Origin of the sequence: Draconibacterium mangrovi, from assembly GCF_010586825.1 — a bacterium.
Taxonomy (GTDB): Bacteria; Bacteroidota; Bacteroidia; order Bacteroidales; family Prolixibacteraceae; genus Draconibacterium; species Draconibacterium mangrovi.
In genome coordinates, this window is record NZ_JAAAGB010000015.1 from 1 (window position 1) to 57,671 (window position 57,671).

At 41.2% G+C, this 57,671-nt stretch carries 36 protein-coding genes (1 of these 36 running past the window's edge); 3 read left to right on the forward strand and 33 right to left on the reverse strand.

Annotated elements, in window-relative coordinates:
- Positions 1-60: 60 nt before the first annotated feature.
- The 6 genes from G4420_RS21685 to G4420_RS21710 form a co-directional block, all read right to left on the reverse strand.
- On the reverse strand, positions 61-447 hold the full coding sequence (locus tag G4420_RS21685; protein WP_163326048.1) for a beta-galactosidase domain 4-containing protein: 387 nt from the start codon (positions 445-447) through the stop codon (positions 61-63).
- 50 nt (positions 448-497) lie between these two features.
- Positions 498-2,582: an alpha-L-fucosidase gene (locus G4420_RS21690; RefSeq protein WP_204273783.1), complete on the reverse strand. Its 2,085-nt coding sequence runs from the start codon at positions 2,580-2,582 to the stop codon at positions 498-500.
- A 138-nt stretch (positions 2,583-2,720) separates the two neighbouring features.
- Entirely contained in the window at positions 2,721-3,737 is a 1,017-nt protein-coding gene (locus G4420_RS21695) for a zinc-binding alcohol dehydrogenase family protein (RefSeq protein ID WP_163326049.1), read from the reverse strand.
- 15 nt (positions 3,738-3,752) lie between these two features.
- Complete coding sequence (locus tag G4420_RS21700) at positions 3,753-4,580, reverse strand: amidohydrolase family protein (RefSeq protein ID WP_163326050.1); 828 nt, start codon at positions 4,578-4,580, stop codon at positions 3,753-3,755.
- An 11-nt stretch (positions 4,581-4,591) separates the two neighbouring features.
- Positions 4,592-5,635, reverse strand: a complete 1,044-nt coding sequence (locus G4420_RS21705; RefSeq protein WP_163326051.1) for an aldo/keto reductase — start codon at positions 5,633-5,635, stop codon at positions 4,592-4,594.
- Positions 5,636-6,028, reverse strand: coding sequence for an L-rhamnose mutarotase (locus tag G4420_RS21710; RefSeq protein WP_163326052.1), 393 nt, complete (start codon positions 6,026-6,028; stop codon positions 5,636-5,638).
- Positions 6,029-6,210: 182 nt separating this feature from the next.
- On the opposite strand from G4420_RS21710, the gene G4420_RS21715 reads away from it, so the two are divergent.
- Complete coding sequence (locus G4420_RS21715) at positions 6,211-7,236, forward strand: LacI family DNA-binding transcriptional regulator (protein WP_163326053.1); 1,026 nt, start codon at positions 6,211-6,213, stop codon at positions 7,234-7,236.
- Between the two features lie 108 nt (positions 7,237-7,344).
- On the opposite strand, the gene G4420_RS21720 is transcribed toward G4420_RS21715, so the two are convergent.
- The 23 genes from G4420_RS21720 to G4420_RS21830 form a co-directional block, all read right to left on the reverse strand.
- Entirely contained in the window at positions 7,345-8,895 is a 1,551-nt protein-coding gene (locus G4420_RS21720; protein WP_163326054.1) for a sulfatase family protein, read from the reverse strand.
- Between the two features lie 16 nt (positions 8,896-8,911).
- Positions 8,912-9,988, reverse strand: a complete 1,077-nt coding sequence (locus tag G4420_RS21725; RefSeq protein ID WP_163326055.1) for a family 43 glycosylhydrolase — start codon at positions 9,986-9,988, stop codon at positions 8,912-8,914.
- Positions 9,985-11,424 (reverse strand): sulfatase-like hydrolase/transferase, encoded by a 1,440-nt coding sequence (locus G4420_RS21730; protein ID WP_163326056.1) that lies wholly within the window; start codon positions 11,422-11,424, stop codon positions 9,985-9,987. The genes G4420_RS21725 and G4420_RS21730 overlap by 4 nt, the downstream gene beginning before the upstream one ends.
- A 21-nt stretch (positions 11,425-11,445) precedes the next feature.
- Positions 11,446-12,957 carry a sulfatase gene (locus tag G4420_RS21735; protein ID WP_163326057.1) on the reverse strand — a complete coding sequence of 504 codons (1,512 nt, stop codon included), beginning with the start codon at positions 12,955-12,957 and terminating at the stop codon, positions 11,446-11,448.
- A gap of 89 nt (positions 12,958-13,046) precedes the next feature.
- Positions 13,047-14,447 (reverse strand): sulfatase-like hydrolase/transferase, encoded by a 1,401-nt coding sequence (locus G4420_RS21740; RefSeq protein ID WP_163326058.1) that lies wholly within the window; start codon positions 14,445-14,447, stop codon positions 13,047-13,049.
- A gap of 1 nt (position 14,448) precedes the next feature.
- On the reverse strand, positions 14,449-16,695 hold the full coding sequence (locus tag G4420_RS23320; protein WP_204273784.1) for a family 43 glycosylhydrolase: 2,247 nt from the start codon (positions 16,693-16,695) through the stop codon (positions 14,449-14,451).
- Between the two features lie 11 nt (positions 16,696-16,706).
- Positions 16,707-18,353: an arylsulfatase gene (locus tag G4420_RS21750; RefSeq protein WP_163326059.1), complete on the reverse strand. Its 1,647-nt coding sequence runs from the start codon at positions 18,351-18,353 to the stop codon at positions 16,707-16,709.
- Between the two features lie 40 nt (positions 18,354-18,393).
- Positions 18,394-19,800, reverse strand: coding sequence for a sulfatase family protein (locus G4420_RS21755; protein WP_163326060.1), 1,407 nt, complete (start codon positions 19,798-19,800; stop codon positions 18,394-18,396).
- An 8-nt stretch (positions 19,801-19,808) separates the two neighbouring features.
- Positions 19,809-21,692, reverse strand: a complete 1,884-nt coding sequence (locus G4420_RS21760; RefSeq protein ID WP_163326061.1) for a glycoside hydrolase family 2 protein — start codon at positions 21,690-21,692, stop codon at positions 19,809-19,811.
- Positions 21,693-21,823: 131 nt separating this feature from the next.
- On the reverse strand, positions 21,824-23,230 hold the full coding sequence (locus tag G4420_RS21765) for a sulfatase family protein (protein WP_163326062.1): 1,407 nt from the start codon (positions 23,228-23,230) through the stop codon (positions 21,824-21,826).
- 195 nt (positions 23,231-23,425) lie between these two features.
- Positions 23,426-24,895, reverse strand: a complete 1,470-nt coding sequence (locus G4420_RS21770) for a sulfatase (RefSeq protein ID WP_163326063.1) — start codon at positions 24,893-24,895, stop codon at positions 23,426-23,428.
- 98 nt (positions 24,896-24,993) lie between these two features.
- Positions 24,994-26,460 (reverse strand): RagB/SusD family nutrient uptake outer membrane protein, encoded by a 1,467-nt coding sequence (locus G4420_RS21775; RefSeq protein WP_163326064.1) that lies wholly within the window; start codon positions 26,458-26,460, stop codon positions 24,994-24,996.
- Between the two features lie 19 nt (positions 26,461-26,479).
- The gene (locus G4420_RS21780) at positions 26,480-29,809 is read right to left on the reverse strand and encodes a SusC/RagA family TonB-linked outer membrane protein (protein ID WP_163326065.1); all 3,330 of its coding nucleotides are present in this window, start codon (positions 29,807-29,809) and stop codon (positions 26,480-26,482) included.
- Between the two features lie 233 nt (positions 29,810-30,042).
- The gene (locus G4420_RS21785) at positions 30,043-31,026 is read right to left on the reverse strand and encodes a FecR family protein (RefSeq protein WP_163326066.1); all 984 of its coding nucleotides are present in this window, start codon (positions 31,024-31,026) and stop codon (positions 30,043-30,045) included.
- Positions 31,027-31,160: 134 nt separating this feature from the next.
- Entirely contained in the window at positions 31,161-31,751 is a 591-nt protein-coding gene (locus G4420_RS21790; RefSeq protein ID WP_163326067.1) for an RNA polymerase sigma-70 factor, read from the reverse strand.
- Positions 31,752-31,965: 214 nt separating this feature from the next.
- Positions 31,966-34,023 (reverse strand): alpha-L-arabinofuranosidase C-terminal domain-containing protein, encoded by a 2,058-nt coding sequence (locus G4420_RS21795; RefSeq protein WP_163326068.1) that lies wholly within the window; start codon positions 34,021-34,023, stop codon positions 31,966-31,968.
- A 17-nt stretch (positions 34,024-34,040) separates the two neighbouring features.
- Entirely contained in the window at positions 34,041-36,116 is a 2,076-nt protein-coding gene (locus G4420_RS21800) for a LamG-like jellyroll fold domain-containing protein (protein WP_163326069.1), read from the reverse strand.
- 121 nt (positions 36,117-36,237) lie between these two features.
- A complete protein-coding gene (locus tag G4420_RS21805; protein ID WP_163326070.1) occupies positions 36,238-37,731 on the reverse strand; it encodes a RagB/SusD family nutrient uptake outer membrane protein in 1,494 nt (497 codons plus the stop codon).
- An 11-nt stretch (positions 37,732-37,742) separates the two neighbouring features.
- Complete coding sequence (locus tag G4420_RS21810; RefSeq protein WP_163326071.1) at positions 37,743-40,796, reverse strand: SusC/RagA family TonB-linked outer membrane protein; 3,054 nt, start codon at positions 40,794-40,796, stop codon at positions 37,743-37,745.
- A gap of 98 nt (positions 40,797-40,894) precedes the next feature.
- Positions 40,895-43,216, reverse strand: a complete 2,322-nt coding sequence (locus tag G4420_RS21815) for a family 43 glycosylhydrolase (protein ID WP_163326072.1) — start codon at positions 43,214-43,216, stop codon at positions 40,895-40,897.
- 98 nt (positions 43,217-43,314) lie between these two features.
- Positions 43,315-47,385 carry a hybrid sensor histidine kinase/response regulator transcription factor gene (locus G4420_RS21820; RefSeq protein ID WP_163326073.1) on the reverse strand — a complete coding sequence of 1,357 codons (4,071 nt, stop codon included), beginning with the start codon at positions 47,383-47,385 and terminating at the stop codon, positions 43,315-43,317.
- Between the two features lie 527 nt (positions 47,386-47,912).
- Complete coding sequence (locus G4420_RS21825; RefSeq protein ID WP_163326074.1) at positions 47,913-50,423, reverse strand: glutaminase domain-containing protein; 2,511 nt, start codon at positions 50,421-50,423, stop codon at positions 47,913-47,915.
- A 301-nt stretch (positions 50,424-50,724) separates the two neighbouring features.
- Positions 50,725-52,242 carry a glycoside hydrolase family 76 protein gene (locus G4420_RS21830; protein WP_163326075.1) on the reverse strand — a complete coding sequence of 506 codons (1,518 nt, stop codon included), beginning with the start codon at positions 52,240-52,242 and terminating at the stop codon, positions 50,725-50,727.
- A gap of 319 nt (positions 52,243-52,561) precedes the next feature.
- Between G4420_RS21830 and G4420_RS21835 the strand changes: the two genes are divergently transcribed.
- Entirely contained in the window at positions 52,562-55,063 is a 2,502-nt protein-coding gene (locus G4420_RS21835; RefSeq protein WP_163326076.1) for a Kelch repeat-containing protein, read from the forward strand.
- 74 nt (positions 55,064-55,137) lie between these two features.
- Here the strand turns inward: G4420_RS21835 and G4420_RS21840 are convergent, their stop codons facing one another.
- The 4 genes from G4420_RS21840 to G4420_RS21855 form a co-directional block, all read right to left on the reverse strand.
- On the reverse strand, positions 55,138-55,350 hold the full coding sequence (locus G4420_RS21840; protein WP_163326077.1) for a zinc ribbon domain-containing protein: 213 nt from the start codon (positions 55,348-55,350) through the stop codon (positions 55,138-55,140).
- 341 nt (positions 55,351-55,691) lie between these two features.
- On the reverse strand, positions 55,692-55,865 hold the full coding sequence (locus tag G4420_RS21845) for an Arc family DNA-binding protein (protein WP_082063710.1): 174 nt from the start codon (positions 55,863-55,865) through the stop codon (positions 55,692-55,694).
- Position 55,866: 1 nt separating this feature from the next.
- Positions 55,867-56,391, reverse strand: coding sequence for a hypothetical protein (locus G4420_RS21850; protein WP_163326078.1), 525 nt, complete (start codon positions 56,389-56,391; stop codon positions 55,867-55,869).
- A gap of 5 nt (positions 56,392-56,396) precedes the next feature.
- Complete coding sequence (locus tag G4420_RS21855) at positions 56,397-57,245, reverse strand: SPFH domain-containing protein (protein ID WP_163326079.1); 849 nt, start codon at positions 57,243-57,245, stop codon at positions 56,397-56,399.
- A gap of 425 nt (positions 57,246-57,670) precedes the next feature.
- On the opposite strand from G4420_RS21855, the gene nhaA reads away from it, so the two are divergent.
- On the forward strand, position 57,671 holds a 1-nt sliver of the coding sequence (gene nhaA, locus G4420_RS21860; protein WP_163326080.1) for a Na+/H+ antiporter NhaA. The gene runs 1,313 nt beyond the window's last position; a 1-nt sliver of its 1,314-nt coding sequence is all that appears in the window; only part of the start codon is in view: it crosses the right edge, with 1 base visible at position 57,671; its stop codon lies off the right edge, out of view.

Consider the following 57,671-nt stretch of genomic DNA (forward strand, 5'->3'; position numbering starts at 1 on the left):
TTGTTTTTTTACAGTCATTTTTGAACTTTTTAATGGTGATTAAATTAAGAAAACCATCTCTTAATTTTTATACCAACGTGTCCAAATTAGGCTGAAGATATACACGATATTTGATTCCGTTTCATTTAGCCAAAGGTCATTTGCCGTAGCTTCGATTTTTTGAGGTGCCCTTGTCTTTAAAACAAACTGTTCGCGAGCCACTGTAAATCCTGTCTCGGCCCAAAGTTCGGGCTTTTTTAAACGGGCATATACATTTAGTATAATTTCGGCGTTTGCCTCTATTTTCCTTACACCGAATTTCCAATCGAGTATTTCTAGAACTTCATCTTTGTTGTTTTTCAGTTTTAACTTAAGTTGATAAAAGTATGGAATTTCGGCCGACCATAACCGGGGATTTTCTAGTACCGTACTTAGTTCAATCGTATTTTCGGATTGCGGTTTCAACAAACCGATATTTTTACTGAACAACACAATTAGCATAACTAATGTTTGCTTTGCTACTTAGTTATCACATCCACTTCCCCATAGCCTACATTATCATTCCCCTCCGTATTTTTTAATGCACTAAATTTGAAGTAACGGGCTTTAATGGGCCCGAAGTTTTTTGTTTGCCACAATGGATTGTTTTTAATATTGGAGAATTCATCTTCACTAACCAGCTTCCACTTTTTATTGTCGGATGAAACAAAGAATTGGTAATCTGTAATAATTCCCGGCCCCCACGGACTTTGGTTTGGATGATATTTAAATCCAGTAAGGTTTTCTTCTTTCCCCATGTCAATGAGCAGGTCAACAGGAATTTTCTTATCTCGTGGTTGATTCCATACCGAAGCGATGTCACCATCAATGACCGCATAAACTTTCTTGTCTTCCGTGCTCAAAATATTCCAAGTTTTGCGTGCAATATCAAAACGTTCGCCACTTATCTGGCTGCTTTTTCTATTCGAAGGATCGTAAGCAATAGCTCGCACATCAACCTTTCCGTCGCCGGTTTCAATTGGAGAAGTATATTTTATTGACCCCGAAGTTGGTTCACTACCGTCCAGAGTATAATAAATTTCCGATTCCTGATCGGCAGGAATTATTTTAACATTACCTGATTGCTCGCGAATAACTTTTGGCGGGGTTAGAATTTGAGGAGCATCGTAAACCCCAATGTTTGAAATTAGCGGACAAGCTTTTGAATCGGTAATGTTTAAACGAAGTTTTGTTGCCTCAACCGTTGGGAAACGAAGAATACGATTGTAGCCAATTGTGGTTTGTTTATCCAGTTCTTTCCACTCGCCATCAACCATCGCCTCTATGGTAAACGACTTTACGCGTTGTCCCAAACGAATGTATTCCTGTGCCATAAAGCGATTAAAGCTTTTTATTTCGCCAAAATCGATGGTCAGCGAGGCTGTTTTTACCTCATCATCGGTAGTCCAGTATGTATTTTTATCGGAATCAATAGCATTTGCTGCTCCAAATTTACGGCTGTTACCACGTACATTTGAGGCTTCGGCTTTGGCATTTACAACCAGGTTTACGGCAAATGCTTCTTTTACGGCTTCAGCAAGATCAAGTGCTGCTTTTTCATCACGTTCATCGATTAATCCATTTGGTCTTATTGGGAAATTCAGTAAAAAAGTGGCGTTCCGTCCAATTGAATTGTAATAGGTATCCATCAGTTGTGGCAAGGTTTTTACTTTGGTGTCCTCGCTGGGGTGATAAAACCATTCGGGGCGAATGGAAGTATTTACTTCGCCCGGCACCCAGGCATTTCCGTTTTCCACACCATAATGCAACATCTCGAAAGGCACCTCGTCGGTACTATTCAGCAAACACCAGTTGGTTTCGCCAACCCAGCCGCCTTCTGTACCAACCCAGCGCAGGTCGGCACGGTCGCCACCGTCGTTCCAGATTACAATGTTTGGTTGCAATTCGCGAATCATTTTATAGGTTGGTTGCCAATCGTAGTAGGTGGTTCTGTCGATTTTTCGGTTTTCATTGGCGCCACCGTAATAGCCGGTACCACCGTTGGCCCCATCGAACCAAATTTCGAAAACATCGCCATAATTGCTTAAAACTTCTTTAATCTGGTTTCTGAAAATGGTAATGTATTCGGGCTTTCCGTATTCCGGATTATTTCTATCCCATGGAGATACGTAGATTCCTAACTTAAGTCCGTATTCTTTGCAGGCATCGGCCAGTTCGCGAATCACATCACCTTTGCCATCTTTCCATGGCGCATTTTTTACTGAATACTCCGTTGTTTCTGTTGGCCACAAACAAAATCCGCAGTGGTGTTTGGCAGTAACAATAATCCCTTTCATTCCGGCTTCTTTGCAAATACGCGCCCACTGGCGGGTATCCAGTTTTTCGGGATTAAAAAGGCTTACGTCTTCATCTCCAAATCCCCACGACTGGTCGGTGTAGGTATTCAACGAAAAATGGATAAAAGCATAGTATTCCATTTCCTGCCAGCGCATTTGGTTTTCGGATGGCGTTGGGCCGTAAGGTAAAGGCGCTTCAGTTTTTGAACAGCTAATGCTGATTAAAAATAGCATAAAAACCAGGCCATGTAAAGGTATTTGTTTCATATAGGTTTAATTATTAGGTTTCAATAAAATCAGGTTATTATGGAGCCATAATTAATGCGCCCCGAAATAGCTAGAAAAGAGAAGTTTTCGGAAATTTTGATTCATTATTACCTTTCCGGTCTCTCCACTTACATTTATTTAGAACTGAACCAATATCTTCATTATTTTTCCGGGTGCTTCCGACCATTCTTTCATAGCCACGGGCGCTTCTTCAGGGCTTACTGTTTTTGAGATCAGAATGTTTTCATCAATCTGACTGCTTTTCAGGTACTTTATTACAGCTTCAAAATCGGATGGATTTGCATTGCGCGATCCCATTATTTCCAGTTCTTTCTGTACCCAAAGCTTGGTTGAAAACGCTACCTCGGTACCAGCATAACCAATACAAACTACCCGGCCTGCAAAAGCAACTTCTTCAATGGCAGCTCGGTATGTAACCGGGTTTCCGGCTGCTTCAATTACTACGCTTGGACCATCACCATTTGTAATTTCCTGGAGCTCGTGGTGTAAATCCTTCTCTTTCGAATTAATGATGAAATCGGCACCCAATTGTTGTGCTATTTTTAGTTTCACATCGTCAATATCTACAGCAATTACGGTTGCACCGCGCAATTTTGCACGCACAATTGCTCCATTTCCAATCATCCCGCAACCAAATACAACCACGGTATCAATGTCGGTTACTTTTCCATTATCGATGGCATGAAATCCAACGGTTAGCGGCTCTACCAAAGCCAGCTGAACATCCGATAAGGCCTCATCTTTTAGTACTTTTTGCCACGGAACAGCAATATATTCAGCCATTGCACCATCGCGCTGAACTCCCAGTGTTTCGTTGTAACGACAGGCATTAAAACGTTTTTGCTTACAAGAGGTACATTGTCCGCAATTGGTGTAGGGAACAACCGTTACACTTTGTCCTTTCTGAAATCCTTCAGGCACTTCATCTCCGATATTTTCAATAACTGCCGATATTTCGTGCCCCGGAATACGCGGATACTGTACCATTGGATTTTTCCCGAGATATGTACTTAAATCGGAGCCGCAAAACCCAACATATTTTATCTTAAGAAGAACATCTCCTTTGCCCAGCTGCGGCATTTCCCGTTCTACAATCCTTACATCTCCGGGAGTTGTTATTTCTATTGCTCTCATCTTTATTTGCTGAAATTAAATGTTGTAAATACTTTGTGCATTTTTACAGAGGATCATTTCCTGTTCCTCTTCCGTAAACTTCGAAATCGTTTTTTTTACTAAATCCAGCCAGTTAGAATAGTCTGTTGCCACCAGACATACCGGCCAGTCGGAACCATATAGCAAACGCGAAGGACCAAAAGCCTCAAGCACTGTTTCGAAATATGGTTTAAGTTGTTCCTCTGTCCATAATTTGTAGTCGGCCTCAGTAACCATCCCACTTATTTTACATGAAACATTTTCGCGCTTCGCCAGCTCCTGTATATTTTTTGCCCAGGGAGCCAGCTCGTTTATTTTGATTTTTGGTTTGGCAATATGATCGACCACAAACTGCTGTTCAGGGTGCTGATCAACAAAACGTATGGTATTGGGTAGTTGGTGTTCAAAAATCAGGATATCGTAAACCAGGTTGTAGCTTTTTAATAATGAGATTCCCTTATTAAAATCCTTCCCTAAAATGAATTCGGGATCAGGTTCTCCCTGAACAACATGCCGGACACCTTTTAGCCACGGGTTACTTTTATACCCTTCTAAAATTTGTTGAATATCTTCATCAGCCAACGGCACCCATCCCACAACACCTTTCATAAAGTCGTTTTCGGAAGCCAGTTTTAAAAGCCAGTCGGTTTCTTCCAGCGATTGACGTGCCTGCACGGTTACTACACCTTCAACTCCGGTGTTATCCAGGGTAGCTTGCAAATCAGCAGGTAAAAATGACTTTCTGATGGTTGCCATTTCATCATCAATCCAATCAAATCCAACCGGATTGTAATTCCACAAATGATGATGTGTATCAATAATCATAACCTTCGGTTTTATAAATAAGGATATTCCGTTTCTATAATTTGTTCACTTTTAAGCTCAGCCCAAAAAGCTTCAGGAAATTCGTGGTTCAGAAGCGTTTTGTTGTGTGCCATACGGTGCGGTTTACTCGGATTTAACGCAACGGCAGCTACCTGAGGTGCCGAGAGTGCAAACTTTAAACAGGCATCACCGGGAGCAACATTGTGCTTCCGACAAATGGTAAAGAACTTTTCGCGCCATGCAAACAAATGCTCGTCTGCAGGATTTTTCGGGTCAACAAGCCGGTAATCAAAATAGTCGCCGCCGGTTAAAAAACCTGCATTAAATATTGCCGAGTTTATAATACCCACCCCATTCTTTTCCAGTTGAACCATAAAATCGACAATTGCTTTTGGATGATGATACATGGTAAATTTATTGGCAAACATTACCCAATCGAATTTTACCTCTTCGTACAACTCCTTTATTACCAGCCAATCTTTTGAGCCAATCCCAACCGCTTTTACTTCGCCTTTTTCCTTGAGTTCGAATAAAGCTTTGTAAGCTCCTAAAATATCTTCCTTGCGTTTTTGCCGGTCTTCGGAGTCGGTTGCAGCCATTAAATATTCATCGGGATCGTGTACAGAAACAATCTCTGGCTTGAATTTTCCGCCCAACAACTCACATCCCTGTTGCCAGCAGTCCAAAATTCCGTAGTAACTGATCTTCTGAACAGCATCATATTCCAGGTTTGCCCAGGCTCCCGGCTCGAATGTTGGCTCAGCCCTTGTTAGTGGCACACGATACCAACCCAGTTTATTGCTGATCGTAATTTGCGAGGGATCAACGCCGAGTTTTTCCAGCCCCTGTCCGATAACTTCCAACGCAAGCCCGGCACCATATTTTCCGGCACTGTCGATCATTACCTTACCATCTGCCACGTTAAACCATTCCTGCATGAGGTTTAGCTTTTCATCTTCTGACAGTTCACGGTAAAGATTTCCTAAATAACTGGTTCCGTAAATAATTTGAGGGCATGTTATTCCCTTTTTTCCTAATAATCGAGTTGTACTCATCTAATCAATTTCCTTAACCTGCCCATCAATGGCCTCAAATTCATTCTTTTGATCCAGTTCATAAATCCGGTCCATTAACTGCCACTTATCATTAGCGGTTGCTTTTTCGCTACTCACCTGAAAACGTGATACAAAAGCTTCCCACTCAGCCTGCCGGGGTTTTCCGGCCAACTCAGTCATAGCCTTGTTGTGGTCGAAATCAGGTGTGGTATCCATAATCATAAATAAACGGTTGTTGAGCAGGTATATCTCCATATCTATGATTCCCACCTCTTTCATACCCTGAGAAATTTCGGGCCAGGTGTTTCCTTTGGCGTGCACCTTTTTGTATTCTTCAATTAGCTGCGGATCATCCTTCAGCATCATTGTTTTGCAATATCTTTTGTACTTCATAAGTCGTTTGATTTAATGTAAATTTCGAATAATTTATCGTATAGTAAAAACACAATATACCTGCATATTAATGCAAAGCTTTCCGCAAAGCTTTGCATTAATGATAAAATGTTCTAAAACATAACAACGAAGTTTTTAATTTTGACAAAAAGAGAGAATTATTATCACTTAACTAAGCAATAATGGGAAGCCGACATATATCGTTAAAGGATCTTGCGCGGGAGCTGAATATTTCAATTTCCACAGTTTCAAGGGCCTTAAAAGATCATCCTGACATTAGCCGGGAGATGAAAGAAAAAGTCAAGAAACTGGCGATAGAAAGAAACTACACCCCTAACCCACTGGCAATGGGTTTATTAAAACAGGAAACACGAATGATCGGCATTGTTGTTCCTGATTTGGTTACTCATTTTTATGCTTCCATCATTTCAGGAATTGAAAGTGTTGCAAAAGAGAATGGGTACTTTGCTGTTATTGCCAGTTCGAATGAGAGTATTATCAAAGAAAAGGAATCGATTGACAACCTGTTGAAAGCAAGAGTTGAAGGATTGATAGTTTGCATGAGCCGGGAAACCAATACCACCGATCATTTTGAAAAGCTGGTTAGCAGAGATATTCCGCTGGTAATGTTTGACCGGGTTTGCCTCGGCGACAAAATTCCGGCCGTAATAGCTGATAATGCTGATGCATCGCAAAAGATTGTTGAGCATTTCTATTCAAAAGGTTACCGGAGAATCGCCTATGTTTCAGGACCGGAGAACCTGAGTATCTCCAAAGAAAGAATGAGTGGCTACCGGGCAGGACTAAAGGCCTGTGGTTTAACACCGGATGAGAATCTCGTGGAAAATTGTTATTTGACTTTTGAATCAGCAAAAATGGCAATGAACAGGCTTCTTGAATTGCCCAATCCCCCTGATGCCGTTTATGGAATAAACGACACCGTTGCTTTTGGCTTAATGAAAGCCATTAAGGAAGCAGGACTAAAAATTCCTGACGATATTGGAGTTGTTGGCTTTACCGATGAATTCCACTCGGTTGTGGTAACCCCGGCATTAACTTCGGTAACGCATCCTACTTTTGAGATGGGGCAACAGATTGCTCAACTTTTTTTCAAAAGGTTGACTACCGGATTTCAGGCAGAAACACTGATTGTAAAAACGCAGCTTGTTGAACGGGAGTCATCAAACAAATCGGAAGGCCGACACTAACTCCTATTATTATCTATTCTTACAAAAAAAGCAACAACCTTTTTTTAAGATTATTGCTTTCCTGGTATTTGAATTCAGAATAGTAATTCAGAGAACTATTTACATCTCTTATTTTAATTCCAGTGCCTCCACTTCTGAATTCAGTGTTCCAACAACTTTCTCGAAATCACTTACCGTTTCATTCAGCTTGTCGGGATTTGTTTTGGCCAGATTCGTCTGCTGACCAATGTCATCATTCAGATCGTAAAGCTGGAACTCCGAAGAATTTCCCAATTCGATATTAACCTGCGCTGCAACTGCCGCCCCTTTGTATGGAGGAATCATTAACCAGTCACCTTTTCGAAATGCTGTGCGTGAAGATGCCTCTAATACAAGTTCTTCTCTACCTTCATCCGATTTCCCAAGTAACACATCTAACAGCTCCTCACTATCCGATGAATTTACTTCTGCACCGGTTAATTTTGCAACCGATGCAAGAATATCAATCTGGCTGATTAGCGCGTCCGATTTTTTAGGTTCAATCTGTCCTTTCCAGTAGGTAATAAATGGAACACGTGTACCTGCTTCAAACAAACTGTATTTTCCACCTCGCAGGCCTCCATTTTGGTCGTGGCTGCCAATTCGTTCAACAGCATCATCGTAATAACCGTCGTTAAGTACCGGGCCATTATCGCTTGATAAAATGATCAGTGTATTTTCCAAAATTCCCTCTTCTTCCAATGTTTTTATAAACTCACCAATACACCAGTCGGCTTCAACAATCACATCGCCACGCGGACCAAGATCGGTACTGCCTACAAATCGCGGATGTGGAGTACGCGGCACATGAGGTTGCTGCAAGGCATAATACAAAAAGAAAGGCTGATTTTTATGCTGCTTAACGTAGTTCTGTGCTTTCGCAAGAAAATGATCGGCCATATCTACGTCGCTCCATTTAGCTTTCTTGCCACCTTTCATAAAACCAATTCGCGGAATACCATTAACGATTGAATTGTTATGCCCGTGGTGCCATTTCATGGTCAGCAATTCAGGATTGTCCTTGCCGGTTGGCTCGCCTTCAAAATTCTTACTGTAGTCCACTTCTATCGGATCGTTCGGATCAAGGCCTTCAACCAGTCCATTTTTGAGGTAAACTGTTGGTACGCGGTCTTGCGTGGCAGCCATAATGTACGAATAGTCGAAACCCACTTCATTTGGCCCCGGCGAAACGTGCTCGTTCCAATTCACCTGACCACTACCTAAGCCAAGGTGCCATTTTCCAACCACTCCGGTATAATAGCCCTGCTCTTTTAACATTTTAGGAATGGTTACCTGTGCGGTATCAATAATCAGCGATGCGGTGCCCGGTAAAATTTTGGCATCCTTATTTCGCCACGGATAAACCCCGGTTAACAGGGCATAACGGCTTGGAGTACACGTTGCCGAAGAAGCATGACCATCGGTAAACATTACTCCGTTGTTGGCCAAACGATCAATATTTGGCGTTTGAATTTCAGTTGCTCCGTAGGCACTAACATCGCCATAGCCCAGATCGTCAAGATAAATGATAACAATGTTTGGCTTTTCTGATTTTGTCTCGATGCTTTTTGTGTCAGTTGAACAGGAGCTGAAAACACCAAGTAGAAGCAGAAGAAAAAGGTAAAGGTTTAATTTGCTCATCAGTTATAGGTTTATGCTATTTAAGTTCGAACGCTTTATTTCTATCGCAAGATAATTTATTGTTTCGAATTTCAAGCTCTGCCATTTGCAGCACACTCTCCCTGTTTTTTAAGGGCTGATCGAAAATCCGTTTTCTCCCCTCGCCTTTTAGTTTTTCGAGATCGTAACGCCGCCAGGGCTCCACATGGTAAAAAATAAAAGCCCGGCCGTCTTTTACTGCAACGCTGCAATGCCGCGCCATCGAATTATCCAAATTTCGCGTACCACCTTCTTTTAATATCGTACCCTGAAATTCCCAGTTTTCGGCATCAGCAGAACTGTATACAAAAAAGCCGTTGTGCGGATCGGTAATCAACCAATACTTCCCTTTCCACTGAAAAATATAAGGAGCCTCCTCGAAATTTGATCCGGTTGCTTCGGCATTAAATACATCGCTTTTTGAGAAGCCGGCTTCTTGCCAATTGGTAAAATCCGAAGTGGTTAAATGGTAGAGTTCATTTTTCTTTGCTCCCTTTTCCTTTCCTTTAAACCAAACGTGATACAGATTTTGACTTTGGTAAACGGTGGCATCGATAGTATTCAGGTTATCGCCATGCAAGGCACTTACCTTTTGCCAGCCATCAACAGGGTTCGTAAGAGGTGTTTTATAATGCACAATCCACCCCTGCCCGCCCCAGGCTCCCTGAGTTGGGATGGTGTCGGGTTTCCAGGTAACAAACATATGCAAAGTATCGTTGGCCGAAATAATTGCAGGCGCCCAAAATGTTGATGCTGCATCTTTTTCACCGCCTACACCATCAAATTTGCAATAACCCTTAAATTCCCAGTTTACCATGTCTTTTGAAACAGCCACTCCAATAGGTGTTTGCAGCCAGGTATTTTCCAGCATCGGACGACGGGCTGTATAATAAATATACCACTGCTGTTCGTGTTCGTTCCAAACGATCTCCGGATCGCAGGATCCCTGATAGTTTGGATCGACAAAAAGAGGTGCCGGAGCTTCATTTTGCTTTTTGCTATTGTTGTGTGTACAAGCAACAAAACAAAATAAAGCCATCAGAAACACCAGGAATTTAAGGGTATAATTCATCATTTTTTAAAGGAGAACTTTGTTAAATCAATGTCTAACGGATAGCTGTTAAACCATTCTTCCAGCTCTTTTTTTAACTCGGCAGCTTTGCCGGGTTCTTTATCTTTTAAGTTCTGTGTTTCGCCCATGTCCTTTTCAAGGTTATACAGCTGAACATTCGATCCATCGAAATTCATCAACAACTTGTAATCTCCTTTTCGAACAGCCAAATCCGGTGCCCGGGTTCCTTCATAACCGGGACGATCGGGAGGTCGGATCCAAAAAATCGGTTTTGATCTTTTTTGTTGTTTTTTTCCTGAAATGGCCTCCAGCATCAATTCGCCGTCGTAGGTTACATTTTCATCCGGAGTAGCTCCCGCAATTTCCATAAATACCAAAGGAAGATCGATTGCGGCCATTACCGTTTTAGTGTTTTTTGTGCCCGCTTTCTTCTCTGAAATTTTACCCGGCCACCAGCTGATAAACGGTTCGCGGAATCCGCCTTCGTAAAGCACTGTTTTATAGCCACGAAATGGTCCTGCTGTGTTCACTGCTTTGTCGGGACCATTATCGCTGGTAAAAATTATCAGCGTATTATCGCGGAGTTCCGGATTATTTCGGATGTAATCAAAAAGACGTCCCATGTGTTTATCCATCTCTTGCATAACACCCAAAAACCGCGCTTTCATTGAAAGATCGCCACGCAATTCTTTTGGCGGCTCAAGCGGCGTATGGATATCATCGGGCCAAAGATTAATGTAAAAAGGCTTGTTCGCTTTTTGTGCATTTTCAATGGCATCAATGGTGCGGTCTACAAAAATCTGTGTAAAATTCTCACGTTTTGCCCAGTGTACCTCTCCCCTTCCCAAGCCGGCAGATTGTTTTTCCAATCCGCGCGTGCTGTCAGGAAGATTCAACGTTTCGTAAGTAGCCAAAAAACGCTCACCCAAACCTTCAAACTGTGTTACCGATTCGTCAAAACCGTACTCGGTAATTAACGGTGCCTCACCTACATCGCGTCCGCCACCCATGTGCCATTTGCCAATGTGTGCGGTGTAATAACCTGCCGCCTGAATGTTACGGGCCACCGACGGAGCTGACAAATCGAGGTAATTTTTCATTCCCCGGTTTTCATTCGCTTTACGGCTGTCGATGTAGGAAGTTATTCCCCAACGCGCCGGATATTGCCCGGTTGTAACCGCTGTTCGCGATGGTGAACAAATTGGCGAGTTCACGTAAAACTGTGTAAATAAAATTCCTTCGCTCGCCAAACGATCGATATTTGGCGTATGAACGTCTTCGCGGCCATAACATCCTAAATCGGCAAAGCCCATATCGTCGATAAAGACAAAAAGGATGTTTGTTTTTTTATCGTTGTTTTGCTGAACACTTTTGCCGGCAAAGGTATTTGTAAAGTAAAACGATAAAATTATTGATAGAAAAATACTTATTCGATTCATAATTCGATGATTAATTTGACTCTACTTCCCAGGTCTTGTTTTTGCCTTTGGATGACTGTTTAACAACTGTTCCAGTTCAGCAACCTTTTCAGGCTTTTGCGCTGCCCAGTTTTGAGTTTCATGCGGATCGTTTACGTAGTCATACAACTCATACAAAACTTCTTTGTTCGCATCTCTCATTGGTGTCCAGCGCACCATACGGTACTGCTCTGTGCGTATGGCTTCTCCCATATAGCCCCCTTTGTTAAAAGCATGATAGGCATGATCTTTCACTCGTTTTGTACCATCTTTTAAAACAGGTACCAAACTGGTTCCGTCAATTGGTTGCGGAACATCTGGTTTTCCAAGGCCGGCCAGGTCAGCCAAAGTGGTGTAAATATCAACAGTTTCAGTTAACTGGTCGGTTTTTGTACCCGGAGTTGTTACACCCGGAGCTACATAAACAATAGGTATTCGTGTTGCTTGTTCAAAGTTTGTATGTTTTGTCCATGTTCCGTGATCGCCCAGGTGCCAGCCGTGGTCGCCCCATAGCACAATAATTGTATTATCATCAAGCCCCAGTCGTTCCAACTCGGCAAATACACGCCCCAGCTGAGCATCCATATAACTCATACTGGCATAATAACCGTGTATCAGCTTTCGTTTTAAGTCGTCATCATAAATTCCTGTTTCCTGTTCTGGTATCGGAAAAAACTGAACGATTTCGCCCCGTCGCTTCAAGGCACATTCAGGTGCATCTTTAGGTTGCTCTTCGTTAACCGGCATAGGTAGTTCGTTGGGATCATACATATCCCAGTATTTTTTAGGAGCACAAAACGGCAGGTGCGGACGGGCAAATCCAACGGCCATAAAAAACGGCTGATCAGGATTTTTGCTCAACTGTCGCAAGCGGTTAATAGCATGTGTGGCCACACGTCCATCGGCATAGGCATCATCCAGTACATCAGGGCTTTCCCATGCAGCTCCTCTCGGAAGCTCCCAGTTTTTTGGTAAATCTTCGATAAACATTGCCGAGTTCTGGAAATAAGCCTCCTCGCGGGTTAGCTCCCTGTTGGTGCTTTCAGGAAGCAGGTATTCGATTACTTTTTCTTTGTGGTGAGGAATACTCCACGATGCTTCGTCGTTGTCGTTTCCGTGCCCGATATGGAATACCTTACCCATCGATTCAACGTGGTAACCTGCATTCATAAAATATTGAGGAAGCGTTACCGCATCAGGATATACTTCACGAAACTGTGTACCAAAATTGAAAATTCCGGTACTGGTTGAGCGGGCACCAAGTAATAAATTATAACGCGATGCCATACAAACTGCCTGGTTACAATAAGCATTTTTAAAGGTCATTCCTTTTGAAGCCAATCGATCGATATTTGGACTCTTTGCGGTTTCATCGCCATAAACCCCCAGGTTGGGTTTCAGGTCGTCGACCAAAATCAATAATACATTGGGTTTTTCTGATTTCTGTGCAAAGGTGTATTTTACGTTGCTTACCAACAACACCAGTGCAATGATAAAATAAATTAGATTTTTCATATCGTAATACTGTTTATACAAATATTTTTATTCTTAGCTATCTGCTCTTTACTGTTTTTTCTCTCTCCTAATCTTCCAAGTCCTGTGTTTTAATTTTCCGGAAACCAGTTTCGTAACAATCGCCCCGGGCGCTTCCCTTTTTCATCGTATCTCGGTATCTTATTTTCAGATTTAAAACTATAGTAGTGCTCGATTTCCGTTTTTAGCTTTTCAACAACTGCCTTCTGCTCCGTATTTACATTAACGACTTCACCGCCATCCTCACCTATCCGGTACAGCTCGGTTTGTTCCTTTTCTGTAGAATTATCGGGCGCATTACGCCGCCAAATTAACTTCCACTCGTCGGTATTTAAAGCAAACTGCTCCACTTTCTCCCCGCCTTGGTCGAGATAGGTGAACCAGGTGCGATCCGGCAATTTTTCACCTTGCAGCGCCTTAATCATATCGATCCCATCCAGCTCAGCCGGCAATTGATTGCAACCGGCAATTCCGGCAATTGTAGGAAACACATCAATATATCCTACTCGCTCTTTAATTATTTTGCCACCCGAAATATTTCCAGCCGGCCACCGGGCTGCGGCAACAACATTTATTCCTCCTTCGTAAACCGTAAGTTTTGAACCACGGTGAGGTGAATTATCGGCCACCTTTTTAACGCCACCATTATCGCTGCAAAACAAAATGAAGGTATTATCCAACTGTCCGCGATCTTCCAAACTGGCCAATATTCTGCCAATATTCTGATCCATACAATCAATCATGCCGGCATAAGTTTTCTTGTCTCCTTGCCGATTTGGATATTTTTCCAAGTCCTCATCTTTGGCTTGAAACGGCGAATGAGGAGCCGTAAATGGCACATACAAAAAGAAAGGCTCATCCTTTGGTACGGATTGAATAAATTCGATGGCGGCATTGCCTATTAAGTCGGTTGTATATCCTTTCTTTTCCGAAGGTTTGCTCAATTCCTGCCAATCCCGTTCTCCATTTCTGTCTTGTGTAAAATAATCGACTGCACCGTTGTGGCACCCTTCAAAGAACGTAAATCCCTGGTTGGCTGGTATCCATTTCTTTTCCTGATGACCAAGGTGCCACTTTCCGGTTATACCCCGGTATTTGTACCCGGCTACGCTTAGCATTTCGGCGATGGTTGTTTCTTCAGGAGGCATTCCATACCTGCGCAGAGGCGGAACAACCGCCCTCATAAGTCCGAAACGAATCGGATAACGCCCGGTCATTAGTCCGGCCCTTGTTGGCGAACACATAGGGCAAGCGTAATACTGATCAAGCACAACACCTTCGGTTGCAATACGATCGATATTTGGAGTTATAATATCACTTCCATGAAAGCCAACATCAGCATAGCCCAAATCATCGGCAAGAATGATAATAATATTTGGCTTTGAAGTGGTTTCGTTTCCGGCAAATGACTCGAAGCTGCCAACTGCAACTATTGCGAGAAGTACTATTGTTTGTAAATACCAGTTCTTCATATTATTCATCAAATTTCTGTGCTTCGTCCGGTCCCGGAGTTGCGTATTCCGAGACTTTTGCGCGGATAATCAGTTCTCCATTGTTATCGGTAAAAACATCGAGAGGAACGATTGTAGTTCCGCGTTGATTTATAGAAGCTGCTGTAAATATCAAATTGTCATCTTCAATCCCTGCTGGATCAAGCGGCGGTACATTGGCGTTAAAAAAGGCAGTACACCACCAGTTTCCGTCTTTGGTTTTAAAGGGGGTTCCGTGCCCCAGAAAACGCCCCACAAATTTGCGCTCGCTGTAAGGGCCTTCAATTTTATCGGCTACGGCATAATACAAATTATAGGTTCCACGTCGCATCAGGCCTGTTGACCAGCCCGTTCCAAACAACACGTATTTCCCATCAATTTTCATTATCAGGCAACCTTCGTGTCCCATATTTTTTGTATCTCCGCTTGGTCCGATGGTAACGGGTTCGCCTTCAAAACCTGAAAAATCAGGTTTCAATTTAGCAATTTGTGTTGCTCCCCAAATCAGCCACCAGCTTCCATCGTCGTCATTAAATAACGACGGATCGTGCCGACGCCCAATCTTTTCGCCCATCGGGTTTTCCCAGGGACCAACAGGTTCAGCACCATTTGATAGCGACAGGTTTGCTCCGCTGTGCGGGAAAGGACTGGTATGAACCAAAGCCCAGCGATCGCCTGTCCAGTGAATTTCGGGTGCCCACAATAACCATTTTGAAGAATCGGTGTCTTCAAAACGTTCCGGATGTGTTTTTGCCCAAATTCCATCTTTTAAGCTAAAGGCATTTTCAACCGGCTGCCAGTCTATCAGATCTTTACTTTTCCAAATGTGTGCTTTCCAGCCCACACATGAAAGATCGCCAAGTCCGATATTATAAGGATCAGTATTTTTCCAATCGTCATCATTTAAGGGAGTAGTACCTGTTAAGTAATATTCACCCACATCGTTGGTAACAATATACGGATCGCGAATCCAACCGTCTTTAATAAACAAAGCTTTATTGTGCGATTTTAAGCCGGCTTCTATTGTTTCCCGGTCATCAGGTTTTGCTACTTCCGGCACTTTGCTTAGCACTGTAACCGGAACACCCGATAAACTTTTTATAAGACGTATTTCTTTGTTATCGTAGGGTGTTCCATCTTCCCTGAAAACATCGTGAAACCAGGGCTCCGGTTCTGCTGTATATTCTTTTGTCCACGATTCCCATGGATATATGGTTTGCGATTTACCGGAAAACAAACCCCAGTTGTAAGCCGCTACCCTGTTTTTATGAAAGATTGGCAGAATGGCTTCAAATGTAGAACCTGCCGTGCGGGCCATGTACTCGGTACACATTAGCGGGCGTTTATATTTTTTCAGACCATCAACCATTTTCTGCGTTGATTCCGGACCATCATAACTGTGAAATGAGATAATATCCGAATTTTCGAGACTGAATTTTTCTATGTAATCAGGTTCTTCCAACCAGGTTGGAGCTCCCCAAACACCGGCCGTTAAAGGTTGCGACGGATTTACTTCGCGCGCCCAGGCAAAAGTTTTCTGCAACAGCTCCAGTGCCCACTCCAGTTTTTCTTCAGGAGCCATTTCCGGCTCTTTACTTCCACCACCAAAATTTCCGGCATTCGAATTATCGGGTTCGTTAAATAAATCCCAAATCAAAACCCGTTCGTCATCTTTATATCTTGAAAGAACAGCCTGAACGTATTCTTTTAGTTCATCCTGTTTTTCGGAGTTCTCTAAAATTTCTCGACCGGGCGATTGCACCCAGCCCGAATTGTGCACATGTGGCACCGGCTCCGGTTGTTTCCCTGCTTTTGGATACGGATTCCAAACACCGTCAAAGATCACAAACATGGGTTTAATTCCGTGTTTGTCGGCAATCGTCAGAAACTGATCCACCCGATTAAAAAATCCATCTTTATCTTGTGTCCATGCCAAATCGTGTAGAAATACGCGCATGGTATTCATACCGATTTCTGAGGCCCGGCGCAATTCAAAATCAATACGTTCCGGATCAAAAGTATCTTCCTGCCACATTTCCAGCTGGTTGATGGCCGAGGCCGGCACATAATTTCCACCTACAAGAAACGGGTACTTAACGTACCATGAATTGGCTTTTTCGATACTCCATTGTTTTGCCTGTTCCGTTTGATTTTGATTTGTGCAAGCCATTAAAAAGCCTGACAGTAAAATCAGCAGTACAATAACCTTATTTATATTTTTTGAGATCATATCCTTGATTTTCAGTTATTTTTTCTCTTCTCCTGATACATTTTCCTTATCTCATTCCAGGGCAGCACATTGTTTTTTGATGCCCATTCGCTGTACATTTTGTCCATTTCGGCAACCTTATCGGGCATACTCTGGGCTAAGTCGTTCATCTCGGTCCGGTCGGTTTCCATATCGTACAATTCCCACTCGGTTTCGCGTTTGTTGTTCCATTTCGAAACCAGTTTGTATTTACCCAAACGAACGGCTTTGTTTCCTTCGTGTTCCCAAAAAATAGGTTCGGTATGAATGCGTTTGTTCTCTCCTTCGAAAAGCGGAACCAAACTTTTACCGGCCGCCGGAACAATCTCGTTTCCATTGTATTCTGTAGGGTAGCTTGTTTGTGCAACATCAACAAAAGTGGCCATCAGATCAGGCAAAAAGCCATACTCTGAAACAAGCTGTCCTTGTTTTTCTTTAGGAATAAGGTTGGGATAGTGCACAATAAAAGGTGTACCAATTCCGCCTTCGTGCACCCAGTGTTTGTATTCGCGGTAGGGTGTGTTTGATGCATTGGCCCAGGCGCCGCCATAGGTCAGGAAATAACCCTCTTTGGTTTCGAGCTGCTCTGCAGGACCGCCGCCCAGTTCTCCACCTTCGGCACATGCTCCGTTGTCATTCAGGAAAATGATCAGCGTATTATCCAATTCATCCTCTTTTTTAAGGTAGTCAACCAGTTTACCAATGTTCTGATCCATCTGATCGATCATTGCCGAATAAATAGCCCGGCGCACATCCATCTCCTTTTTCTTTTCATCGTCCAAGGAATCCCATTCTCTTGAATCCTGGTCGCTGAGTTCCCAGTTCTCATCGATGATTCCCATCTCTTTCATGCGGGCAAATCGTGTTTCGCGCAGCTTTGTCCATCCCTCCATGTATTTGCCTTTGTATTTTTCAACTACATTTTGAGGGGCATTCATGGGCCAGTGTGGCGCGGTGTAAGCCAGGTAAAGGAAAAACGGTTTTCCAGGTTCTTCCTGCGCCGATTCGTCGATGAATTTTATCGCATAATCGGTAAAAGCATCGGTGGTATAATAATCCTCGTCGGTAACCGAAATCGTGTCGTTCATGTAGGTAATTCCGCGCGGATATGTAGGTTTAAAAAAGTTACTTGCGCCGGGTATGATTCCGTAAAACTTATCAACCCCACGTTGAAGCGGCCATTTTGATTTATCGGAAATTCCAAGGTGCCATTTTCCGGTCATCAGGGTTGAGTAACCGGCATCTTTCATTACTTCACCAATAGTAACCGCATTTCGTTTTAAAAAGCCACGGTATTCGGGAATTCCCAGGTCGTGTTCGGTAAAATTATTTGGTGTATTGGTCATGTGCCCGATTCCAACCTGGTGTGGGTAACAACCCGAAATTAAACTGGCACGGGTTGGGCAACAGCGCGCGCCGTTATAAAACTGGGTAAAACGAAGTCCGTTTGCTGCCAGGGCATCAAGGTTTGGGGTTTCCACTTCGCCACCGTAGCAACCCAGATCGGAATATCCCATATCGTCCGAAAGAATTAAAATGATATTTGGACGACCGGGCTCCGGTTTTTCCGTGTTATGTTTTTCGCCTTTACAATTGAGCAGTAAAAAGCTCACAAAAAAAAGCAGGCAGATATGTTTCATTTTTTAATTGGTTTAGACTGAAGTTTATGGTTTATACTATTTATTTATTCTTGTTTGGCATGTGTTCGAATGCTTCCATTTCGGTTTTTAATCCCTCGTCTCCGCACTCTTCCATCCATTTCATCAGCTCGTTTCGAAGCTGCTTTTTTATGCTTTCAAATTCAGGCAATTCGGCCAGGTTTTTCTCACACCACTTATCTTCAATAATGTCGTAAAGTTCCTCTTCCGGTCTGATTCGATACTTTTTCACGAGGGCCTCGGCGTTCTTATCTGTTTCCGCTATTTCTTCCCACGATTTGTACCACAGTGTACCTTTTTCACCAATGTTGTTTACAATATTTTTGAATTCAACATCGGGTGTAATATTCCAGATATAGCGGTAACGATCGTTAACAATAGCCCGAATAGGATAATGTTCGCTGCCATTATGTATACCTCTTGTGGTTTGCAGGCTGTAAGCGTAATCTTTTACTTTTTCTGCTTGCCCTAGAAATAGTGGTAACATACTTTCTCCATCCAGTTTTTCGGGAATTTTACCACCTGCTACTTCTATAAATGTTGGCAGCAAATCGGTATATTCCACAATGGCATCAGATGTGGTTCCGGGCTGAATTTTTTGCGGCATTTTAGCAATTAGTGCCGATTTAACGCCTGCCTCGTAACAGGTCCACTTAGCAAATGGGAAACTGTTGCCCTGCTCGCTGGCAAAAACAACCATTGTATTTTCGGTAAAACCGTATTTATCGAGTAAAGCGATCGCTTGTTCTACCTGCCCGTCGAGGAAGTTAATTTCGGCGAGGTACCGGCAATAGGCTTCGCGGGTTTCTTTTGTATCGACATAATGCGGCGGCAAAGTAATTTTCTCGGGATCGAACTGCGTTGGATCGCCTTTGCTCCAGGGCGTGTGTGGTTCGTTTGAAGTAAGCATCAAAGCAAAAGGTTCTTTGCTGTCTTTCACTTCCTTTAAAAAACCTTCAACCAAATCGAACTCCGGATTATTTTTGGTTCCGAGATATTCGAAAGGAAATACCGCTTCGGGACCGATATGCCTTTTACCCGAAAGTGCAACCCTGTACCCCAGAGGGGTCAGGTATTGCACTATACTTTCGGTTCCTTGATTTGCATTTGTATGATTTGGATAAGCCCCCGTTTTTACCGGGTACAAGCCGGTAAAGATATTGTGCCGGGTTGGCGAGCACATCGGAGCTGCTTCGTAACATCGTGTAAAAAGCATTCCTTCTGAAGCCAGCCTATCAATATTAGGTGTTTTTGAATCCACACTTCCGTAGCAACCAATATCCCAGTGCGTACAATCATCGGCAAGGATAAATACGATATTTGGTTGCTGACCGGCTGCTACCGAAGGTGGGTTACCTGCTGAAACTGTTTGAACAACAAGTAACAAACAACCGAAAAATATACTAAGTATTATAGCTTTCTTTTTCATGAATCAGATTAATCAAGTAATCCGGCTTTTTTATGAATTTCATAAAGTTCTTCCGGTGAAATTTTCATTACTGCCCTATCGTAGGTTATCAGTCCGTTAAGCTCACCTTCAACATCAGTAGTTTGGGTATAAACCCCCGCACTGATTCCTTTTTTTCTTAACTCACCAAGAATTCTGCAACTTTCAACATAACGTTCGATGTATTCTTCTTTTGTTTTTGGCATACCACCGTAACCCCAGTTTCTTTTCGATGTATCCCAGATATGGTCTTTCTCGGCCCAACCGTGACCACCAAATTCGCCAACAGCTTTTACGTAATCATTGTAAAGATCTACGTCTAAAGGATAATCTGGATGCGGATACTGATGCTGGTCGGCAATGTCGCCCACTTCGAAGAAGTTACCACCACTGGCAATGTTTAACAGGCGCGACGGATCGTAGGCTTCTACCCAGTTACCAACTTCCATACTGCGATGTTGCCCCCAGCGCTCGTTGAAGGTAGTCCAAACTACTACCGACGGATGGTTGTAAAGCACATCAATCATTGTTTTCAACTCGTTTTTATATAACTCGTGTGCCCAATCCGGCCAGTCTGCATCAAGCGCATCTTCTCTGTGCCACTGATCTGGTCTTTTCGGAGCATAATCTTCGCTCTCCATGTGCAGTCTTTTCCATTTTGGCCATTCGCGGCCACCGCTACCACCGGATGTTTGATCTTGCCAAATTACAAATCCCATACGGTCGGCATGATAATAATACCTGCGAATTTCAGCTTTTTTATGCTTGCGGATCATGTTAAATCCTGCCTTTTTCAGAAAATCCATTTCCCAAACGATAGCCTCATCCGATGGAGGAAGCAGAAAACTTTCAGGCCACCATCCCTGATCAAGCGGTCCGTAATGGAAAATTTCTTTGCCGTTTAAAGTGAATCGCCAGTTACCTTCTGCATCGCAGGCTTTTCCAACTGTTCTGAATCCGGTGTAAGAAGTTACCACATCAAGAACTTTTCCGTCTACGTCGAGCAATTCAATTTTCAGATCGTAAAGTTTTGGAGAAGATGGCGACCAAAGTTTAGCATTTTTTACGCTTAACAATACATCGGTACACAGCCCCTTTTTCTGTACCACAAGCTCGTCGTTATCAAAAACGCTAACCTGCAATTGGGCTTTCTGCTGTAAACCGCCAATTGTTGCTTCTGCTTTTAATTCGCCATACATATCGGCCAATAGTTTTACCGACTTAATATAGGTTTCAGGAACCGATTCAATCCAAACAGGTGCCCAAATTCCAGACGACGGCGTGTACCAGATACCACCGTTATCGCGCTTTTGTTTTCCGCGTAACTGGTATAAGTCAAAATCATCGGTTCCGTCGATCACGCGTAGTTTTACTTCGTTTTCGCCCGGTTTCACCAAATCGGTTACATCAAACGAAAAAGGCAGGTTACCGCCAACATGCGAACCGGCCAGCTCACCGTTAACCCAAACCATACATTTGTAATCAACACCTTCGAAATTTAACAACTGGCGTTCGTTTGCTTTTGGAGCAAGTTCAAAAGATCTTTTGTACCAGATCACCTCGTTTGATTCAATTCGTCTTCCAACACCTGAAAGTGGTGTTTCCAAGGCAAAAGGAACCAGTATATTTTGTTCCCAGGCTTCAGGTTTTGTTGCGTTTTTTGATGTTACAGCATATTCCCAAAGACCGTTCAGGCTTTTCCATTCAGGACGCACCATTTGAGGACGTGGGTATTCTTTCCAAACATTGTCGGGAGTTACTTTTTCTGCCCAGCGGGTTTTAATTCTATCGCCTACCGGCTGCCAATCCTGGGCATAAAGTCCAAAGCTGATTAACAGAACAATGGCTGTTAAATTAAATTTAATCTTCTTCATCTTTTAAATTGTTTATGCAAAATTATTCTTGTTTTAAATTTCTATCTGGATATTGAATTATAGAACTGGTAAAATCATTTAATAAATCAGAAATTTGATTTCCACCAAACTCCCAATCAAAAACATACAATTCAATCATTTAAGGCTTTAAAATGATTACCTTTTCTTGCATTTTGCAGTTCTTCGTAAGTGTCGAGTCCGGCACCCGGATCGCCCTGTTCTTTCAGCCATTTGTCGAGTTCCTTCGAAAGCTTTTTCTGAATTCCACTTACCTCTTTTTGATTGCTCAGGTTCTTCATCTCGTCCGGATCGTCAACCAAATTATAAAGTTCTTCTGCCGGACGTTTCTGGTAACGGGTTACCAAATCCAAAATTTCAGGATCATCCGAAGCATCGAAAATCCACGATGGCCAGTATTTATTTAGTGGCATACGCGCCATCAGGTGACGCTCGATGTAAAGATTTTCAGGGCTAAGATTACGTATGTAGTGATACTTACCATCGCTAACCGAACGAATTGGATATGCCGGACCTTCGGGCACGTTATTATGCATAAAATAAGCATATTCGCGGTGCGTATCTTTTTCTCCGAGCAGAACGGGTAAAATGCTGCTTCCGTCAAATTCGGCTTTGGTAGTACTTCCAAGTGCATCAAGCAAAGTTGGCAATACATCGTTGTACTGAATAAGTGCATCAGTACGAACGCCACTTTCTACTTTTCCGGGCCAGCGCACCACAAATCCGGTGTGCACGCCATTGTTCCAGTTGGTCCATTTACAAAATGGCAACTGTGCACCTTGCTCCGATGTAAAAATCACGATTGTATTATCGGCAATATTAAGCTCATCAAGCAAGGCTAAAGTTTCTCCTATTTGTTGGTCAAGCACCTCAACTTCGGCCAGGTATTTGGCAAATTCGGTGCGTGTTTCTTTGTTATCAGCCAGGTACGGCGGAAGTTTTAATTCTTTGGGATTAAAATGCGAAGGATCGCCAACCGTCCATGGAATATGAGGTACCACAAGTGCGGTTACCAAACAAAATGGCTGTTCTTCATCACGGGCCATAAATTCTTTAAGACCGGCAGCATCGTATTGGGCAGTTTGCGAAACACAATTTCCTTCAACGCCTTCAACCATTTCGAAAGGATAAACGCTGCGTGGGTCGGCATGTACTTTTCCGGCAATACCAACGCGATAATCCAGCTCACCCAAATATTGAACAATACTTTGGGTTCCGGTTCGGGCAATGGCATGGTTCCAGCAAACACCGCTGCTAACAGGTTGCAAACCGGTATATAATTCAGCACGGCAAGGCACACACATCGACATGGTGACATAGGCATTATTAAATGTCATTCCCTGCGAAGCCAGTTGATCAATATGTGGTGTTTTAACATTCTGTCCTCCGTAAAGCGGCAAATCACTGTGCGTACAATCATCCGCCATGATGATTAGAATATTAGGTTTTTGTTCCGCATTTGTATGCAACACGCTAACAAAAAAAAATGCGAAAACTAAAGTGATGATGTTTTTATACATACTTGTTTAGATTATAAATTATACAGCTTTCAAAATTACATCTACCGACTGGCTCTCGTTAGCAAATATCTTCATGACATGGGGACTTTCGTTCAGATCTCAACATTTATTGCTAAAATCCCCGGAAACACTCCATCGCGGAGAATAGCATCAGAACCCAGCTATTTTAATGCTTTAAAGAAGTTTACCCCTAAATTACTTTACGATAAAGTATGATTCTTTTAGTAATTGCGCCTTTATTCCGAAATAGTTTCTTCCCGGATCGTTGCTAATATCGTAATCTTTATTTAGCGTGGGTAATTGTATATTGTGCGTTTCAAAATAGCTGTCGATATCCCGATTTAACTCCTCGAGAATCTGCTGATTTAATTTAGCAATATTGTTCAACTCCAGAGGATCCTTATCAATATCAAACAAGTATTCTGAATTGTCTTCGTAGTACTTGATCAGTTTATAATTCTTTTTTATAACCGCCACTCCCGGATGGGTACCTTTTTGATGCTGATAATGCGGAAAGTAAAACACCTGGTAATCGTTTTCCCTGCTCACCTTTTTATTGCTGTCAAGAAGGTTTGAAGCAAGGCTTCCTCCATCCAGTCCAACGGGCATTTCGTTAATGTTTAGCCAATCGCAAATGGTTGGATAAATATCACAGCTGCTTACCGGAGTTTTTGAGTAGCGATGTGTAATACCCGGTCCAGAAATAATGAAGGGAACCCGTATTCCACCTTCCCACAAAGTGGCCTTCCATCCGTGTAGAGGTCCATTTATATTTTCTGGATTTGTTGTTGGATAGGTTCCGTTATCAGCCAGGTAAATCACATAGGTATTGTCTTCAATTCCCAGCTTTTTAATTTCATCGAGTACCATACCAAGCCCTTTATCAAGATCCTCGGCCATGGCGGCAAATTTCACTAAATCATGTCGTGTTCCCGGAGGATAATTCCTTACTTTTTCTATGGTTTCGCTTTTGGCTTCCATTCCTAGATGTGTGGCATAATGCGATAGTTGCATTACAAAAGGATGTCCGCTTTCTACCTGCTTTCTCATCCAATTTATACCACGGTTGGTAATCCCAAAAATATCTTTCGGATTTCCTTCAATATTATGATTTCCCTCTCTGTTGGTGGTTTCACCATCGCTGGCATCAAAACCATGGGCCTTTGGGCCACCGGCAGCAAGATGCCATTTTCCAAAATGAGCAGTTTGGTAATCCGGCAAATTCGATTTTATAAGTTCTGCGTAGGTAAGCTCTTCTTTAGGCAATCCATACACGTGATAAGGTGGAATTAGCTTATTTCCTTTAAAGAAGGGGCCATTGTGTCGGTCAATAATGTCTGTCATTCTCAGCTGAGCGGGAGTTTTTCCGGTTTGAATACTTGCCCGTGTTGGAGAACAGTTGGGATGAGCCGCGTATCCGTTAGAAAATACAACTCCCCTGTTCGCCAGACTTTCCAGATTTGGCGTTCGAACAAAGTCGCTTGCAGATAATGGATTATTTTCATCCATTTTCACCGAAGTTGATCCCCACCCCTGATCGTCGGCCAAAATGATAATTACATTAGGACTACCGACAGCTTTGGATTCTGCTTTTGCTTCCGCGAAATTATCTGTTATACAGCCTAATAGTAGAAACAACAGTTGTAAGATGATAAATCGAGTCATATTAATGAAAGCATTAATTGTTTAAGGATACAATCTATACCAGTATTGAAAGCATACCCCAATTAAGGGGTATGCTTTGCCCTAACTAAACTAATCGACTAATATCCAGGATTTTGCTCACACAACGAATTGGCATTTATTTCTGTTTGAGGAATCGGGAAAAGCTTATGATGATCATCCGCAATAGTGATTCCACGTTCCTTTGCTGAGCTGATAAATTTGCCATGACGAAGCAAATCCTGTCTGCGCACTTTTTCAGCATATAATTCCCAACCCCTTTCGTCTAAAATCCGGTCGCGCAAAGATTCTTTTGTATAGTCACCCAATACAAGTGGGGTTGTCAAACCAGCTCTGTCGCGAACTTCCTGAATTAAATCCAGAGATTCCTGGGTGGGCCCATTCAACTCGTTTAATGCTTCCGCACGTGACAGTAAAATATCAGCATAGCGAATAACTGCAAGGTCATTGCCATTGCTGTTTCCAACCGCATCCGGGTCAGGCGTATATTTGAATGAACGAGTATTGTTATTATTCAACAAAGAGACTGTGTTCCCTTTTGTATTAATATATTCGGTAATTATCAACTTTCTGCGTTCGTCATTCGGATCAAACGAATTATAGAATGAATCCAATACGCGATCCTGCCTTGCCCAGTTCCTCTGGTTCACCCTAAATACAATAGAACCGTCAACTGTACTTGCAAATTGAGGAGGGTAAGCTCCATTCATAAACTCGTTTCCTGGTCGCTGTGTACTACATGGATAAACCCAAACCAATTCCTTTTGCTTCGTTTCGTTTTCAACCGTGAATAGAGTTGTATAATCAGACCATAATTCGTACTCATCTAAATCCATGAGTTTTTTAGATGCATCAGCGCATTTCTGCCACTGTTTTGTATTAAGGAAAAATTTTGTAAGATAGCCCAGCGCAGCTCCTTTGGTAGCACGTCCATACTGATACCCGGGTGTATCCCTGGATGGAAGGACAGTAGAAACATCGGTGAACTCTTTTTCAAAAAACTCCCGCATTTCGGCATCGGTAGCACGGGCCATTTCCAAATCGCCTGTGGTGCTTAACCTAAGCGGTACTGGTCCCCACATGGTATACAAAATGTAGTATGCAGATGCCCTTACAAATCGGGCCTCGGCTGTTAATCTCGCTTTTGTTGCATCATCAACCGGAGATTGATCAATGTTTTCCAAAACAAGATTACAGTTTCGGACTGAGTAGTAACAATTGTTCCACAAGCCAGTCCAATGTGTTGGATAAGATGCATCCCAAGTGAAGGCAAGCATAACGGTTGCCTGAAGATTAACAGCGCCACCGGTTTCCCAAAAATGGTCGCAAGTCCATTCTTCCTGAAACCAAATATTACCACCAAAATTATCGGTTATTTGAGCATCACGGTAGGCTCCAAAGAGAACACGTTCTATTCCATTTGCAGAATTAAATAAAGTGGCCGGATCAAGTTGCGAAAATACCTCTTCTTCTAATTGATCCTCACAGCTGGTAAATAGTAATGATACTACCAGTAAAACGGTTGAAAAATAATATTTAAAATTCATAGTAATTTCGTTTTAAAAGTTAAAAACCTAATTCTACTCCAAAAGTATAAGTCCGGTAAACAGGGTACGAGTTGAAATCAATTTTCAAACTACTGTTACCGTTTGAGTTAGTAGTAGGATCTTGTCCGGAATAATTCGTTATTGTGTATAGGTTCTGTCCGCTTACATATATATTTATATGATCAAATATCTTTTTGGTCTTCAATGGAACCTGGTAAGTTAATTGAACTGAAGATAGTCTGATATAAGAGGCATCTTCAACGGTTAAATCACTTACTGCTTTGTTCCCCTGTCCTGCAGGATTAACAAAGGATGGCCATTCGTTCGAAGGATTTGTTTCAGTCCAGCGATTTAAGTAAGGTTCCGCCATTCTGTTTCTTCGGTGACTTACCGGGTAGTAGGTTTCAACCTTTGAATTGTTTAACATCTCAACATTAGTTGCAGCATCAATAAAGAAATTCAGCAGGAAATTTTTGTATTCAAGTTGGTTGGTTAAACCCATTGTAAATGAAGGGATTGATTTCCCAAGAATAACACGATCATTGGTATTAACCACATGATCACCATTTATATCTACAAATTTAACATCTCCTGGTTTTACGGGGTCTAATGTACCGGAAGCTTCTATTTCTTCTGTAGTTTGCCAGATCCCGTCAGTCTTATATCCGTAGAACGAATTAAGTGCTTCTCCTTTTCGGATAATGGCTATCTGAGATGTCGATTGACCTGCTCCAGTATGAATGATTTCGGAAATATCTCCAATGTCTGTCACCTTGTTTTTCAATGTGCTGAAATTCAAGTTAGTGTTCCATTTCAGTTTACCGGTTAAGTTCCTTGAGTCGATGCTAAATTCAAATCCACTGTTTTTAATGTTACCAATATTTGACATGATGGATGTATAACCAGTTGATGCTGGTATGGGTAAAGCAAACAACATATCAAACGTATTCTTTTGGAAATAATCCGTTGATATCAATATCCGGTTATCCAGAAATCCCATATCAAAACCAACATTAATTTGTTCTGTGGTTTCCCACTTCAAGTCAGGATTTGCAATTCGTGTTGGAGCCAAGGTAACATATTGTTCACCCCCAAGAATAACATTTCCACCTTGGTTAAAGGTAGTGATCGACAGAAAGTTGCCAATATCCTGATTACCAGTACGCCCTATACTAGCTCTCAATTTTAACATGCTAAACATGTCCAGATTCTGAATAAAATCACGTTCATGCATTTTCCATGCAAAGGCTCCCGACGGGAAATAACCATATTTGCTGTTCTCTCCAAAACGAGAGGATCCGTCAACCCTTAAAGTAGCGGTAAAAAGAAACTCATTGAATAAATTATAATTGGCGCGTCCGATATATGATAGCAACTTATTGTTATTTTTTGAGCTATCCATTGTATACAATGCCGCATTCGCCAACGACATATTATTGGTTTCTGATTCATCTACCGGAAAGCCTCTCCCTGTACCGATGAAATTGCTATTAATAAATTTCTGGTAGGTGATACCACCCATTACTGTAAAACTGCTGTTATCTTCCAGACTTCGGTTATATGTGGTTGTAAATTCGCCCAGATAGTTATTTCTGGTTCCGGTCAATACAGTACCAATTCCTGAATTTGCTCTTCCATCTTTTGTCAAACGCGATACGTAGGTATCCCTACGGCTGTTTCTGCTATCAAAACCGATGTTTAACTTTGCAGTCCATCCTTTCAATAGGGTATATTCTCCGAATATGGTTCCAAGCGTTCTGTAGTTATCTGTATTACTGGTTTTTCCATATACAAGGGCAAGTGGGTTATCGAGGTTCATCCAAGAAACAACCTGATAGTTTCCATCTTCATCAAAAATACTAAGTGTTGGATCATATCCCCTTGCTGCATATAACGAACTTCCCTCTTCATTGGTACTAAAACCGATCGGCACTGTATTATCATGCGTGTATGACGTAGAGAAGTTTACACCAAACGTCATTTTATCTGTTTTGTGTTCGAGATTAAGTCTTGAATCATAACGTTCATAACCTGAAGTTATCAAAACTCCTTCCTGATTAAAATAATTCAAGGACGCAAAATACTTGGTTTTATTTCCTCCGCCTGTGAACGATAAACTATGGCTTTGAATGACGGCGTTACGCAATAATTCGTCCTGCCAATTGGTACCCCCGTCCTGAATTTCGGTGACACGTTCTGCTTCCGGCACGTTTGAGCCGGGAGTATCCAAAATATCATTTAATATTCTCATATAATCCTCCGCTCCGAGGACTTCGATCATATCCTTTGGCGTTTGAATCCCGGTGTATCCGTTATAGGTAACTCTCATTGCCCCGGATGAACCTTTCTTTGTGGTAACCAGTATAACACCGTTAGCACCGCGGGCACCATAAATAGCCGTAGCTGAAGCATCTTTTAAAATCTCAATTGATTCAATGTCTGCAGGATTGATATTAGCCATCGGACTACGGGGAACCCTCACCCCGGGTATTGTTGTTCCGTTACCTGAAATTACTTGACCATTTTCTATGGGAAGACCGTCGATAACATATAGCGGTCCGGAACCAGCATTTACAGAGCCAGCCCCACGAATCTGCACTGTGGTTCCACCACCAGGTTCATTACTGGCTTGTGTGATCTGTACTCCGGCAGCTTTACCTTGCAATAATCCGGCAACTGTAGGAGTCACTCCTTTGTTCAAATCGTCTTTTCGTAGCGATGCTACAGAACCGGTTAAATCACTCTTTTTCACTGTACCATATCCAATTGCCACAACTTCTTCAAGGCCAATTGCATCAACCAGAAGCGTAATATCGAGTTTAGTTTGTCCTTCCAGTTCAACTTCCTGTGTTTTCATTCCTACAAACGAGAAAACAAGAATCTTCCCTTCGGTTACCGGCAATTCATAATAGCCATTAATATCAGTTACCGTACCATTGGTAGTGCCTTTAAACAGCACGGTTACTCCGGGTAAAGCTTCCCCATTAGTGTCAGTCACAATTCCCGATATTGTTGCCTGATCATCTGCATCCATTGCAATTTCATCAACCGGAGTCACTGCAATGTAGCGGTCAATTATCTTGTAATTATACTTATCGGCGTCAAAAAGCTGGGTAAGCACATCATGGATATTTGCATTATCAAAAGCAATATCCACATATCGATTCATAAGGTGATCATCATACTTCAACATGAAGTAAAATTCGGTTTCACTTTCAATTTGCTCAATAACCTCCTTTACAGTTGCCTGTTCCATTGTTAGCGTAATTTTTGCGGATTGCGCATAGGATTCAGCAAATGCATTCAGAGTTAGTAGTAGGACAAGAAAGGTTGTTAGTTTCATAATCATTAAAACTTTTTTTAGTTGCCCACATACACAAGGGCACTTGTCTGTTTTTTTCATAAATTTGACATGTTATTGGTAAATACTAAGTTTTATTTATCAAAGCATTACTGGTATTGGCGTACCGGTAAAGTTGAACAGGCTAAAAATATTTCCAGTATTTTTGGCCTGTCGTCTTTTTAGGAAGTATCAGTTCTGTTCATAAGTCAGCATTAAGTTTAATTAGTTAATTCAATATCTTATTTCCAGTAAATCAGACTTGGCTCATTTGCTCTGGGTATAATCTCGTATTCCAGCGAAGTGGTTAATTTTAGTACCTCAAGAATTTGATCGATTGGTTTGTTTTTCAAAATAGTACCAAAATACCTTTCATCACCCAGGCCCTCTTTTTGAATAATTATTTCAACATTATACCAACGTTCAATTTGTTTGGCTATATCCTCCAGGCGTTCGTTTCGGTAAGTAACCAGTCCTTCCTTCCACGAGGTATACATCTCTGTATCTACGTATCTAATATCTATCCTTGTTTCACTTTCAGCGAAATATGCTTTTTCACCGGGCACCAGTTTTGTCACCTCTTCTCCGCTTGTATTTAAGAGGCTGATGCTTCCCTCGATAAGTGTTGCAGTATACGCTCTGTCTTCAGGATACGCCTGAATATTAAAAGAGGTTCCATACACTTTTACGCCAAGAAATTCGGAATTAACAATAAATGGATGTTCAACATCTTTTTGTACATCAAAAAATGCTTCTCCTTCGAGGTATAACTGACGATTTCCATAGGTAAAATCATTTGAATACTGAATTTTTGTTCCGGAGTTTAGCATTACCAAAGTACCATCAGGTAATTTAACATTGGTTATTTGCCCTGCAGGGGAAATAATGGTGCACATCTGTGAGTAAACAGGGCTCTCGTTTTCGATTGTTTTTGAAAAGAAATGACTCCCAATAGCGCCACAACTAATCAGAAGCAGAAAAATAGCAGCTCGTGCCAACCAGTGTTGTAATGTTTTGGTTTTTGCCGGTTTTGATTCCGATGGTTTTATATCACTCCAGGTTTTGCCCTCAACATTCTTTTCACGCGAAGTTAAAGCCCATATTTTTTTTATTTCAATATACTCTTCCTTATTGGAGGCACTCTCATCCAACCAGTTAAACAGTTGTTCCTTCTCTTTGTTACTTGCTTTTCCCTGCAGGTATTTTTGTATTATAGTGTAGTCCATATTTGTCTTTGTTGACTATTGTACACATAAACACTCCGCTACCCTTTATTGAAAGCGAAAAAAATCAAAAAAAATCTCTTTGAAATAAAATCAAGGTTAAATGGGGGGCAAAATGAATGATTTACTGTTACGGATTAGAACATCCACAGAACAGAAGGAAGTACATCTTTTAATTCCTTCCGAAGAATTTTTAGGGCACGGGTAATGTTTGACTCAACCGATTTAAGAGCAATTCCCAATTCATCGGCAATCTCACGGTTCGCTTTGTACTCGAAACGACTTTTTACGAAAACCTGCCGGCACTTTTCGGGTAGTTTTTCAAGTGCATTTTGAATCATTTCTTCGAGTTCCATGTATTCAAGTTTGTCGAATTTAAATGATTCCAGAATTTCCTGATTCAAGAGTTTTTCGCGCTTCTCAAGTATATCTTGTTGGTAGTTCAGTTTGTATTTTTCGTGACGCAAATAATTCAAACAATCTGTTTTTGCGGCAGTATACAAAAAAGCTCTGATTCCATTACAGGTATTAACCTCTTCCCTATTGGTCCATAGTTTTACAAAGGCTTGCTGAGCTATATTTTTGGCCTCTTCGCGCTCGGGAATAAACTGCATACAGAAACCAACAATTCTTTCGTAATTGTTATCATAAACAAGCTTGAAAACTTGTTCATCACCCCTTTTGAACAATGCAAGATTTATCGAAATATTTGAGTCCGTAAAACTCATCCCCAATGGCTCATTAGTTAGATTAGCTTTGGTGAAAATAGAAAATTAATTGTATTTCAAAATTTTTTCTGTTTAAACCCAGCCAATCTTCCTTATAAAAGTAACCACAAGAAATCAGCTGCAGGTATCGTAATTCCTGCTTTTAGGCAATCGAGGAAATGGTTTTAAATAATTTTATCCAAAAAACTGTGAGGATCTTCGATTATGATAGCTTTTATTCTGCATCCAAAATAATCCGCACCATTGCCAATGGCGGTATCGTATATTTTATCCGGTTTTCTTTTACCGAAATTTTATCGAATACGGGAGCTATTGCTTCCGGTTTTTCCCAACTGTTTCGCAATGCCAGATTTTCATTTCCGATCATCATGAGCGCGGCTTCTTTTTTTGAATTGAATCCTTCAATTGTCAATTCCACTTCATGTGCTGTTTTGGCATCGCGATTACAGATAAAAACCGAAGTTGAGCTTCTGTTCTGATCCATTAGTGCCGCAGCGTCAACAGCAGGTATATTTTCCTTTTTGATCACATATTTTCCGGAGCTGGCGAATCCAGGCGAAGTAGTTTGTACATCCAACGGAATGGTTCCGTTTTGGCTTGTGTACATAAAATGGCTCCAGTACACTGGCTGTGTATAAATAATTCCGCGATCTTTTTGTAAGCCTCCACCGTGGTTTATCAGTGCCGAACGAGTTACCAGCCCAACCAAACCGTTACTACGGATACAGATATTTATTATTCCCGAATACCACAGGGCTCCGCTAATACTGGTTACATTCCCAACGGAACGAGGTTGAGGCCAATCCATTAGCTCTGTTATCGCTATTTTGGGTTCAACATTTGCCTGTTGCATCGGTTCAACAACCAGGTTGTGTAAAAAATCGGGATAATTTTCAGCAAAAGCAACCAGGTCTTTCCAGGCTTCAACAGGATCAGCATTTTCATCAACCGCTCTTCCAACCAATGAATGAACAGAAACCGAACGTACTAATTCACCATTGTAATCCATAAGTTTGTAATTCCACTCAGGATCAACTCCCCGGCTGATTAGCTCTGATTTTTCCAGCACTTTAATCAATCCATTAGCAATTAAGGAAATGCTTGAATCGGCCTCCAACAATCGTGGAGCAAACATGGCATAACGTCGGGCATAATCATCTCCGTCGGTAAATCCAATCTGCCACTCGCCGCATAGTTCGTTACCCACTTCCCAAATTTTTACGTTGAACGGCTCATCGTATCCGTTTTCGGCACGTAACTTTCCCATCGGAGTGCTTGCCGGATCGTTACAATATTTCACCCAATTTGCTGCTTCCTCAGCCGTTCCGTTTCCGGCATTCACACAAATCATAGGTTCGGCCCCAATCAACCGACATAAGTTTATCCATTCATCGGTACCAACATGGTTCCACTCCATACCGTGCCAAGCCGGGTTTGGAAGCGCCGGCCGCTGATCGATAGGACCAACACCATCCATCCAGTGATATCCACTTACAAAATTTCCACCAGGGAATCGTAGCAAGGGAAGTTTCATATTTTTCAGTAATGCTACCATTTCAGGTTCCCAGCCATCGATATGATCATCGGGAAAACAAAGCATTCGTGCAAACTCGTATACTGTGCCCGGTTCAACGAACAAACGCAATAAATAAGCATCGCCTTTTTGATGCTCTGATGCGGTAACTTGTATTGCTTTTTTAATGGTCTCCCAACCGGAATTCAATTCAAAATTTGTCTCACCTATTACGTTTTCTTCCAGATCCAAGATCTGTAAAACCACGTTCGTTTGTTTTTCGGAACGGGCTCTTAATGTCAGTTCGTAACCGCTGGTTCGGTGAAGCGGCAAAAACACACCAGTTTGAATATAACCGGCTTTATCTTCGGTTTCAATCCGCTGAAAATCATGGTTTCCTTCTTTTAATAACCGGCCCTGCAAGTTGGCCGATGAAACCCAGTAGGCAGCAAAACCATTTTTTGAATCATCAACCAGATCAGTTAGCTGAAAAGTCTGCTGAAAATGATAAAGATTCCGTTCCATAAGGTTGCCGTAATCCCGAACCGGCCAATAGCTGGCAGGAACAAATTCAGGATTTTCGACAAGCTGTGCCCAGGCTCCCCCATAAACATTACGCCCCAGATGTTCGGTAAACAAGCCAAATAAATTTCTGGATATGGGCTTGTCTTTTTTGTTGGCATCAACTGTTATTTGTACCTGCGCAACAACGTTTTGTATAAACGCAAGACAAAACATCAGCGTTAATAATTTTACCATTTTCATTTTGTCAGCTGCTAATTTTGTAAAATTAAACAATCGGAGTAAGCTCTGTTATCCGCAATAACTTTTACAAGATACATCCCATTTGTGAGATGGTGTAAATTGATTCTGCCTGATTGAATGGTTTGTAAGGCTGTAACTGCACAACCTTTTAAATTGAACAATTGAAACTGCCCGTTTTCTTTTAGTATTTCAGGGGTAAATTGAATGCTACCTGAAGTTGGATTTGGATAAAAAAGATTAAGATCTTTTGTTGTTGAAATCGTGTTTACGGCTGTTTCCCGGTCTTTAAAACTTATTGCAATCCCTTCGCTCATTATCGATTTTAGTTGGCTGGGAGTAAGTACCTCCCGGGTCCAAAAAAGTTCGTCGAGGCTTCCGTAAAGAAAAGCCCTTTCCTCGGTTTTAAAAGCCCCCATTACAAATGGGCCAACCGATTGTTCTGTTCCAAAATCAGCAATGTCTTTTAGCTCCCCGTTCACATAAAAGCTCTTCATCCCTTTTTCTGCATCATGAACAACCGCAATATGATACCAGGTTTGCGGTTCGATTATATCAAAACTTTGTACCCTGATCCCGCTTTCGAATGAAGAAGGCATGTCACCATCTAATACCTCCAACATAATCCTTCCGGGAGGCGTACCTCCCTCCGGATCTTTTTGGTGCAGAATGGTCATTCCCGCGTTGGCCACACTAGTCGACTGATCCATTTTTACCCACACTCCAAGCGTACTGCTTTCTGATCCTACATTAATCAGGGCATCTTGTTGGGTAACATAAACCGCATTATTAAAACTTAATGCTTTCCCGAATTTACCTTCCGAGTATGCTTCGCTTCCTTTTGTTAAGTTGAATTCCACATTTTCAGGCGAAGCGTCTGTTAGGTTTTCATCAAACCCAAACTGCATAAAAATCTTTGTTGGATCAGGTGGCAAAACGGTATTGTTTTCGCCAGTTTCAACCGCCTGAATTTTAAAGAAATCGTCTATAAAAGCATAGTTAAATTGTTTTTCTCCGGTTTCAGGATCATCTTCGATTGTTACCGCTGCGATTAAATTATTCAGCAACCATGGGACGGTGTTGCCATCGAAATTTGTTCCCCATGTAATTTCGTATGAATAAGTAGCTACATTAAACGATTTGTACTGCGTTAGAATCTCGTACACTTCCCATAAATAGTGCTTCCGCTCCTCGAACCACGAACACATATTTAGAAAATCGTCCCATTCCTGTTTGGGACGGCGGTTGTTTAATGCTTCGTAAATATACTGGTGTACCAGCATATTGGAATTATAGCCATATTTTGAAGCAAATTCAGCAGGAATTAGATCACGCGTATGATCCTTCCAGTAAAAAACCAGCGAAAATTCAGTCACCAGGATTTTTTGATCATCTCGGATCCGTGCATCAGCGTAGCTGTACATTGAAACAAATTCGCTGTTGTTTTTATGATGAATGTGTATATCAATCCCCTCAAGCCATGGCGTTTCTCTTGCAAACTCCAGCATTTTCAACACCCCCTCGGTATCACGGAAATTGTCGTATAAACGGTTAAAGGCACCAAAATAAATCGGAATGTTTTCTTTTCCATGCCGGTAATCGTTCACCCGGTTACACATGTACTTATAAAAAGGCGCTAAACGGGTGTTTCGTTCTTCATCGTTCATCGATTCGATAAAGGGTTCGTTACCCACGACAATAATGTCGATTTTGCCCCAAACACGATCCAGAAATCGTTGAAGAAATTCGTTGTAAGCTGCAATTTCGGTGCTGGTTGTATCGGGGTACGATTTATTATGGAAATTCCATTTAATGTTTAAAATGGTTTTGTATCCTGCACTTTTCAGGTTTAGAAAGTCTTCCAGTTGATCATCAACATCAGTCAAACGCTCCTGATTTTCGTAATAGGGGAAGAAATCAAAAAAGCCTCTCACCCAGGTGGTTTTTGTTCGGGCCAGTTTGGTAACATCTTCTGCATGAAAAAGCGATTCGTTAAAATTCACGCCTACCTCTTGTGCATCTATCCTCAACGTGATTATTACCAGGCAAATTGCAATTAATCCTTTTATGGCAGATATTTTAAAGTTCATAAGAGTTAAGTTTTTAAATTTCCAATTATATAAGGGAATTGAATAAGTAATGAGGAAGAAAAAGGGCTGCATACGATCAATCCAATGCAGCCCTGATTTGTCTAACCAACTAAACTATCTATTAATAACCTTCCCGTTGGTCTAATGCCGGGTTGGCATCAACCTCAGCCAACGGATAGGGGAAATATACCTGCTCAGGAGATGTAGTTAAACCACGATCTTCTGCATATTCCAGAAACTTACCATGACGAATCAGGTCTTCTCTGCGTTTTCCTTCCGAAAAGAACTCCCAGCCACGTTCATCCAAAATCAAATCTCTGAAGGTAGCTTTGTCGCCAACATCAGCTAAGCTATAAGTGGGTACTTTTGCCCTGTTCCGAACTTCATTAACCAAATCAATCGCCTCTTGTGTTGGCCCGTTCAATTCATTTAATGCTTCGGCTCTGCACAGCAAAATATCGGCATAACGAATGTACGGAACATCACATCCGCTTAGATTACCTGTTTGCTCGTTGTCGAAGTATTTCAAACTACGACTGTTGTCTGTATTTGCTGTTCTCAGATTTACCAGGTTTCCACCTGCATTGTAATACGTTTCGATAATGGTTTGTTTACGTGCGTCATTCGGATCGAACGAATCTACAAAACCATCGCGTATACTAAACTGTGTTGGCCAGTTGGCCATTCCAACAATCCACTCAAATTCAGGGATATTGTCCGATGTTCTGAATCCCGGAGGGAAAGCTCCGTTTTGATAATCGTTGTTATAACCTCCGGTCTCATTTTTTAACGACCAGGTAACGATCATTTCTTTGTTGGCCGGATTGGTTTGTGGTTCATTTTCCACAAAAAAGGCGGCTCTGTATTCCGGAAACAATTCGTAATAATTCAAATCCATAACTTCCTGAGTAGCTTCCACTACTTTACTCCACTGTTTTGTATTCATCAAAAATTTAGTCAAGGCTGCATAAGCGTGGCCTTTTGTTGCCCTTCCAACCTGTGTTTGTTCCGATGGAGGTACCAAATCCAAAGCAGCGGCATTTAATTCTGTTTCAACAAAAGTCCGGAATTCTTCCTCTGAAGGCAAACCAAGCTCTTTAGGTTGAGCAGTAAGATCATTTGTTGTGCGTAAAGGAACCGGTCCGAAAAACTTATACATGAAGGCATAACAGTAAGCACGAATATAACGAGCTTCTGCCACTACCATTTTTTTGAAATCCTCATTAACATCTGAATTATCAATATTATCGAGTAAGGTATTTGCATTTCGAATGGCTGTATACGGACGAGTCCAGAATAAACCATCAAGATGGTTGGTGGACGCATCCCAGTTGAAGTTCATAAACGGTTTCATTTCCCGTTCTACCGCACCAATACGAACCATTCCCACATCGGTAGTTACCTCGTTGATAAGCATATAGGTCCGAACTGCTGACCCAGGTGTGTAATTATTGTATGCCGAAAACAACAACGCTTCCAGTCCATCTTCGTTCTGAAGTGCATTACCGGGCGCAAATTCGGCTACCGGATACATTTCCAGTTTATCTTCGCATGAAACAAGTGCACTTAACAAGAGCAATGTTCCAAATATTTTTTTGAATATATTTTTCTTCATTTTAGCCATTTTTAGAATTCAACATTTAAACCTATTAAATAGGTACGCGGGATAGGATAAGCATTAAAATCGACAGCAAGCGTGTTGCTTCCGCTGGCATTTGATGCAGGATCAGTTCCCAGATAATCGGTAATAGTAAAAAGATTTTGAGCCGTTACGTAAACCGAAAGTTTATTAAAGAAGTTGATATTTTCAACCGCAACATCGTAGCCTAACCTTACCGATTGCAAGCGGATATACGATGCATCTTCGACAGTTAATGTATTAATAAGTGCCGAAGTACCTCCAGAGGCAAGCGGATTTACAAATGACGGATATTTATTGGATGGATTTTCCGGTGTCCAACGTTCAAGCAATGGTGTTGCTATACGGTTTTGCCTGAAGTTATTCGGGAACATTGAATTGGCCAGGTTGCCATTTAGTTTATCCACTCCCTGAACACCTTGCAAAACAACGTCGAGTGAGAAGTTTTTGTATTGCAAATTACTGGTAAATCCCCAGGTAAAGTCAGGAATTGGATCACCAATAATCGTACGGTCTTCTGCATTTATTGTTCCATCAGGAGTAACATCTCTGAACTTAATATCGCCAGGACTAACATTATCGTTTGTCACGCTAAAATCATCGCCTTCCTGCCAAATGCCGTCAACAATGTAACCGTAGTACGAATTCAAAGCTTCGCCCGGTGTAATAATTGCAAAGTCAGGAAGTTGAGAAAGCCCTCCGTGAATAATATCTCCACGGTCGCCAATATTTAATACCTCGTTTTTCAGGGTCGAGAAGTTACCTGAAAGGTTCCAGTACAGGTCTTCGGAGCGGATTACATCATAATTTATTGTTAGCTCAAAACCCTGGTTACGAACACCACCCATATTTTGTACCTGTCCGGTAAAACCGGTGTTCATTGGCTGAGGAATACGCACTAACAGGTCGGTCGTTTCTTTGTTGAAATAATCAAAAGAACCTGTTAGTCTGTTTTCCCATAAACCAAAGTCGAAACCAACGTCAATTTGTACGGCCTTCTCCCAGGTTAGATCAGGATTCGAGATTCGAGAAGGAACAATAGTACTGTAATAACTGTCTCCAAACAGTACCTGATTACCCGCCGAGAATGTTTGATAAGTAAGCTCATTACCAATCGATGCATTTCCGGTGCTACCAATACTAAATCGTGGTTTCAATTCAGCTAACCATTCTGCCCCTGACATAAAATCTTCTTTGTGCATTTTCCAAGCAATGGCCGCAGATGGGAAATACCCGAATTTATTGTTTTCGCCAAATCGTGAAGAACCGTCGGCCCTAAACGATGCGGTTAACAAGTATTTATCCAATATCGAATAATTTACCCTGGTCAGGTACGAAATGAACTTCGCCTGAGTACGGCCACTGCCCAGATTATTCAATAGCGGATCGCCCGAACCTATAGCATTTGTTCCCAGATCAGGTAATGCAAATCCACGAGCGTCGCCTGCAAAAGTTTTAGTCTGGAAATATTCGTAAGTGGCACCAATAACTCCACTTAAGTTACTTTTTCCCAATGCCTTGTTAAAATTTAAAGTACCTTCAGTAGAAACATAATCTTTTCTACCCGTTTGAATAGATGCAATACCACCGGTACCGGCTCCTGAAACAGTATATGGCTGAATAAAGATGTCTCTTCTTACATCCTGTACGTCGCCGCCAAGTTTAACTTTGGCCGACAATTCCGGAACAATAAAATACTCCAAAAAAGTATTTCCAAAGAATCGGAAAGTTTCTGAAAAAGCATCTTCCCCATCAAGAATTGCCAAGGGGTTGTCGCCAACAAAGTGGTCTGATCTGCGGTAACTGCCATCTTCGGTATATGGCGCAATAACCGGATCGTAATTTACAGCCGTATAGATTGCACCACCATTTTCGTTAATTCCCAATCCAGTTGACGCAAAATCATCGTAAATATAAGAACCATTGAAGTTTACACCGGCTCTCATTTTTTCCTTGTCGTCGTAATTCAGGTTAATGCGCGTATTAAAACGTTCCATTCCTGAACCAAGTACCAAACCTTCCTGCTCGTAATAGTTAATTGATGAGAAATAGGTAAGATTTGCCGCACCACCCGACATGGTAATATTATGATTTTGAATTTTTGCTGTTCTGTAAATCAGGTCCTGCCAGTCGGTTCCGCCTCCTTCAATTTCGTTGATTCGCTGTAATTCATCTCCACCACCTAAATCGATAATAGAGTTCAAAACATCCCTGTATTCTGTTGCGCTTAATACATCCATAGGTTCGTAAACCTGCTGCATACCATAATAGCCGTCGTAACCAACACGCAGTTTGCCTTTTGTACCTTTTTTTGTAGTAATGATTACAACACCATTCGATCCTCTCGAACCATAAATTGCCGTTGCCGAAGCATCCTTTAGGATTTCGAGCGATTCGATATCTGATGGATTTAAAGAGTTTAGCGGATTTCGTGGGTTCTGATTACCGGTAAAACCAACACCACCAGTTCCGGCAACACTACCGTTATTAACGATAATCCCGTCGATAACATACAGTGGTTCGTTTCCGGCCTGAATAGAACCAGATCCCCTGATACTGATACTTAAACCACCACCAGGCTCGTTACTTTTTTGCGAAATCTGTACACCTGCAACACGCCCTTGCAAAGCCTGTTCAACCGATGCATTGGCTCCCGGATTCAGGTCTTCAGCTTTTACCGAAGTTACAGAACCGGTAAGATCACTTTTTTTAACCGTACCATAACCGATTACCACAACCTGTTCCAGTTCTTCAATATCCTGTTGCAATACAACATTAATTTTCGACTGGCTGTTAACCGGTACTGTTTGCGACAGGTATCCGATAAAACTAAACACCAGTTTGCCATTGGCAGGTGCGTTAATAGAATACTCACCATCAAAATTTGAGGTGGTTCCCTGTGTTGTCCCCTCTACAATAATTGTTACACCGGGTAGTGCTTCTCCGTCATCGCTTTTAACCACACCTGTAATACTATTCTGTGCGAATAATGTTATCGGGAGGATAAACAAGACAAGAGTTAATAGTTTTAGCTTGCTCATAAATTCGAATAATTTAGTTTATACAATATTAAAATCTGTTTGTTTTTACCTTCTTGAATATGATTCAGAATTGCTGAAATCTGAGTTAATCGGGATTTCTATTCTTCCGTAAACTTCTGAAAACCGACATCTATACTTTTCGTTGTTGTATCAAAATCATAAAATCTTTTTTCGCCGTAAAAGTCAACCGGAAAGGCATTCTTTAAGGTTCCGGCTCCAATGGCTGCCGAACCTTTTTTCAATCGGTAATCATTCTTTTCTGGGTTTATAAAAAGCGGATTCCCTTCGCGGTTAGCGAAAGCCCAGCTCTCGGTATTCATCTCGGCAACAGTTTTATAATCCTGCGCTTTATAGGAATACCGGCAAAGACTAAGAATCTGATTATCGTAAAAAAGGTTGTTTTGAATTTCGGTCCATTGTTGTTCGCGTGCCGAAGTTGGATCGGCCCCCTCATACGCGTCGGCTACAAAAAGTGAAGCACCGTAGTTATTGGTAAAAATGGAATTGATGATACGGTTTTGTGCCGGCACACGCCCCAACTGAACGATTGCCGCACCTTTTGACATGCCCCTGTTATTGACCACCGTGCAATGACTCATCAACAAGGTAGCACCACCGTTCATTACAATATTTCCACCTTCAAGCAGGGTAAAATTGTTATCCAGTAAACAGTTAACAAAACGCAGTGTTCCTGTTTGTTTTAGGTCGGTTATAAACCAGGCAATTCCACCATTTTCCTGTGCCTTGTTATTGCTGATGTTGCAATTATAAAAACGTGTGTGATAGCCGTTGTCGGCATTACAATTCGCATACACTGCACCTCCGTTATTGTGCGCCTCGTTGTTAACAATATCGCAACCAACAAACAAGGGACTTGCACCATTGGTTACATATATTCCGGCACCGTCTTTTGATGCATAATTGTCGGAAATGGTGCAGTTTACAAACCGAACTGATTCTCCACCATTCTCTAACCAGATTCCGGCACCGTTTCCTTTGTCTGTATCGCCGGTGTTATTACCTCGGGTTATGGTTAACCCGTCAATTCTGATGTATTCTGAATTTTTAATGGTAAGCACATGCGCCGTTTTCTCTTCACCATCAATTTTTGTGGTCGTCAGTTCTCTTCTATCCGACAAGACTTTTTCATCTTCCTTGAAACCACCATAGATATAAAGTGCTGTTTTTCCATCAATCTTTAAGTTGTCTCCATAACTGCCTTCAGCTACCCATATTTGTGTTCCGGGTTTTGCTGCATCAACTGCCTTTTGCAGCGATGTAAAAGCCGACTTCCATGATTCTCCATCGGTATTGTTTCCGTTTTGAGAAACAAATAGAACAGGCATATCTTCGGTTGCCGCCGAAGGATATGGAATAACCGACACCAGACGGCTTTGCCCGTCCATTTTCATTTGCACCAGGGCTGCATTTTCGCGCCACTGTGCAGCAGCTTCATCATTGCCAAACATGGTTGCCCACGTGTTTCCATCGAAATCATCAAAAATCATATTGTGTCCACCATGCGGAATAGCAATGTACGCTTCAGAATATGGGCCGGTAATATTTTCCGACATGGCGATCATACAATCATAGCGCCCGTCGGCAACACGCCGGTTAACATCAGTGTTACCAAAAACGTGGCCTTTTTTAGGACTTTCGGTGTTCCACTCGGCGGCCATCAGATAATAAATACCATTCTCATAGTACATATTTACCCCTTCATATCCCACTTCTTTACCACTGGCATCTTTCGGAAATACCGGAGGTTTGCTATCGGCAAATCCCATCATATCGGGTTTAAGCTTTTTCATATTTCCCGGGCCCCATATGTACCACACTGTTCCATCAACATCTTTAAATAAAGTGGCATCGATGCCTTTAACCATAGCGCCATCTTTTTTAACATCTTCGTAGGGACCTTCCGGTTTACCCGTGGTACTTTTCAGCAAGCCTGAACCGTAACCTCCGCTAACCGAATAGGTAATCCAGAAATTATTGTTGATATAATGAATTTCGGGTGCCCAAATACCCCGTATCATGCGGCCGTTGGCAATCTTTATTTTTCGTTGTGCATCGTTGCTGGCGTCTTTATCAAAGGTCCAGACAAAGCCGTTATCACCTATCATTTGCCAGTCTTTTAAATCTGATGATTCCCAAACCCGGATTCCTTCAGCAACGCCCCAGTTATCGTCGGTAGTCCCGGTTAGGTAATATTTACCACCGGGAGCTTTGCACACGGCAACATCGCGCAAATGGTATTTAAACAAGGGAGAAACAACAGGTAGCGGAGGTTCGATGCTGTCGATCGCACACTCGAACATCGTCGAGACCTTTGGATTTAATGTTTGGCTTTTTAATGTTCCGTTTCCAAAAACGATGAAAACGATAAAAAGATATAAGCTAAATTTGATTCGTTGCATAAGTAAAAAAGTTTGATGCAAGAATCGGGAATAATGTGTTTTCGGGGCTGGAATTTGGATTAAAAAACAGGGAAAATCAGAAATACCAAATCTGCGAATCAATTCATATTCAAGCCCTTAATTTTATCCAGCAATTCTTTCCGGTAAACGGTTGGTGTTTTTTTGTACACCTTTTTAAATACTTTGCTGAAATAATTGGGATCGGTGAAACCAACTTCGTAAGCAATGCCGGAAATATTTCGGTTGGAATCGGCCATTAATTCAATTGCCTTTTTAAAACGCAAAGACTGGATATAATCAGACCCTGACATATTGAGCAGCTTTTTCAATTTCAGGTAAACAAGGGTTTTACTCATACCCAGTTGTTTGGCCAGTTCTTCGGTATTCAGGGTTTCGCTTTCAATATTCTCGTTGATGATCGTTGAAACCTTCTCGATAAAATCTTTGTCTTTATCCTGAAAATTTAGCTTTTCAAGATCGATATGCGCGCCGGTCACCACTTTCTCTTTCAGCTTTTTACGTATCTCAATAAAATTGCGCACGTGTAAATCCAACTCATTTAAATCGAAAGGTTTTCGGATGTAGGCTTCAGCGCCGGCCTGTAAACCTGCAATCTTATCCTCGTGGGTGGTTCGTGCGGTAAGTAATATAACGGCAATATGACTGGTGGTTTCGTCTGATTTAATTTTTTTGCAAAACTCAATACCATCCATTTCGGGCATCATCACATCGCTGATAATAATATCGGGTTCTTCATCCTTTACTATTTTCAGGGCTTCAATTCCGTTTTTAGCGAATTTCACATCGAATTTTTGTGCATAATGCTCCATTAACACTTCGGCCAGGTCAACGGTATCCTCAACAATTAAAAGTTTAAACTCTTTATCGTTTTCAGTTTTTTCTTTCGCAGGCTGTTGTTTTGAACTCACTTCGGCAATGCTTTCCAAATCAAGAATACGATTTATTGTTTCGGTGTTATTTTCCAGTTTTATATTCGATATTCCCTTATAATCAAGTGGTAATTGTATACTAAAACGGGTTCCTTCGTTTGGTCTGCTACTCACCTTTATCGTTCCGTGAAGGTATTCTACCAAACTCTTTACCAGCGTAAGCCCGATTCCCGAACCGCTTCTCTGTTCATTATGCTGGTAATTCATATAAAAAGGTGTAAACAGATTTCCTTGTTCTTCTTCCGAAATACCCTTTCCTGTATCTGAGATATAAATATTCAGACTTCGCTGATCTGCATGAATTACATCATCAATAATTCGGGTCTCACAAATAATCTTTCCATGTACGGGAGTATGCTTCAACGCATTAGAAATAAGATTTACAATAATCTTCTCAATTTTATCCGGATCGAACCAGTATTCGTACGACTCGCGATTGGCCTTAAATTCAAAATTTACCCGGTGTTCATCAAACAGTGGAGTGAAAACCAAACACGATTCACGCAAAAAGTTAATAATATCTCCTTTCTGTAGAATAAGCTTGGCATGTTTTGTTTCGATTCTACGGAAATCCATTAACTGGTTAAATAGGAACGAAAGTCGTTTGGAACTCCTGCTCAGTCGCTGAAAACGAACTTTCAAATCATCCGAAACATCTTTTTGCCCAAATATTTGATCGATGCTCGAAATAATTATAGAGAGTGGTGTTTTAAACTCGTGCGAGATATAGGTGTAGAAATTCAATCGTTGCTGGTTCAACTCCTTAATTTTCTCCTTTTCCATCCGCTCCATATCCAGGGCAGCCTTTTCTTTTTGTTTGTCGATAGTAATTTTGCGGTAAAGCAGTAATATTCCAACAAGCAACAGTAAATAGAATATAAAAGCACCTGTAGAAAGGTAAAACGGCGGACGGATACGAATAACAAGGCTTTTGGTATTGGCACTTTCAACACCATCGTTATTTTCGGCTTTTAAATGAAAAGTATATTGGCCCGGCAGTAAATTGGTATAATTCACACTGGTTTTGTTCCCAATTTCATTCCAATCAGCTTCAAAACCTTCCAGGTAATAATAGAATTTATTATTTCCGGCCGAGATGTGATTTACCGCAACAAAATTGATGGAAAATGCTTTCTGCGAATAGCTCAAAGTTATTTTAGAAGTTTGGTCAATAGTTTCTGATAATATACCTTTTTCAGAAACTCGAACACTTTCGTTTGCCAGCTTAAAATCGGTAAATACCAGTTCTGGTTTTACTTTGTTGTCTACAATTTCGGCCGGATGAAAATAGGTTAAACCATTCACATGACCGAAATAAAGCGTACCATCAAAATCTTTGAAATACGAACCAAAATTGAACTGCATTTGTGCCAGCCCGTCGTTGCGGTTATAATTTCGAAACGAATTGGTCTCAGTATTGTACATTGACAGGCCCTGGTTGGTACTTAGCCACATATGCCTGTTGGCGTCTTCCAAAATTCCGTAAACCGTATTATTGGGCAAACCATCATCCATGCTAAGATGATTGAACGAATCGGTTTCAGGGTTGTAAACATTCACCCCACCATCAACCGTTCCGAACCAGATTTTACCGCTGCTGTCTTCGTTTACTGCTATAGTTTTATTGGTCGACAGAAATTCATTTTGCCGGTAAAAACTGATGGATTCATCTTCCTTTTTCAGACAGGCAATTCCACCATGCCGGATACAAAACCATATATTCTCGCTACTATCCTCCAAAATGTTGTATATAAACAATTGCCCCAGCTCAGCATTCTTAACCGGCATTAATTGCTCCGTTTGGTAGTTGTATTTGTAAACGCCTTGCCGGGTTCCAACCCATATATCATTTTTCGAGTCTTTATAAATACTGTATACCGAGTTTTCGGTTATACTATACCTAACATCAGGAAGAATGGAAATATTTTTGAATCGTTTGGTTTTGGGATTGAAAATGTCAATGCCGGTCATAAAATGTCCAAACCAAATATCACCGTTCCTGTCTTCGCAAATGGCATGAATATTATTAGAGCTAAGACCTTCACTTCCTCTGTGCTGATAATAGTTAAGAATTTCTTTTGTTTCGGTATTAAATGTGCAAACACCTCCGTCTTCTGTGGCAATCCATAAAATTCCGTTCGAATCTTTGTAAAGCTTATTAACCGCTTTCCCTCTGAGTTCATTGTCGCCATCGCCGGGGTAGATATTGAAAAAACCTTTAAAATTACTGAGGTTGGTATAGTTTATTCCTCCAAAATAGGTTCCTATCCAAATCATGTCTTCTTTGCTGCGGAACACGCAATAGGTGGCATTGTCGTTTAGCGAATACTCCGAACTCTCTAAAGAGTGCTGAATGTTTACACTTTCAAAAGTTGATGGATCGAGAATAAAGATTCCAATCTCGCTGCAAATCCAGATATTTCCTTCCGAATCTTCCTCAATATCGCGTACCACTGTAGTCTCATCCTGATCGGATTCAGCCAGCCGGACTTTCGAAAACTTATCCTGCAATTTATCATACCGATACAGGCCACGGTTTTCGGTTCCAATCCAGTAATTCCCTGCCTTGTCGATATATATTTTATTGATAATGTTTGTGAGTAGCTCCGGCGTATTTCCGGTGTTAAAGTATTCCTGTAAAACACCATCGGTATTCAGTACATAAATTCCTGAATTCGTGCTTACATAAAGTGTTTTTGTATCACTCTCGGCAATCGATGTAATGTTTTCATTCTGTAATGAAATAAACTTTATTATTTCGTTCTGCTTTGGGTGATAGGCAAATATTCCGCGGAAAGTTCCGATTAACACAACACCGTCGGATGTTTCAAACAGTGTTCTTATGCCGGGTAAATTATTTCCTTCGAACAACAAGGGCTCAAACCTGTCGAAACGACGGTTGTATTCAATAAGCCCCCGGTCGGTTCCGGCAAATAAACGGTTGTTTTTTGTAATTAGAATAGAGTTGAAAAAGTTTGAAGGAATACCAACATTGTCTTCCTGGTAGTAGCGCCTGATGTTATAGCTGTCGTATTTATTAAGCCCCTGTTTGGTGGCAAACCAGATAATTCCTGACTCTTCCTGGGCAATATCATGAACCGTGTTATAGGTCAAGCCATTTTCGTTATTCAGCTTCTTAAAAACGTAACGCTTTTCAATTGCTTTGGCTGAAAAACCTAACAGCAAAAAGACTAAAACATATGTGATTCCCCTGCACATTCTTCCTCAAAAATACGATTTACCTCTCACAAATATCTTATTTGGCAAAAGCTGAAAAGAGAAAAATGATCACCTCGTTCATACTATTGCCCAAATACACGTACGCAATAAAACGAAATATTATTTCTTTTTCAGGTAATTTGATTTAGAAAAACAGGAAACTGATTCAACTACCGCGACTTTACTTTCATCGTAAAACTCTGTTTTTATGAGACATATAACAAAAACACAAATTCCCTTATAATCCTGAGTGTCTAACTTGAGCGCCTTCTGTTCCTTCATCTGCTTTTCCTTTGACGAAATACGATTTATCTTCGCCCAAACCGGTTTACGGGTGTTCTGATAAATTTTATTGTTTTTATCAGCCTTCCGAGATAAGGATTACATCGGTTTCTGAAATGAGATCAGTAAATATTATAAAAAAAATCCCCGGGAATAACTCCCGAGGATTTCAATCAAAATAAATTGATCACTTACTAAAACTAAACTGCAATTCCAGACTGTCCAAAACTGAGATTATTTAGTGATTATTTTTCCAGCATTTTAATAAAATATCCGCCAACAACGGAACGAGCCTGGAATCCAACCTGATTTGCAGTTGGTGTTTCGTACCAGTCGGTCATCGGAACACGATCAGGCGTATTGGTTACAAAAGCGTAAACCGGATCGATAAATTTCTGGAACGTTTCGGTATCATCAGCTAAAGTAGCTGTCCACACAATCCAGTCTGATTTCGTATACGTTCTGCGGTTATCCAGTGGTAAACCGTAAGTGTTCTGTTTGGTCAGGTAATAGGCAATTTCTGTTTGTGCCACTTCTTCGGGGAAAATTCCAAGACCAAGCAGTTTGTCCCAAACAATGTTGTATTTCTGGCTCCAGGTTCCCGGTTTATCAAAAGTTAAACGATAATGGTCGCCGTCGTCGGCCATTTTCATCCATTCCTGAGCCATACTTTTGGCTTCTGAAGTGTATTTTTCAGCCACTTCAGTTTTACCCAACATTGCGGCTAGTTTTCCGTATCCGGCAATTCCCATTATCGCTTTTGCTGAAAGGTTTACGTTGTGGGCAAAGTGACCGGCAAAATCGTCGGTACAAAGCTGGTTTTCCGGATCAAATCCGTTTTCCATCAGGTAATTCGCCCAGGTTGTTAATACCTCCCAGTGCTCGGCTGCGTAATCGGCATTTCCTTCAACATCGGCAATGGCAGTTGTCAGAATCAGCATATTACCACATTCTTCAACGGGCATATCGCCACCGTATGTTTGTCCATTGGCTTTCGGATAGGTACCTACATCGTGCGCGGCAAAAGGCTTGGTCCATTTTCCACTTTCTGAATAGTAGAAAATCGGGTTTAACATACCTTTTAACAACTCAGGATTGTATTTCAGGAACATCGGAGCCGAAGGATAAGTAACATCAACGGTACCAATTGAACCGTTACTGAAGTTTTCTTTTGAAAGGAAAAGAATGTTTCCTTTAGTATCTTTTACCAGTTTGTGTGCGGCAATTGCCTGACGGTAGGCCAGCAAACACAAACGTGCGTAGTTTTCGCCACCGGCAGCCAGCGCTTCTTCGTAAACCGCCTGATCCGTTGCATCACAACGCGCCATAACACTTTGGTAATCTTTGGCAGCAAAAGTTAACACCTCATCAAAACTTACCTCACCGTCGTTTGCCCACCATGCTTTCAGGTTATCGCCAAAATACTGAATTGATTCAACATCGTCGTAACCCAGCATTACATATCCTTTTGCCGGTTTTGCCGAAACATTTCCAAGTACTTCAGTACAAGCCAAAACAGGCATTTCTTTTGAAAGAACAGCCGTTGTTTCCTCTTTTCCAGCCATTAGTTTACCACTTTCAACAAAGGCTTTTTTCATTCCTGCGAAATCGCCAATTGCCAGTGTTTTGTTTTCGGCTTCAGGCGATGCCAGATAGAAATATCCCCAATCGATACGAATGTTGTCGCCTTTCTTTTCCAAAACAGGCTGTTCGATTGTTCCGGTTTTTAAGAAGTTGATGTTACCGGTATTTCCGGTTGAAACTTTTACTTCCTGGTTTAACTCGTTTACGGCCCACTCGGGAGTAGCCTCGAAATACACCTCTACGTCATGTGATTTTCCGTCGGTTGAAACCGCTTCGTAGTTGATATAATTTACCGGACGTGAAAGCAGATCCAGATCGTCCATCAACAGTGGAGAAACAAACTCAACGCGCAGATCAACCGGTCCACAAGTGAAATCGTATTTGGTTTGTGTAGCTGTTATTTTCACGCTGTTTTGAACAGCTGTTTGAGCAAAAACAGGTTGAATATCGCTCTCTTTAAAGATTCCGAAATCAACATAAGCCAAACCACCACGATCCCAGCAATGCGCTGCAATGGTATTTTCGCCACCAATGTTCAGCAGGCTCTTATCCAGCTTTAATACAACATTGCTTTTTGCACGGTTTCCGGTATTTACAATTTCTTTTCCGTTCAGGTATAATTCAAAATCATCGTCGTGCGAATACACCAGGAACAGATCGCTTGCTTCGCTAACTTCGGGCATCGTAAATTCGCGACGCACCCAAATATGTTCGGTATCCCACGATGTAGCCGTTTCACCGGTATTTGGTGTACCGAAAGCTGCTTTTCCACTTTTCCATGAAGCATCGTTAAAATCCGGTTTTTCCCAACCTGTTGCCGGCTCATTTGTCAGGTATTTTCCGTCCCAGGCTTCAAATTTTGCACTCGGAACAACCGGTTCCAATGGAATCTCTTCTTTACCCAGGAAACGATAGGTTTCTCCATCCACACGTACGGCACCAATCAGCGAGTGGTTTCTGCCTGTCCAGTGTTTTACCGGTGTGTCGAATAAAATATCCGACATGGACCATGCACAGGTGTATGGATCGATTGTTATTAACGGATAAGCAGGCGCACGGAACTCCGCCCCTGCTTCTTCTTTTTGTGCCACCTCCGACTGCGATGTGCAAGCCCCTAAAAAAGCGGCAATAATAAACACAGTCAGGATTTTGCTGACAGTTGATTTAAGCATAATTATTATTTAAATTGTAAAATTATTTATTCTCCACACACAATAAACCAGAAATCATTTGAAAAAGAATATTGGATCATCCGACCAGCTTATTCGTTGCTCTTTTCCTTCTCTACATAATTCTCCCTGTGGGTATTTCCGTATCATTGTGAAGCCTGTATCATCTTTGCTGGCTATTGTACACATGAACCACATTTAACCCTTTACTGAAACAGAAAATTTTTTCTGATAAAGATCTTCAAAATAAACCCGTGGTTGAATCAGATTATTAAGAGATCTATCCATAATTGTGATTTTCAGTTTATTGTTTTTCTAATTCATATTTTGCCAGAACAGCATATTCAGCCGCAAATGCGAAATTGAACATCCCTTCTGTTTTGTTTTTTTCATGATCTTCTTCCCATCCCGTTAGTAAGTTCGTTGGCAGGAAACCGTTGTAAAGGAAGTTTTCGTAGACGTAATCAAGATTCTGCTGAAAACTGTTTATGTATTCCGACACCTCCTCACAAGAAGGATGGGCATCAACAAAACCACGCATCAATACCCCATTAAACCAGTTACTGAAACCCCTGACATCAAAAGAGTAGTAACCGGGAATGTCCTTATCGATTTGAGCGAAATAGGTAAAGCTCGATTTCGATAAGTGTTGTGCATCTTTCCGATATAAATCATCTCCGGTAGCGCGAAACAGATCGGCTGCTCCCGAAAGCATTGTTCCGCTGTTGTAGGTAAATGCCGGCCCCACCCGGTCGCGGTAGTCGATTCCTTTACGGTACTCAACTCCGTTAATAAGCTCTGTTTGCGGGTTTCGTGGCGTACAACCTCCCATCATATCATCGTAAACACCATCGGCGCGCAACAAATGTTCTTTTTGCCAGTGGTAAACTTTTTGGGCAAATTCAAGGTAGTAGTCGCTCTTTTTAACCTTTTTTACTATTCTGGTTTTCCTGTCAGACGGATCAATAGATCGATGAGTGATTTTATCTTTCTTTCCCTTATACATCTCGTGTAACCACACCAGCGGACTTACCATTGGACCATTGCTGCATGAGTGCTTCGACACATAGCCGGGTCCCCAGGTAATACCACCGTTCTCTTCACCTTTATCATTAAAAGTGCAGTCCCATCCATCGAGCACATACTCGGTCAGATACTCGGCTTTTTCAAGGAATTCGTTTTTACCGGTTAATTTATAAGCTTCAATAAATTCGCGAACCAACCACATTTGATCATCATACACATTCATTACACCGGCAACTTCCGCCTGCCCCACAGCAGCTCCGCGGTTAACCCCGTATACAGTCCATTCTTTGGTTTGTGTGTACGACACTAGTTCGAATGTTCCGTGGTAATAGTCTGCTTTCTCGTATAATTGGTAAAGCAAATCGGCGTATCGTTTAAAATGTGCATCGTATAAGGTCGTATTTCCGTTTTCCTTTTGCGCTTTAAGAGCATGAAGAATGGCGTTAACAGCTTCAATTGCACTGGTGTACATCCATATACTACCTTTTTCGTCAGAAACAGCTCCGTTATATGGATTAAAAAACCGGGCCATAGCCATTTCCTCTCCAATAAAATGAGCTTCAAAGGCCGCATCTGCCAGAGTCATTGCACGCGTTAGATTTTGATCTGATAAATCCTTTTGATTTTCGAATGAGATACCATTTGTTGAAGTGTAAGAAAGCAAACTGCTGCTCTGTTTCTTTTCTTCAATAGTTTTTAATTCAGAATTTGCTTTGAGATCCCCTTTGCAAACAGATGTGCCAAAACAATGTAAAGAGGCAAGAATAATTGTGGCTAAAAAACCGACTTGTTTCATTGTTCCAATAGTTTGTTATAAAGTTTTAATTCAACTGTCCTTAAAAATTCCGTTACCAGATATATTCTTAATCAGCAGCACACAAATATTGAAAGACAGTGATTAATTTATGGGTTAAAAATGGGTTAAAAACGAAAAAAATCCATTAATCTTGCGCAATTAACCGGGGGATTGGTACAAATATTTGTTGCTTTTCAAAAAAAACGAGTCTTTTCGTTGTAAAAACGAGAATTGGAATATTCTTAACGTTTGCAATATTCTAAACGAAGTAAAAAATTGAAGATAAAAGAATAATAATCCAAGTTTAGTATTAACAACAATGTTGATTAAGCTACATTACATAACACTTATAATAGTTTTATTAAACTTTCAGGGCTCGTTTCTGAGGGGATTAAAATTCAACGGAGGAGAAGTACCAATAGCCGAGCGTACTTCTTACAATGTATTTGATGATTCCAATATCGCATTTTCAGATTCCTTTGACATTGATTTTGACTTATCCTTATATCCACCAACACTTATTGGTTACATCATCCGGATTAAAAATACCGAAAGCGATAAAATTTTTAATTTATTTTACGACGGGCAAGGCCCTGATTTGGTGTTTCGATTTAACCAGGAAGGAAAAAGCAGCCTGATTATTGCAAGAATGAGCAAGGAATATTTGCTCAACACCTACTGGTTTAACATGAAAATTTCTTTCGATCTGAAAAATGATTCTATTTCACTGAAAATCAACGACCAAACTTTTAGTGCTGCCAATGTTGGCCTCCCCCAAAAATATCATCCTGTAATTTTATTCGGGAAAAGCGATTATATAATTGATGTTCCTTCTTTTGCCATTAAAGAACTCACTATAGGAAATAAGGACAAGTACCACTTTGATCTGAATGAAAATGAAGGCAGCATTGTTCATGATATAAAAGGGAAATCAATTGGCAATGTGAGTAACCCGGAATGGTTGATTAACGATGCCTATCACTGGAGGCACAAAATATCATTTCAATCGGGTTCTGTTGCAGGTGCCAATTACAATCCTCAAAAAAAAGAGATCTACTATTTTAACCGCGATACTATTCATAAATACAATGTAAGAACCGAAAAAACAGAAGTTATTGCGTTTAACGAACCGTGCCCTGTAAATCTGTTTTTGGGCACTAATTTTCTTGATCCGGTGAATAACAAGTTATATTCCTACGAAGTTTTTTTTGAGCGGGAAAACGATATTCCTACGGTTGCCAGCCTGGAATTGTCGACTCATAACTGGACAGCCGAAACTACTCAGGAACTTCCGATACAGCTGCACCATCACGGATCCTTTTTCGATCCTGAAAACAGACAGTACACTATCTTCGGGGGCTTTGGGAACATGTTCTACAATAATGATTTCTTCTCGTATAGCCTTGAAAATAAAGAATGGCAAACGCTTGCAGGTTTTACGGGCGATTTTTTGTCGCCCCGTTATTTCTCATCGGTTGGTTATTTAAAAAAAACAAACTCCGCCTACATTTTTGGCGGTATGGGCAACGAATCAGGAGAACAAATTGTAGGAAGAAAGTATTATTACGATTTATACAAAGTTGACCTGAACACCAAAAACATTACAAAGCTGTGGGAAATACCCTGGGTAGGCGACAATGTTGTCCCGGTTCGTGGAATGGTTATTCTTAACGATTCTTGTTTTTATACCTTTTGTTATCCGGAACACTATTCAGAATCGTCCCTCAGACTGTATCGCTTTTCGTTAGCCGATGGCAGTTATGAAATACTGGGAGACTCGGTACCAATACGCTCAGATAAAATTACCACTAATGCAAACTTATATTTCGATGAAGGGCTACATACGCTTTATGCTTTGATACAAGAGTTTGATGATGATATCGCATCTGAGCTGAAAATTTATTCGCTGGCATTTCCGCCGATTACTGCAGAGGAACTGGTGAATTATTCGAAGCCGAATAATTCCGGAACAGCGCGTTTAATAATCATTCTGTTGCCAATCATCGTTGTAATAACTTTTATTTTTTATCGTAGAATAAAATTGAAATACAGCAGCGAGCGGAATGGATCAGGAGGATTAAGCAAATTGAGAAACAAAAGGAAAGTTATTGTAAAACCTAATTCAATTTACCTTTTTGGCGATTTTGCCGCACACGATCGCAACAATAAAGATATCACCTACATGTTTAGCACCAGGTTGAAACAAATGCTAATCCTTTTACTTCAACACAGTGCCGAAAAAGATGGCATCTCGTCGCAAAAACTGGGTAGTATTTTATGGCCCGGAAAACCCGCACAAAAAGTTAAAAACCTGAGAGGTGTTACTATTAACCATTTGCGGAAGGCTTTAAGTGAATTTGAAGGGGTTGAACTGGTGTACGAAAAAGGTTGTTTTAAGCTTGTACTATCGGATGAATTTTATTGTGACTACACCAGGTGCTTAGATCTTATTTCAGGAAAAGAACCTGGCGAAAACCAGCTCGAACTGCTTGAACTGCTAGGCAGGGGGAAATTTTTAAAACTCGCAGATGATTCGGTTTACGACCCGTTTAAACAGGAAGCTGAGAACAAACTTGAACCGGCATTACTACTGGAAATGGAAAATGCCTATAATGCGGAAGCCTATCAATTAAGCATCGAGTTCTCTGAGGTAATTTTCAATATTGATCCATTAAACGAAGTGGCGCTTACTTTCCAGGTAAAAGCTTTGCAAAAACTCAAGTTGAATGAAGAAGCTCAATTAAGATATAACACATATACTTTGGAGTATAAAATGGCAATGGGGAGCAGCTACACAAATCCTAATAAAATACTGATTTAGACAGAACTATACGGTTTTGTCTAAATCAGAAACACATTTTCACGATTGCTAAAAAAAATCAATTGCAGTGTTGTTTACGATGATGTAAGGAAATCGAGTATACTGCCCGCGGTACTTCCTCTTCCGGCTTTATACAATTCGGTGTAACCACATCGTTTGCACGAAATAGCAATAAACTTCCGGTTTTGAATATCAAAAAATCGTGTAAAACCGGCTCCGGTTGTTCTGATTGCATCTTCTTCGTACTCCCAACTACTGCATTTAGGACAGCTGAAATGTTTTTTCATGGTTTTCTGTTTTTGTATTGTTTTCAGTTAATCAGTATTTGCTTTTCAAATAAATTACTAACTGAATCGAAAAAAGTATAATTGCGATAGCGAGTACCATTATAAATCTTATTTGAGTTGAGGTTAATTTGCTCCTACGCTTTTTTTTATCGCCTTTTTTCAGATAATCATATTTACCCATTTTCGTTGTTTTAAACCTTTTTTCTAAGTACTATTTCTTTAACTGTGTCACTACCTGAAGAATGAATCCACTAATAACCAATGCAATAACGATTACGGTTATTATTTCCCGTACCATTTTAAGTTTACTCTTCTTAATTTCTTGTTTCGCTTTTAAATAATCATACCGTCCCATCGTCTGAACCTTTTTTTAGTCGTCGTGCATCTTTTAAAGCCTTATGTATTATCCATTCAATTTGCCCGTTCATACTCCGAAAATCATCTGCAGCCCATTTTTCAACGGCCTCCAGCATTTCCGGGCTAACGCGCAATACAAACGATTTTTTCTTCGCCATTCTAATCCTCCTTTTCCATCAATTTTTGCATGGCATGTTCCAGGGCTTGTCGTTTTTGTGTTCCTATCAGGAATTTTTTTCCATTCTTCATATACAGCTGCAACCCTATTCGCCCCGCTACGGTCCATGCACTACCTTTTCGTAAACGACGTTTTATGCCACGGCCTCCATATTCTCTTTTGGGGTGGTATTGCCGTAACTCATACTTCTCAATCTCCGACGGATAGATATCTTTCCATTTTCGCACCAGCGGTGGAAAACAAACGGAAAGTTTATCAGCAGTAACTTTCGTTTTAAGTTTTGCACGAAACATCAGAATAAAAATCACCACCATTACCACAACTGTTACACCAGTCACAACCAATCCTCCTGTAGTCATCGGAGTATCGTCGGGCGAATTTTCCACCGTCAGAAAATAGATTCCCCGAAAAAATGGAATGGCAGCGGCCGATACGGCAACCAGCATTAACAGCCACAGCCATCTTTTATCAAACTCCTGTTCTTCTTTAAAAAGAAGCTTTTTCATGGTGTTTACTGATAAAGTGATCCCGTATTAACCACCGGCGTTGCATCTTTATCGCCACACAATACAACCATTAAATTACTTACCATAGTTGCTTTTTTATCTTCGTCCAGCTCAACAATACTTTTTTCACTAAGCTGGTCAAGAGCCATTTCTACCATGCTTACAGCTCCTTCAACAATTTTGTAACGGGCTGCAACTATTGCAGTAGCCTGCTGGCGTTTCAACATAGCCTGGGCAATTTCCTGCGCGTAGGCAATGTGGTTAATCCGCGCCTCAATAACATGAATCCCTGCAATTTCGAGGCGTTCAATAATTTCTTTCTCAAGCTGATCATTTACTTCTTCTGTTCCATCACGAAGCGTTACTTTTGCATTCTCATCCTCGATGTTGTCATACGGATACATACCTGCCAGCTTTCTCAGAGCCGCCTCGCTTTGTACCACTACAAAATGTTCAAACTCATCTACACCAAAGGCTGCCCGATAAGTTTCTTCCACTTTCCAAACCAGTACCAATCCAATCATAATCGGGTTACCCAATTTGTCGTTCACCTTAATGGGTTCGCTGTCGAAATTTCGTGCACGAAGCGAGATTTTCTTACGTACATAAAAAGGATTCACCCAATAAAATCCATTGGTTTTAATCGTGCCTTTGTACGCACCGAATAAAACCATTACACAACTTTGATTGGGATCGACCACGGTAAAACCGATGGCAACAAGAATAAATACCGGAATTAGCAGGACTGCCGGAACGATCATTCCCCCAATAAAACCGAAAATGATAACTCCCATTAATACAAGCTCCAAAAACAGAAACACGTAACCAGATAAAGCTGAATGTTGTTTTTCCATGACATTAATTATTTAGTATTTTGATATTATTTTGATATCACTAAAGTATTGTATTTATTTCTAAAAAACAACAGGACTAATTGTGTTTTAAATCATATTATTAAAAAGTTTAATGTTGCTGATTATATTCCCTGATTCCATTAGTTATAAAAGCGTGGATTCAATTGCAATTACCCCGAATATTTCATAAATTATTCTTGTTTCCGACTGCTACCAATTATTCAGATATGGTATAATTAAAAACTTAGTTTGCATTATCCCGAACCTTATTCAGGTTGTTAATAATTTGTGAACGGTTCGAGCTGAAACAGAGAGAAACATGACTTTTTCATATTTTGCGACCGTGTGAAAATTTTATATTCAAAATTTCAGAATAGGCATTAAACAAACAAATGGGTTTTACGTTCCACTAAAAAATTATAAGAA

Coding starts and splice junctions, on each gene's coding strand:
- G4420_RS21690 (WP_204273783.1), bottom strand. CDS start 2,582: ATGAAACAAATACCTTTACATGGCCTGGTTTTTATGCTATTTTTAATC.
- G4420_RS21695 (WP_163326049.1), bottom strand. CDS start 3,737: ATGAGAGCAATAGAAATAACAACTCCCGGAGATGTAAGGATTGTAGAA.
- G4420_RS21700 (WP_163326050.1), bottom strand. CDS start 4,580: ATGATTATTGATACACATCATCATTTGTGGAATTACAATCCGGTTGGA.
- G4420_RS21705 (WP_163326051.1), bottom strand. CDS start 5,635: ATGAGTACAACTCGATTATTAGGAAAAAAGGGAATAACATGCCCTCAA.
- G4420_RS21710 (WP_163326052.1), bottom strand. CDS start 6,028: ATGAAGTACAAAAGATATTGCAAAACAATGATGCTGAAGGATGATCCG.
- G4420_RS21715 (WP_163326053.1), top strand. CDS start 6,211: ATGGGAAGCCGACATATATCGTTAAAGGATCTTGCGCGGGAGCTGAAT.
- G4420_RS21720 (WP_163326054.1), bottom strand. CDS start 8,895: ATGAGCAAATTAAACCTTTACCTTTTTCTTCTGCTTCTACTTGGTGTT.
- G4420_RS21725 (WP_163326055.1), bottom strand. CDS start 9,988: ATGATGAATTATACCCTTAAATTCCTGGTGTTTCTGATGGCTTTATTT.
- G4420_RS21730 (WP_163326056.1), bottom strand. CDS start 11,424: ATGAATCGAATAAGTATTTTTCTATCAATAATTTTATCGTTTTACTTT.
- G4420_RS21735 (WP_163326057.1), bottom strand. CDS start 12,957: ATGAAAAATCTAATTTATTTTATCATTGCACTGGTGTTGTTGGTAAGC.
- G4420_RS21740 (WP_163326058.1), bottom strand. CDS start 14,447: ATGAAGAACTGGTATTTACAAACAATAGTACTTCTCGCAATAGTTGCA.
- G4420_RS23320 (WP_204273784.1), bottom strand. CDS start 16,695: ATGATCTCAAAAAATATAAATAAGGTTATTGTACTGCTGATTTTACTG.
- G4420_RS21750 (WP_163326059.1), bottom strand. CDS start 18,353: ATGAAACATATCTGCCTGCTTTTTTTTGTGAGCTTTTTACTGCTCAAT.
- G4420_RS21755 (WP_163326060.1), bottom strand. CDS start 19,800: ATGAAAAAGAAAGCTATAATACTTAGTATATTTTTCGGTTGTTTGTTA.
- G4420_RS21760 (WP_163326061.1), bottom strand. CDS start 21,692: ATGAAGAAGATTAAATTTAATTTAACAGCCATTGTTCTGTTAATCAGC.
- G4420_RS21765 (WP_163326062.1), bottom strand. CDS start 23,230: ATGTATAAAAACATCATCACTTTAGTTTTCGCATTTTTTTTTGTTAGC.
- G4420_RS21770 (WP_163326063.1), bottom strand. CDS start 24,895: ATGACTCGATTTATCATCTTACAACTGTTGTTTCTACTATTAGGCTGT.
- G4420_RS21775 (WP_163326064.1), bottom strand. CDS start 26,460: ATGAATTTTAAATATTATTTTTCAACCGTTTTACTGGTAGTATCATTA.
- G4420_RS21780 (WP_163326065.1), bottom strand. CDS start 29,809: ATGATTATGAAACTAACAACCTTTCTTGTCCTACTACTAACTCTGAAT.
- G4420_RS21785 (WP_163326066.1), bottom strand. CDS start 31,026: ATGGACTACACTATAATACAAAAATACCTGCAGGGAAAAGCAAGTAAC.
- G4420_RS21790 (WP_163326067.1), bottom strand. CDS start 31,751: ATGAGTTTTACGGACTCAAATATTTCGATAAATCTTGCATTGTTCAAA.
- G4420_RS21795 (WP_163326068.1), bottom strand. CDS start 34,023: ATGGTAAAATTATTAACGCTGATGTTTTGTCTTGCGTTTATACAAAAC.
- G4420_RS21800 (WP_163326069.1), bottom strand. CDS start 36,116: ATGAACTTTAAAATATCTGCCATAAAAGGATTAATTGCAATTTGCCTG.
- G4420_RS21805 (WP_163326070.1), bottom strand. CDS start 37,731: ATGAAGAAAAATATATTCAAAAAAATATTTGGAACATTGCTCTTGTTA.
- G4420_RS21810 (WP_163326071.1), bottom strand. CDS start 40,796: ATGAGCAAGCTAAAACTATTAACTCTTGTCTTGTTTATCCTCCCGATA.
- G4420_RS21815 (WP_163326072.1), bottom strand. CDS start 43,216: ATGCAACGAATCAAATTTAGCTTATATCTTTTTATCGTTTTCATCGTT.
- G4420_RS21820 (WP_163326073.1), bottom strand. CDS start 47,385: ATGTGCAGGGGAATCACATATGTTTTAGTCTTTTTGCTGTTAGGTTTT.
- G4420_RS21825 (WP_163326074.1), bottom strand. CDS start 50,423: ATGCTTAAATCAACTGTCAGCAAAATCCTGACTGTGTTTATTATTGCC.
- G4420_RS21830 (WP_163326075.1), bottom strand. CDS start 52,242: ATGAAACAAGTCGGTTTTTTAGCCACAATTATTCTTGCCTCTTTACAT.
- G4420_RS21835 (WP_163326076.1), top strand. CDS start 52,562: ATGTTGATTAAGCTACATTACATAACACTTATAATAGTTTTATTAAAC.
- G4420_RS21840 (WP_163326077.1), bottom strand. CDS start 55,350: ATGAAAAAACATTTCAGCTGTCCTAAATGCAGTAGTTGGGAGTACGAA.
- G4420_RS21845 (WP_082063710.1), bottom strand. CDS start 55,865: ATGGCGAAGAAAAAATCGTTTGTATTGCGCGTTAGCCCGGAAATGCTG.
- G4420_RS21850 (WP_163326078.1), bottom strand. CDS start 56,391: ATGAAAAAGCTTCTTTTTAAAGAAGAACAGGAGTTTGATAAAAGATGG.
- G4420_RS21855 (WP_163326079.1), bottom strand. CDS start 57,245: ATGGAAAAACAACATTCAGCTTTATCTGGTTACGTGTTTCTGTTTTTG.